We start from the raw sequence: 57,671 nt of genomic DNA, 5'->3' as shown, positions 1-57,671 counted from the left end.
AAGCGGAGCTTGGCGAAGGCGAAGCCCGCCATCGCGGACAGGAAGCACGTCACTATCGCCGAGGTGCCCGCCACGAAGGTGGTGTTGAGGAAGGCCTCGCCCAGGTTGGCGTCCTCCCAGGCCACCGCGAGCTTGTCGCCGAGGTTGGCGCCGAACCACAGCGGCGGCGGCGTCTCGGCGAGACGGGCGTTGTCACGCGAGGCGGCGACCGCCGTCCAGAACAGCGGGAAGAGCGATCCCAGCGTGAACAGGCCGAGGATCACATAGGTCAGCGGCCCGGCGTGGAACTGGCCGCCGGCCCGGGCGGAACGCGGTCCGCGGGCCTTGCGTGCCTTGCCGTCCGGTGCCTTTTCGGGCGCCGGCTGCTGCGGCGGGGTCAGGGTCGTCGTCACGGCCGGGTCTCCTTAACTACTGGCGCGCAGCCGGCGCGAGATGACGGAGTTCGCGAGCCCGATGATGATCAGGAGGGCGAACATCGACCAGGCGATCGCCGAGGCGCGGCCCAGGTGCTGGTTGATCCAGCCCTGCTCGTACAGGTAGAGCCCGAGGGTCTGGAACTGGTGGGTGCCGCCGCCAGAGGCGCCCTTGCTGGCGTCGAAGAGGAGCGGCTCGCCGAAGATCTGAGTGGCGCCGATGGTGGAGACCACCACGGTGAACAGGATCGTCGGCCGCAGCGAGGGCAGCGTCACGTGGAAGAACTGCCGCCACCGGGACGCGCCGTCGAGGGCCGCCGACTCGTAGAGGTCATGGGGGATCGCCTGCATCGCGGCCAGGTAGATCAGCGCGTTGTAGCCGGTCCAGCGCCAGATGACGATGGTCGAGACGGCGAGCTTGGAGGACCAGCTGCCGTTCTGCCAGTCGATCGCGTCCAGGCCGACGTAGCCGAGCGCCCAGTTGATCATGCCGTAGTCGCGGCCGAAGAGCAGCACGAAGACCAGCGCCGCGGCGGCCACCGAGGTGGCGTACGGGGCGAGCATGGTGACGCGCCAGAAGGTGGAACCGCGCAGCTTGTAGTTGAGCAGGTGGGCGATGCCCATCGCCATGGCGAGCTGCGGGACCGTCGAGATGATGCCGATGATCAGGGTGTTGCGGGCGGCGTTCCAGAAGAACTCGTCGTCGAAGATCCGGATGTAGTTCTTGAGGCCGGCCCACTCCATGTCGGTGGGCGCGGTCAGCTCCACCGTGTGGAGCGACGCCCAGCCGGTGTAGATCAGGGGGAACAGCCCGAAGGCGATGAACAGGGCGAAGAACGGCGCGACGAACGCGTAGGGGCTCCAGCGCAGGTCCCGCTGCCAGCGGCGGGACAGCTTGGCCCGACGTCGCTCGTCGTCGGTGGCGGGGCCGGCCGGCGGTGAACCGGCCGGGGCCGCGCCCCCCTTGACGGGGGACGCGGCGACGGAGTGCCGGGAAGACATACCGGTCACTTCTCCAGGTTGTTGTCGATGGTCTTGACGGCGTTGTTCCAGGCGTCCTCGGCGGACTTGCCCTGGGTGACCAGGATGACGCCGTTGTCGGTCAGGCCCTGCTGGATGATCTGGTCCTTCGGGCCGATGACCTGGACCGGGGAGGACTTGGCGGCGTCGCCGAAGATCTGGCCGATCGGCGCGTCACCCGTCATGTCGTTCTTGGCGTTGAGGACCTCTTCGCCCTCGTAGGTGGACGGCGCGCTCGGGAAGGAACCCTGCACCGCGAAGAGCTTCGCCTGCTGCGCGGGGGCGGTCAGCCAGGCGGCCAGCTTGGCGGCCTCGTCGGCGTTCTTGCTCGCCTTCGGGACGGCCAGGAAGGAACCGCCCCAGTTGCCGGACTTCGGCGCCTTGGCGACGTCCCACTTGCCGGCGGCCTCCGGCTTCGACTTGCCCTTGATGTAGCCGAGCATCCACGGCGGGCAGGACATCGCGGCGAACTTGCCGTTGGCGATGGTGGTGTCCCAGGCGGGCTGGAACTGGACCTGCTTGCCGATCAGCCCCTCCTTGGAGGCGGCGGAGGTGAGGTCGAAGGCGTCCTTCACCGCGGGGTTGGTCTTGTAGATGACCTCGCCCTCGGCGTTGTAGAACTTCTCGGTCTCACTGGAGAGGATCGCGTTCAGCAGACCGCCGGGGGAGTCCATGAAGGTGACCCCCTTCGGGGCGCCCTTCTTGAAGTCGCGGCCGACCTCGACGAACTTGTTCCAGTCGCCCTCCCACAGCTTCGCGAGCTCCTCGCGGTCGGTGGGCAGGCCCGCCTCCTCGAAGAGGTCCTTGCGGTAGCAGATCGCCATCGGGCCGACGTCGGTGCCGAGACCGACGGTCTTGCCGTCCTTGGTGGTGCCCTGCTCCCACTTCGACGCGAGGAAGTCGGCCTTCTTGCCGACCTTGGAGAGGTCGACCAGCTTGTCGCCCTGGGTGGAGGTGATCTCGGCGATGTTGCCGACTTCGACGCCCTGGATGTCCTGGAGACCGCTGCCGGTGGTCAGGTGGTTGACGAGCGCCGGGTAGTAGTTCTCGTTGCGCTCGATCACCGTTTCCTTGATGTTGATCTTCGGGTTCAGCTTCATGTACTCGTCGTACAGCCCGGCCTCCTTGAAGCCGAACGTGCCGAACAGACCAACGGTGATGGTGGTCTTGCCCTTGGCGTCGCCCGAGCCGGCGGACTCCTCGTCCTTGCCGTCGTCGGCGCAGCCGGCCAGCAGTCCGGCGCCGAGCGCCGCGACCGTTGCGAGAACCACTGCCCTACGGCGGGCGGTTCGAATGGCGCGCATGGTCGTCCCTCCTGATTACCCTGACGTGCCGACCCCCCGGCCAAAGGCCACTGGATGACCTTTGATTTCCTTGCTGCGGCTCGGGTGGGGAACGCGTGGGTTGGGTTTGGGTCAGGTAGCGTGAGAGCGCGTGGGAGCGCTCCCAGCAGTGATGTGTTGAAGAGTCCCGGGTCGCGGCGGGGGTGTCAAGGGCAGTGACGCCGTGATCTCCGCGGGGTTATCAGGGTGTTACCGAATGGGGAGAACCCGGTCAACGGCAGGCGGTATGCGGATACTTGGAAGCTCCGCGCGTAGACCCAGCTCTCGCAAGGCATCGTCATCACATCGGGACCGACCGGCCGCGCACCGCATGGTGGCGGTCGGCCCGGGGGAGGGCGAGCACGACTGTTAGATTCCAGGATCCGGTACGAATTGGAGGCGGCGGATGGCGGTCCACGGACGAGGCCGAGGTGGCGGGCGACCAACCCTCGAGGAGGTCGCGGCCCGGGCGGGCGTCGGCCGCGGCACGGTCTCCCGCGTGATCAACGGCTCGCCGAGCGTCAGTGACGCCACCCGCGCCGCCGTCGAGGCGGCCGTGGCCGAACTCGGTTACGTGCCGAACACGGCGGCCCGCGCGCTGGCCGCCAACCGTACCGACGCGATCGCGCTGGTGGTGCCGGAGTCGGAGACGAGGTTCTTCGCCGAGCCCTACTTCTCCGAGATGCTGCGCGGCGTCGGCGCCGCGCTGGCCGACACCGAGATGCAGCTGCTCCTGATATTCGCGGGCAACGACCGCGAGCGGCAGCGCCTCGCCCAGTACCTGGCCGCGCACCGCGTGGACGGCGTGCTGCTGGTCTCGGTGCACGCCGACGACCCGCTGCCCGACATGGTCGCCGAGCTGGGCATCCCCGCCGTGATCAGCGGTCCCAGGTCCGCGGACGAGCCGCTGGCCTCCGTGGACTCCGACAACCACGGCGGCGGCCGCTCGGCCACCGCCCACCTGATCGCCCAGGGGCGCCGCCGGATCGCCCACATCACCGGCCGCCTCGACGTCTGGGGCGCCCTGCGCCGCACCGAGGGGTACCGGAGCGCCCTCGTCGAGGCGGGCATCGAGGAGGACGAGGGGCTGGTCGAGCCCGGCGACTTCAGCGAGGAGGGCGGCCGCCGCGCCATGGCCGCCCTGCTGGAGCGGCGGCCCGACCTGGACGCCGTCTTCGCCGCTTCCGACGTCACCGCGGCCGGGGCCCGGCAGGTGCTGCGCGAGGCCGGGCGGAGCATCCCGGACGACGTGGCCCTGGTCGGCTACGACGACTCGGCGATCGCCCGCCACATGGACCCGCCGCTGACCAGCGTGCGGCAGCCGATCACCGAGATGGGCCGGGTGATGACCGACCTGCTGCTGGAGGAGACGGCCACCCGCGAGCCGCGCCGGCGGACCCCCGCCGGGGTGCGCCGCCCGCAGACCGTGCTGCCCACGCAGCTCGTGCGGCGCCAGTCCTCCTGAGACGCCGTCCTCGGGACGGCCGCCGCCGGGGTTCCCTGCCGGCCGGGCGGCCGTCCCGGGAGGCCGGAGGCACTGTTCCCGGCGACCGCTCAGGGGGCCGGGATCCCGGACACGAGGAAGGCCCCCGGGCGGTGTTTCCACCGGCCCGGGGGCCTCTCTCACTTCAGGGTGAGTGACGGGACTTGAACCCGCGACATCCTGGACCACAACCAGGTGCTCTGCCAGCTGAGCTACACCCACCATGACCGGCGGTTCGGTACCTTGCGGTTTCTTTCCGACCGGCCGAGAAAAAGTGTACAGGGTCTGAAGGGGTGCTCGCGCCGCCCTTTTCCCGGCGCCCCCGGAAGGGGCGCCGGGCGGGGCGTCAGCCGCCGGACACCACGTGCTTGGCGGCGATGGTGCGGGCGGTGGCGGAGTCCGGTCCCGGCTGGGGGACGAAGACGGCCTCGCGGTAGTAGCGCAGCTCGGCGATCGACTCGCGGATGTCGGCCAGCGCCCGGTGGTTGCCGGCCTTCTCCGGGGCGTTGAAGTACGCCTGCGGGTACCAGCGCCGCGCCAGCTCCTTCACCGAGGAGACGTCGACGATCCGGTAGTGCATGAAGGCTTCCAGCGTCGGCATGTCCCGCAGCAGGAAGCCGCGGTCGGTACCGACGGAGTTCCCGCACAGCGGGGCCTTGCCGGGGTCCTTCACATGTTCACGGATGTAGGAGAGGACCCGCTCCTCGGCGTCGGCCAGGGTGGTCCCGCCGGCCAGCTCGGTCAGCAGACCGGACGCGGTGTGCATCTGACGCACCACCTCCGGCATCGTCTCCAGCGCCGAGTCCGGCGGACGGATGACGATGTCCACCCCCTCGCCGAGTACGTTCAGCTCGGAGTCGGTGACGAGGGCGGCCACCTCGATGAGAGCGTCGTCGGACAGCGAGAGACCGGTCATCTCGCAGTCGATCCACACCATGCGATCGTTCATACGTCCACCCTACGGGGCGGGAAGGTGACCGTACGCGCCGCGTTTGCCCGCCGGTCCGGGCGGAGGACCGCCGGTAACGCCTCGGGGGGCGTGCTCACGCACGCCCCCCGAGGTCGTTCAGGCCTTTACGGCCGGGCGCCGGCCCGGGCCCGCCCGGCGGCCGGCCCGCGCGCCCGGCCGGCGGCGGACCGGGCGCCCGCTCAGCGCCTGCCGGGCAGCGTCGGCCGCGGCACGGCCTCGCCGTTCTCCGAGGGCCGCCGGGACTGGGCGGGAACGGCGGACGCCGCCTGGTCGCCCGACGGCACCGGCACGGAGCCATGCCCGTGCCCCTGCGCCTGCCCCTGCGCCTGCCCCTGCGCCATGGCCGGGGCCGCGCCGTTCTCCGGTACCGCGCTCTTCTCGCCCTGCGGGCGCCGGGCGCGGTACGCCGCCCGGTAGGCCGCCGGGGAGGCGCCGAGCTGCCGCCGGAAGTGACCGCGCAGGGCCACCGGCGAACGGAAGCCGCAGCGCCCGGCGACCTCGTCGACCGAGTAGTCGGAGGTCTCCAGCAGCCGCTGTGCCTGGAGCACCCGCTGGGTGATCAGCCACTGCAGCGGTGCGCTGCCGGTCAGCGAACGGAACCGGCGGTCGAAGGTACGCCGGGACATGTAGGCGCGCGCCGCCAGCTGCTCGACGTCGAACTGCTCGTGCAGGTGCTCCAGTGCCCAGGCGACGACCTCGGCCAGCGGGTCGGCGCCGATCTCCTCGGGTAAAGACCTGTCGAGGTAGCGCTCCTGCGCCGCCCCGCCTCCGGCTCCGCCCGCGTGCCCGGTGCCGCCGCCCCTGCGGGGCGGGACGACCAGACGGCGGGCCAGCGCGTTGGCCGCCTCGTTGCCGTGGTCCGAGCGGACGATGTGCAGGCACAGGTCGATGCCCGCGCCGGTGCCGGCCGACGTCAGCACGTCGCCGTCGTCGACGAAGAGCTCCCGCGGGTCGACGTGGACCGACGGGTAGCGCTTGGCCAGCGTGGGCGCGTACATCCAGTGCGTGGTGGCCGGACGGCCGTCCAGCAGGCCGGCGGCGGCCAGCACGAACGCGCCGGTGCACAGGCCGACGATGCGGGCGCCCTCCTCGTGGGCCCGGCGCAGCACGTCGAGCGCCTGCTCGGGCGGTGGCGAGGTGATCGAGCGCCACGCGGGCACCACGACGGTGCCGGCCCGGCCGATCGCGTCCAGGCCGTGCGGCGCGGAGAGCTCCAGGCCCCCCGTGGTCCGCAGCGGCCCCTCCTCACCGGCGCACACCAGCAGCCGGTAGCGCGGCACGCCGGCGTCCTGCCGGTCGATCCCGAACACCGAGAGCGGGATGGAGCTCTCGAAGATCGGGCCGCCGCTGAAGAGCAGTACCGCGACGATCTCCTTGCGTCGCCGTCCGGACAGCTTTCGGACGGCCGTCTCCTGCACGGCGGTGGAGTCGTGGCTCATCCTGCTAAGCCCCCCTCGGTGGTCGCGGCGCCTCTCACTGGACGGGTCTCTCGCTCCAGCACGTTTCCCCTCGGTCCTGAACGAATCCCCCGCCAGACGACAGTCAAGATCGAATCTACTGTGTCCGACGCCGACGGAAAGCCCAGTTCGGCAAGCCCCGGAATGTCGACATGGCAACTTGGCGTGAAGCATTCGATCACGAAGGGTGGCGGCGCGGGAGGGGGCGGGGAAGCGCGCCGTGCGCGGGTGGCCAATCCCCGTAGGGTGCCCGAGGGCGCCCGTACCCTTTTTGCCCTGGTGGAACGGCGGTTGGGGGGACGTTTCGCCAGGGGTGGGCCGCTGCGCGGAAGTTGGCCGAAACTGTGCGGCTGCTGGAGCGGAAACCGGTCAGTCGCAGGGGGGTGCGGTGGCGGCGGTCGGATGTGCCTCCGTGCGCCCCGCGTGCCCCGTGGTGAGCGGGGTGCCCGTGGTTCCTGGGGCGGGTGGGGCGCCCGGCGGCCTCGGCCGCCGCCCTGGCCGTGGCCCGGAACCGCCGCCTCGTGGAGGCGTTCGCGGCCAGGAACCGTGGGGCCGGGGCGGGTTCGCGTGCGGGTTCGACAGGGTCCGCCGCGGGCCCGGCGGGGGGTGCGGACGTGTGCCCCGGAGGCGGCGGGACACACGGCGGGCCGTACGCCGCGGGCGGCAGGCCACGCGCGTACGGGACGGTCCGCGCCGGCCACGGCGGACCGTCGGTGCGCCCGGGCACGCGGAGTACCCCGGCCGAGGTCCGGGGGCAACCCCGGCCGTCCCCTGTTCGGCCCAGCCGCCCGCCGTCAGGGGGCGGAGAACCGCCTGTACGGGGCAGGCAACGTTGCGCGGGGGGTGGTGCCTCGTGCATGCTCCGGAGGATCCCGGTGGGCCGTGCGGAGCGGGCGCCCGGGAGAAGCCTTGCCACCGGCAACTGCCGGTACCCGTCCGGACCTGCGGAACTCACGCCGGGACCCGCAGAAAATGAGCCCGGGGACGCTTGCCGCCGTACCCTGGAGGGTATGGGGACGGGAAGACGAATCCCGGACACAGCTCCGCCGCTCACGTCACCCGAAGAGGATCACAACGCCGAGACAGCCATGGCCGGTCACGAATACACCGATCCCGCGGACCGCAAGCCGCCGGTCGCCGAACCGACGGCGTCCGATCCCCTGGCGGCGGACGAGGTGCGCCCCCGCCCCTGCGATCCCGCCTTCAAGCACGGGGTGGTCGTCGGGTTCGACGGCTCCACGTCCAGTGAGCGCGCCCTCGCCTACGCCGTCGGCATGGCGGCCCGGTCCCGCTCGGGCCTGATCATCGTCCACGTCGCCAACCGCCTGCCGACCACCGTCTGGGCCGGCTGCGAGCCGCCCGTCTTCGTGGACGTGCCGGACCACCGCACCGAGGTGCTGGGACTCGAACTCGCCTGCTCCGACTTCCTGGCCGAGCTGCCGTGGATCCTGGTGGAGCGCGGCGGGGACATCTGCCACGAACTGGAGGAGGTCGGCCGGGAGTACGAGGCCGACGCCATCGTGGTGGGCTCCACGCACGGGCTGCTCAGCCGTGTCTTTGGCTCGGTCGCGGGCCGGCTGGCCAAGCGGGCGCAGCGGCCCGTGGTCGTCATTCCCTGAGCGCGGGGCGGCGTGATTCCCTGAGCGCGGGGGGTGTGCACCGTGCGCCGGCGAACTCCGTCGACATCAAGCCGAGTTGTGTACGGCGGAGCCCAAGCTACCGGCGCGTACGGCGTGTTCGGCGTCCTCACGAGGGAATGAACCCCGCACGGAAACCGGCTGCCCGCCGCCGTGGGGTGACGGCCACCGCGAACGGCAGCCAGGGCCGAGGGTTTCGGGCGGCTCCGGCCCGGTCAAGGGAACGGTCCCTGTGCATGGTGGCGCACAGGGACCGTTTCGTCGTTCCAGGGGCACCGGCCCCGGGCCCGTCGGCTACTCGACGGTGACCGACTTGGCCAGGTTGCGCGGCTTGTCGATGTCCCGGCCCAGCGCCAGCGCCGTGTGGTAGGCGAGCAGCTGCAGCGGGATGCCCATCAGGATCGGGTCCAGCTCGTCCTCGTTCTTCGGGACGACGACGGTCCGGTCGGCCTTCTCCTGGTCCTGGTGCGCGACCGCGAGGATCTTGCCGCTGCGGGCCTTGATCTCCTCGAGGGCGGCGCGGTTCTTCTCCAGCAGGTCGTCGTCCGGCACGATCGCGACGGTCGGCAGGGCCGGCTCGATCAGCGCCAGCGGGCCGTGCTTCAGCTCGGAGGCCGGGTAGGCCTCGGCGTGGATGTACGAGACCTCCTTCAGCTTCAGGGAGGCCTCACGGGCCACCGGGTAGCCCCGGACGCGGCCGATGAAGAGCATCGAGCGGGCGTCGGCGAACTCCTGCGCCAGCTCCTTGATCTCGTCCTCGGTCTTGAGGATCTCGTTGATCTGCTCCGGCAGGCGGCGCAGACCGGCGATGATCCGCTTGCCGTCGGCGACGGACAGGTCACGGGTGCGGCCCAGGTGCAGGGCGAGCAGCGCGAAGGCGACCGTGGTGTTGGTGAAGCACTTGGTGGAGACCACGCAGACCTCGGGGCCGGCGTGGACGTAGATGCCGCCGTCCGACTCGCGGGCGATGGCGGAGCCCACCACGTTGACCACGCCGAGGACGCGGGCGCCCTTGCGCTTGAGCTCCTGGACCGCGGCCAGCACGTCGTAGGTCTCGCCGGACTGGGAGACGGCGACGTACAGGGTGTCGGGGTCGACCACCGCGTTGCGGTAGCGGAACTCGGAGGCCGGCTCGGCGTCCGCGGGGATGCGGGCCAGCTCCTCGATCATCTGGGCGCCGATCATGCCCGCGTGGTACGAGGTGCCGCAGCCGAGGATCTTCACGCGGCGGATCTGGCGCGCCTCGCGGGCGTCCAGGTTGAGGCCGCCCAGGTGCACGGTGGAGAACCGGTCGTCGATGCGGCCGCGCAGCACGCGGTCCACGGCGTCGGCCTGCTCGTGGATCTCCTTGTGCATATAGGTGTCGTGGCCGCCCATGTCGTAGGAGGCGGCCTCCCACTCGACGGTGGTCGGCTCGGCGGAGGTACTGGTGCCCTCGGTGGTGTAGGTGCGGAAGTCCTCCGCCGTGAGGGTGGCCATCTCGCCGTCGTCGAGGGTGACGATCTGGCGGGTGTGGGTGACCAGCGCGGCGATGTCCGAGGCGACGAACATCTCCTTCTCGCCTATGCCGAGGACGACGGGCGAGCCGTTGCGGGCGACGACGATCCGGTCCGGGAAGTCGGCGTGCAGCACGGCGATGCCGTAGGTGCCCTCGATCAGGCGGACCGCCTGGCGGACCTTGTCCTCCAGGGTGGTGGCCTGGGAACGGGCGATCAGGTGGGTGAGGACCTCGGTGTCGGTCTCGGAGAGGAACTCGACGCCGTCGGCCTCCAGCTTCCGGCGCAGGTCCGAGGCGTTGTCGATGATGCCGTTGTGGACGACGGCGACCTTCTCGTCGGCGGAGAGGTGCGGGTGCGCGTTCTCGTCGGACGGCGCGCCGTGGGTCGCCCAACGGGTGTGGGCGATGCCGGCCGTGCCCTTGAAGCGGGCCGGCACCTTCGCCTCGAGCTCACGGACGCGGCCCTTGGCCTTGACCATCCTCAGCCCGCCCTTGGGGGCCGTGACGGCGATGCCCGCCGAGTCGTAACCGCGGTACTCGAGGCGCGCGAGGCCCTCGAGGAGCAGCGGGGCGATGTCACGCTTGCCGATGTAGCCGACAATTCCGCACATGTGGTTGGGTTCCCTCAGCCATAGACGATGCGGCGGAGCTGCCGGAGCGAGAGCTCGGGCGGCGCCACCGCGCGGTACTGGAGGTCCGCCGCGATCCTCGTGAAGATCTCCGCGTTCACCAGGCCCTGCGCCTGGAGCTCGCGGTGGCGGCGACGGACGTAGTCCTCGGTCGTCTCGTCGAAGTAGGCGAGAACGTCCTGGATCACCCGGACGGCCTCACCCCGGGTCAGCGAGGAGGACCGCGTCAAATGATCGACGAGTTCGTCGTGCATGCCTGATCCTCCGATACGACGAATGGCTTCCGCAACAATCCTGCCCGATATCGGGCAGGATTCTGCTCTTCGGGTGTGCGACGACACAAGACGGCGCACGAGGGGATTGTCGCGCCTCCCGCATGGGGAGGGTGTGGTCCAGACCTTCTTTCCGGTCCAGGGTCCAGCGCATCCGAACGCACAGGAACGAGCCCGAGGAGGGGACCGACCATGGCGGGACAACGGCACACGGCCTTACGGCTGGCGGCGTCGCTGCTGCTCCTGACGGTGGCGGCCGGCGGATCCGCCGGAGCGGCGCCCGTGCCCGGCACCGACGCCGGCGGTGCGGACGTGCCGACCGGGGGGTTCGGCGCGCTGGTCCCGGCGCCGGCGTCGGCGGAACCGGGCGGCTCCCCGTACCGGATCACCCGCGGCACCCGGATCCTCGTCCAGGACACGCCGGAGGTGCGCGGGATCGGCGCGTACCTCGCCGGGCTGCTGCGGCCCTCCACCGGCTACCGCCTCCCGGTCACCGCGCTGGGCCTCGCGGTCACCGGCCCGGGGGGAGCGCTGGGGGACGGCCCGGGGGAGGGCCCGGGCGGGGCCCTGGGGGAGGGGCCGGGCGAGGACCCGGGCGAGGCCCTGGGGGAAGACCTGGGCGAGGACCCGGGCGAGGAGGGCTCCGGCGGTATCCGGCTGCGGCTCGCGGACGGGCCCTGGGGCGAGGAGGGCTACCGGCTCACCAGCGGCCGCTCGGGGGTGACCGTGACCGCCGCGCGGCCCGCCGGGCTGTTCCGCGGCGTGCAGACCCTGCGCCAGCTGCTCCCCGCCTCGGTGGAGTCGCGCGAGGCCCGGCCCGGCCCGTGGGAGGTGCCCGGCGGCGTGGTCGAGGACCACCCGCGGTACGCCTACCGCGGCGCGCACCTGGACGTGGCACGGCACTTCTTCACCGTCGGCCAGGTGAAGCGGTACATCGACCAGCTCGCCCTGTACAAGATCAACACCCTGCACCTGCACCTCACCGACGACCAGGGCTGGCGGCTGGCGATCGACTCCCGGCCGCGGCTGACCGCCGTCGGCGGCGCCACCGAGGTCGGCGGCACGCCCGGCGGGTACTACACGAAGGACCAGTACCGGGAGATCGTCGCCTACGCCGCCTCCCGCTACCTGGAGGTCGTCCCGGAGATCGACGTGCCGGGCCACACCAACGCGGCGCTCGCCTCCTACCCGGAGCTGAACTGCGACGGCGTGGCCCCGCCGCCGTACACCGGGATCAAGGTGGGCTTCTCCTCGCTGTGCGTCGGCGAGGAGGCCACCTACGACTTCGTCGAGGACGTGGTCCGGGAGGTCGCCGCGCTCACCCCCGGCCGGTACCTCCACATCGGCGGCGACGAGGCCCACTCCACGCCGGACGAGGACTACGCCGCCTTCATGGCGAGGGTCCAGCCGGTCGTCGCCCGGTACGGCAAGACGGTGATCGGCTGGCACCAGCTGACCGCGGCCGAACCGGCCCCCGGGGCGCTCGTGCAGTACTGGGGCTACGACGACACCGACGCCGCCGAGCGGGCCCGGGTGGCGGAGGCGGCCCGCGCCGGGGCCGGGATCATCCTCTCCCCGGCCGACCGGGCGTACCTCGACATGAAGTACACCGCCGACACGCCGCTCGGACTGGACTGGGCCGGGCCGGTGGAGGTCCGGCGCGCCTACGACTGGGACCCGGGCACCTACCTGGCCGCGTCCGGGGTGCCGGAGAGCGCGGTGCGGGGCGTGGAGGCGCCGATCTGGACGGAGACGCTCACCACCTCGCGGGAGCTGGAGTTCATGGCGTTCCCGCGGCTGCCGGGCATCGCGGAGCTGGGCTGGTCGCCGGCGTCCACGCACGGCTGGGAGGGCTACCGGGAGCGGCTCGCCGCGCAGGCGCCGCGGTGGGACGCGATGGGGGTGGAGTACTACCGCAGCCCGCAGGTCCCGTGGCCCTCCGGCTGACACGGGGACGCCCCGGGGTCCGGGGGCCCGGCGGAGGGCGGGGTCGCGGACGCCCCCCGGAGGACCGTCTCCGGGGGGCGTCGACGCGGCTGCCGGGCCGCGGTGGGTGCGGACGGGGGGCCGAGGGGTCAGGCCACCTTCTTGGCGTTCTCGATGGCCTCGGCGAGGTTGTTCAGCAGCGGCGTGCACTTGGCGTAGGACAGGATCGGCTCCGGCGAACGGGCGATGACCTGGCCGGCCTTGACGGCGGGCAGCTTCTTCCAGGTCGCCTCGTCGATGTCGGCGGGCTGGATGGCCTGCGCGCGGTCGTCCATGATGATCACGTCGGCCTTGTACTTGTCGACGTTCTCCCAGCTCAGGCTCTCGAACCAGCCGCCGCTCTCCTCGATGGCCTTGGCGTCCGGCTCGACGATGTTCACGCCGAGGGCCTTGTAGTACTCCAGGTCGATCGAGAGGTTGTAGGTGGAGACGTAGAACAGCTCGGCGGAGGCGGAACCGGCCAGGACCTTGATCTCGGGCCGGGCCTTGGCGGCGGCCTTCAGGCGCGCGGCGGCATCCTCGAACTTCTTCTTCGCCTCGACGACCGCGGCGGCCTTCATGTCGGCGCCCAGCGCCTCGGCCAGGGCGGCCGTGCGCTCCAGCGACTGCGTCAGCTGCACGTCGAAGACGGAGATGCCGACGCTCGGGGCGAACTTGGCGATCTGGTCCTTGGACTCCTCCGGGACGTACCAGAGGGTGCCCGCGCCGTCGAACATGGTGGAGACGAGGAGGTCCGGCTTGAGGGCCGCGTACTTCTCGACGTTGAACTCGCCCCAGACGTTGCCGATGACCTCGACCTTGGAGACGTCCATGTCGCCGGCCTGGACGTCGGGCTTGCCGTCCTTGGTCGTGGTCGGGCCGAAGACGCCCTTCACCTGGACGCCGTAGTCGTGGAGCGCGGCGGCCGCACCGGTGAACGCCACGATGTTCTTCGGCGCCTCGTCGAGCTTCACCGTCTCGCCGCGGTCGTCCTTGAAGGACCACGGGCCGGACGCGGCGTCGGCGCCCTTGTCCGAACCGCCCTTGGCCGAAGCGTCGTCGTCGCCGCACGCGGCGAGGACGGCGCCGAGACCGAGAACACCGCCGGCAGTCAGGATGCCGCGGCGGGTGGGGAGGGAAGCACGGACCTGGGACATGGTGACTGCTTTCGAACAGGGCGGACGGCCGCCGGACGATTCGCAGGAAGGTTAGCCTAACCTCAACAGGGCTTGTCCAGGGGGTGACCGGAACTGTTTTCCGCCGTCGCGCCGGAGCGGGGCGGTCCGGGCGGCCCGCGCTAGGGTCGGGCCGGTCCGCAGTGCGGGACGCGAGGGCGCGGGGGCGCGGGGGGTGGGCACGTGGTGACGCTGCCGAGGCAGGGCGAACGGGCGCGTACGGAACGGCACATGCTGGTCTGCGGGGACGACGGGCTGGCCCGGCGGCTGGCCGCGGAGCTGCGGGACGTGTACCGGCAGCGGGTGGTGCTGGTGGTACCGGGGGAGCGGCCCGAGGACACCGGAACACTCGCCTCCACCGTCTCCCGGGCGGCCGCGCTGATCGGCCGGTTCGGCCAGACCCCCGTCCAGGCGGGGCCCCACGACTCGGGGGCCGGGCCCAGCGCGCCCGTCCTCGAACTGCACGCCGCACGGCCGGACGAGGACGTGCTCACCGAGGCCGGGGTGGAGCGCGCCACCGCCATCGCCCTGCTCTACGAGGACGACGAGACCAACCTGCGCGCCGCGCTCGCCGCACGCCGCCTCAACCCCTCGGTGCGGCTGGTGCTGCGGATGTACAACCGCAAACTCGGCCAGTACATGGAGGAACTCCTCGACCAGGCCGCCCTGGTGGCCGAACCCGCGCTGGACCGGGCCACCCTGGAGGCCTCCACCACGGTGCTCTCCGACGCCGACACCGCGGCCCCCGCCCTCGCCGCCACCGCGGTGGCCGACACCCGGCGGGTGGTGCAGGCCGACGGGCTGCTGCTGCGCGCCGCCGAACGCGTCCCGCCGCGGGCCGGCGAGACCGCCGACCCGGGCCTGTGCACGCTGGCCCTGCTCTCCTCCACCACCGCCGACCCGGCCGGCGCCGAGGGCTCCGACGCCAGCGGACCGCAGGGACCGCTGCTGCTGCCGGACGACGCAGAGGTCCGCGCCGCCACCGGGCGCGGCACCGTGGTGCTGGACGCGGTGCGCCGCACCGGCCCCGCCGTTCCGACGCGTCGGCTGGCCGGCCGCGGGGCGCCGCTGTCGCAGCTCTTCTCCCGGCGGCTGCGCTGGGCGACGGCGGGGGTGGTCGCCTCGGTGCTGGCCCTGGCCGTCGCCACCACCGTGCTGACGGACCTGGGGTTCCTGTCCGCGACCTACCTGTCGCTGCTCGACCTCCTCGGCATCGGCGATCCCGCGGTGGGCGATTCGGCGGCGCGGCAGATCCTGCAGCTGCTGTCCGGGCTGGTGGGCCTCGCCCTGCTGCCGCTGCTGGTCGCGGCCGGGCTCGAGGCGCTGGGCACCTTCCGCGGGGCGGGCGCGCTGCGCCGGCCGCCGCGCGGGCTCTCCGGGCACATCGTGCTGCTGGGCCTCGGCCGGGTCGGCACCCGGGTGCTGTCGCGGCTGCGGGAGCTGGACATGCCGGTGGTGTGCGTCGAGCAGTCCGCCGAGGCGCGGGGCGTGCCCCTGGCCCGGGACCTCGGGGTGCCGGTGGTGCTGGGCGACGTCACCGAGACGGGGGTGCTGGGCGCTGCGAAGATCCACCGGGCGGCCGCGCTGCTGGCGCTGACCAGCTCCGACACCACGAACCTGGAGGCCACCCTCGCGGCCCGCACGATCGCCCCCGAACTGCGGGTGGCGCTGCGGCTGTACGACGACGAGTTCGCCACCGTGGTCTACCGGACGCTGCGGGCGGCGCACCCGGACGCGGTGACCCGCAGCCGGAGCGTCACCCACCTCGCGGCGCCCGCGTTCGCGGCGGCCATGATGGGGCGGCAGGTGCTGGGCGCCATCTCCATCGAGCGCAAGGTGCTGCTGTTCGCGGCACTGGTGGTGGGCGGGCACCCGCAGTTCGAGGGGCGCACCGTTGCGGAGGCGTTCCGCGCCGGGGCGTGGCGGGTCATCGCGCTGGACACCCAGCGGCCGGAGGCCCGCCGTCCGGACCTGGCCCGCGACGCCCGTCACGACGGGCCCCAGCTGCTCTGGGACCTGCACCCCGGGTACGTCCTGCGGTCCGACGACCGCATAGTGCTCGCCGCCACCCGCCGGGGCTACGCGGAGATCCTCAGCGCCACGCGCGCCGCCAGAACCTGAGACCCCGCGGGAAGCGCGGGCCTGACCCGTGCCTCGGGGAGTCCGGACCTGACGCCAGCCCCGGGGAGTGCGGGCCTGACGCCCGCGGGAAGTACGGGCCTGACACCCGCGGGAGTGCGGGCCTGACGCCCGGCCGCGGGGAGCCGGGCCCGAGACCCGCGGCGAGGGTGCGGCGGGGCCCTCGGGTGCCGCGGGGGCGCAGGCGATCCTGCGGCCCCGGCCAGGCGCGGTGACCCGAGGGGACGTGTCAGTCCGAGAGGCCCAACTCGCGGGCGATCAGCATCCGCTGGACCTCGCTGGTGCCCTCCCCGATCTCCAGGATCTTGGAGTCACGCCACATCCGGGCCACCGGGTACTCGTTCATGAAGCCGTACCCGCCGTGGATCTGGGTGGCCTCACGGGCGTTGTCCACGGCGACCGTCGAGGAGTACAGCTTGGCGATGGCCGCCTCCTTCTTGAACGGCTGTCCCGCCACCATCCGCGCCGCCGCGTCGTGCCAGGCGAGGCGGGCCGTGTGGGCCTTCATCTCCATGTCGGCGATCTTGAACTGGATGGCCTGGTTGGCGCCGATGGGACGGCCGAACGCCCGCCGCTCCTTGGCGTACTTCACCGACTCGTCCACGCAGCCCTGGGCCAGGCCGGTGGCCAGCGCGGCGATGGCGATCCGGCCCTCGTCGAGGATGCGCAGGAACTGGGCGTAGCCGCGGCCCTCCTCGCCGACCAGGTTGGCGGCCGGGACACGGACGTCGGTGAAGGAGAGCTCCCGGGTGTCCGAGGCGTTCCAGCCGACCTTGGAGTAGGGGGCGGCGACCGTGAACCCCGGGGTTCCGGAGGGAACGATGATCGCGGAGATCTCCGGCCGCCCGTCCGGCTTGCGGCCGGTGACGGCGGTGACCGTGACCAGGCCGGTGATGTCGGTGCCGGAGTTGGTGATGAAGCACTTGGAGCCGTTGATCACCCACTCGCCGGTGGCCTCGTCGAGCCGGGCGGTGGTGCGGGTGGCGCCCGCGTCCGATCCGCCCTCGGGCTCGGTCAGACCGAAGGCGCCGAGCACCTCGCCGGAACACAGACGCGGCAGCCACTCCCGCTTCTGCGCCTCGGTGCCGAAGAGGTGCAGGGGCATGGCGCCCAGGGAGACGCCGGCCTCCAGCGTGATGGCGACCGAGGAGTCGACCCGGGCCAGCTCCTCCAGGGCGACGCCCAGGGCGAAGTAGTCGCCGCCCATGCCGCCGTACTCCTCGGGGAAGGGCAGGCCGAACAGGCCCATGCGGCCCATCTCACGGACGATCTCGTAGGGGAACTCGTGCCGCTCGTAGTAGTCGCCGATCTTGGGGGCGACCACGTCGTGGGCGAACTCCTCGACGGTACGGCGCAGTTCCTCCAGCTCCGGGCTGAGGCGGCGGTCCATCGGGGTGGCGGTGGTGGCGGTCATCGCGTCACTGCTCCTGGTGGGAGAGGGCTCGGACGGTGCGGGACGGGCTGGGCCGGCCCAGCTGTTCGGCCATCCACACGCTGGTGGCGGTGAGACGGCCGAGGTCGACACCGGTCTCGACGCCGAGGCCCTGGAGCATCCACACCAGGTCCTCGGTCGCGAGGTTGCCGGTGGCGGACTTCGCGTAGGGGCAGCCGCCGAGGCCTCCGGCGGAGGCGTCGACGGTGGTGACACCGAGCTGGAGCGCGGCCAGCGTGTTGGCCAGGGCCTGGCCGTAGGTGTCGTGGAAGTGGACGCCGATCGCCTCGGTGGCGACGCCGGCCTCCCGCAGCGCGGTGAGCACGGCGCGGACATGGCCCGCGGTGGCGACGCCGATCGTGTCGCCCAGACTCAGCTCGTCGGCGCCCATGCCGAGCAGCGCCCGGCAGACCTCCACGGCCTGGGGGACGGCGACGGGCCCCTCCCACGGGTCGCCGAAGACCATCGAGACGTAGGCGCGGACATGGAGCCCCTCCGCCTTGGCGCGGGCGGCGACCGGCTCGAACATGGCCAGCGACTCGGCCACCGTGCGGTTGAGGTTGGCCCTGGCGAAGGACTCGGTGGCGCTGGCGAACAGCGCGACCGTGCGCGCGCCGAGCGCCAGGGCCCGGTCCAGGCCGCGCTCGTTGGGCACCAGCACCGGCAGCTCCACCGGCAGGTCGCGCACCATCGGGAACAACTGCTCGGCGTCGGCCAGCTGCGGCACCCACTTGGGGTGGACGAAGCTGGTGGCCTCGACCGTCGACAGGCCGGCCGCGGCGAGACGGCGGACGAACTCCGCCTTCACCTCGGTGGGGACCGTCTCCTTCTCGTTCTGCAGGCCGTCCCGGGCACCGACCTCGTAGATCCGCACCCGGGCGGGCAGGCCCTCGGCAGGCACCCGCATGGGCAGTCCGGCGATCCCGGCCGGTCCGTTCGCGGTCACCGCGCTCCCTCCCCTTCGGCGCCGGAGGCGGCGTCGGACGGGGCACCGGAGGGAGCACCGGACGCGGCGTCGGGTTCGGCGTCGGGCGTGATCACGGCGAGGACCTGGTCCATCGCGACCGAGGTGCCCGGGGTGACGTCGAGCTCGGCGACCGTGCCCGCGTGCGGGGCGGAGATGACGTGCTCCATCTTCATCGCCTCCACCACCAGCAGGCTCTGTCCGGCCTCCACCCGGTCGCCGACGGCGGCCTTGACGACCGTCACCGTCCCCGGCATGGGGGCGGTGAGCGAGTCGGCGCCCGCGCGGGCCGCGCCCGTGAGCGAGGCGGCCACCGGGTCGTGGTCGCGGACCTGCCAGGCGTCACCCTCCCGGCCGAGCCAGTCGCCGGCCCGGTGGAAGGTGTGGCGGACGCCGTCCAGCGTCACCGAGACCTCGGCGGGGCCCACCTCGTGGTGGGCGCCGCCCCGCACGGTGTGGGTGACCGGGTCCAGCCCGGGGACCCGGAGCGGGAAGCCGAGCGGCCGGTGTGCCTCGGGGCCGCCGGCCCGCCAGCCGTTGGGCACGGAGAACGGGTCCGTCCAGCCGCCCTCGGCGGGCTCGGGCGCCAGCTCCGCCAGCCGGACCGCGGCCGCCGCCTCGTAGACCTCCGCCGGCACCCCCTCCGGGACCAGCGACTCGGCCTCGCGCTCCACCAGCCCGGTGTCCATCTCGCCCGACACCACGTCGGGGTGGGCCAGCAGACGGCGCAGGAACCCGGTGTTGGTGGGCACGCCCAGCACGACCGTGTCGGCGAGGGCGGCGCGCAGCCGGCGCAGCGCGGTGGCCCGGTCCGGGCCGTGCGCGATCACCTTGGCCAGCATCGGGTCGTAGAGGCTGCCCACCTCGGACCCCTCACCCAGCCCGGAGTCGGTGCGCACACCGGGGCCGGAGGGCTCGCGCAGGGCGAGCACCCGGCCACCGGACGGGAGGAAGCCGCGGGAGCCCTCCTTCACGGACACGGTCTCGGCGCAGATCCGGGCCTCCACCGCGTGGCCGGTGAGGGTGACGTCCTCCTGAGTGAAAGGCAGCGGCTCGCCGGCGGCCACCCGCAACTGCCACTCGACCAGGTCCAGGCCGGTGACCAGCTCCGTCACCGGATGCTCCACCTGGAGGCGGGTGTTCATCTCCATGAAGTAGTAGGAGGAGGGGTCGCCGCCGGGGACGATGAACTCCACCGTCCCGGCGCCGACGTAGCCGCAGGAGCGGGCCGCCTGGACGGCCGCCTCACCCATCGACGCCCGGGTCCGCTCGTCCAGCAGGACGCTGGGCGCCTCCTCGACGATCTTCTGGTGGCGCCGCTGGAGCGAGCACTCGCGCTCGCCCAGGTGCACGACGTTGCCGTGGGCGTCGGCCAGCACCTGGATCTCGATGTGCCGGGGGCGGTCGATCCAGCGCTCCACCAGCAGCGTGTCGTCACCGAAGGAGGACCGGGCCTCACGGCGGGCCGCGGCGATCTCCTCGGCCAGCGCGGACTCCTCGCGGACCAGGCGCATGCCCTTGCCGCCGCCGCCCGCGCTGGGCTTGAGCAGCACCGGCATGCCGATCTCCCGGGCCGCGGCCGCCAGCTCGGCGTCGGTCAGACCGCTGCCGCTGGAGCCCGGCACCACCGGGACACCGGCCGCGCGGACCGTCTCCTTGGCGCGGATCTTGTCGCCCATCAGGTCGATCGCCGAGGCGGGCGGGCCCAGGAAGACCAGCCCGGCGTCGGCGCAGGCCTGCGCGAAGGAGGCGTTCTCCGCGAGGAAGCCATACCCCGGGTGCACGGCCTGCGCGCCGGTACGGGCGGCGGCCTCCAGGATGCGGTCGGCCCGCAGGTAGCTCTCGGCGGCCGGCGCCGGGCCGATCCGCACCGCGGTGTCGGCCGCCCGGACGTGCGGGGCCTCGGCGTCGGCGTCGGAGAAGACGGCGACCGAGCGGATGCCCAGCTCGCGCAGCGTGCGGATCACCCGGACGGCGATCTCGCCGCGGTTGGCGACCAGCACCGTGTCGAACATGGCGGGCGCCCCCGGGGGTGTCGTCGTGGCGCGCGCCTTCATGGCGTGCGGCGTCCTGGCGTGCGTTGTCATCGTCTGCGTCACGTGTCCCACCCCTTACATCCGGAAGACGCCGAACTTCGGCTCGCCCAGGGGGGCGTTGCCGCAGGCGGTCAGGGCCAGGCCCAGGACCTGCCGGGTGTCCAGCGGGTCGATCACGCCGTCGTCCCACAGGCGGGCCGTCGCGTAGTAGGCGTTCCCCTGCTCCTCGTACTGGGCGCGGATGGGGTCCTTGAAGGACTGCTCCTCCTCGGCCGGCCACTCCTCGCCGCGCGCCTCCAGCTGGTCCCGCTTGACCGTGGCCAGCACCGAGGCGGCCTGCTCGCCGCCCATCACGGAGATCTTGGCGTTGGGCCACATCCACATGAACCGCGGCGAATAGGCGCGCCCGCACATGGAGTAGTTGCCCGCGCCGTACGACCCGCCGACCACCACGGTCAGCTTGGGCACCCGGGTGCAGGCCACCGCCGTGACCATCTTCGCGCCGTGCTTGGCGATGCCGCCGGCCTCGTAGTCCCGGCCGACCATGAAGCCGGAGATGTTCTGCAGGAACACCAGCGGGATGCCGCGCTGGTCGCACAGCTCGATGAAGTGGGCGCCCTTCTGGGCGGACTCGGCGAAGAGGATGCCGTTGTTGGCGACGATGCCGACCGGGTGGCCGTGGATCCGGGCGAAGCCGGTGACCAGGGTCTGCCCGAACTCCGACTTGAACTCGGCGAACCGCGAGCCGTCGACGATCCGGGCGATGATCTCGCGCGCGTCGTACGGCGTGCGCGAGTCGACCGGCACCGCGCCGTAGAGACCGTACGGGTCGGCCTTGGGTTCGACGGACGGGACCGTCCGCCACGGCATCTCCCGGCGGGCGGGCAGCGTGGAGACGATGGTGCGCACGATGCGCAGGGCGTGCGGGTCGTCCTCGGCCAGGTGGTCGGTGACACCGGAGACCCGGGAGTGCACCTCGCCGCCGCCCAGTTCCTCGGCCGTCACCACCTCGCCGGTGGCGGCCTTCACCAGCGGGGGGCCGCCCAGGAAGATCGTGCCCTGGTTGCGGACGATGACCGCCTCGTCGCTCATCGCCGGGACGTAGGCGCCGCCGGCCGTGCAGGAGCCCATCACCGAGGCGATCTGGGGAATGCCGGCCGCGGACATCCGGGCCTGGTTGTAGAAGATGCGCCCGAAGTGCTCGCGGTCGGGGAAGACCTCGTCCTGCATCGGCAGGAAGGCGCCGCCGGAGTCGACCAGGTAGACGCACGGCAGGCGGTTCTCCAGCGCGACCTCCTGGGCGCGCAGGTGCTTCTTCACCGTCATCGGGTAGTAGGTGCCGCCCTTGACCGTGGCGTCGTTGGCCACGACCACGCACTCGCGGCCGCTCACCCGGCCGATGCCGGCGATCACGCCCGCGGCGGGCGCCTGGCCGCCGTACATCCCGTCCGCCGCGAGCGGTGCCAGCTCCAGGAAGGGCGAACCGGGGTCGAGGAGTGTGTCGACCCGGTCGCGGGGAAGCAGCTTGCCGCGCGCGGTGTGCCGCGCGCGGGCCTTCTCGCCCCCGCCCAGGCGGGCCGCGGCCAGCTTGGCCCGCAGCTCCTCCACCAGGGCGCGGTGGGCCGCTTCGTTGGCCCTCCAGGCGTCCGAGGCGGGATCCGCCGCGCTCTTCAGCTCCGGTGCGTCGTCCATCAGGCGCTCCCTCAGGTTAGCGCTCGTTAACCCATTTCCCTCAGGTTAACGAGCGCTAACCGCTCTGTCTACAATTGATGGCATGGCCACCAGGACGGACGCCTCGACCCGCCGTGAGCAGATCCTCAAGGAGGCCGCGCGGCTCTTCGCCGAACGCGGCTTCCACGGCGTCGGCGTCGACGAGATAGGCGCTGCCGTGGGCATCAGCGGCCCCGGCCTGTACCGGCACTTCCCCGGCAAGGACGCGATGCTCGCGGAGCTGCTGGTGGGCATCAGCGGTCAGCTCCTCACGGGCGGCAGGCGGCGGGTGGAAGAGGCCGGGGCCGTGGCCGAGGGCGGCCCCGGGGCGGTCCTCGACTCGCTGATCGAGGGGCACATCGACTTCGCGCTCGACGACCGCCCGCTGATCACCCTGCACGACCGCGAGCTGGACCGCCTGCGGGACAGCGACCGCAAGCTGGTGCGGCAGCTCCAGCGGCAGTACGTCGAGCTGTGGGTGGAGGTCGTCCGCGACGTCCACCCGCGGCTGGCGGAGCCGCCGGCGCGGGCGGCGGTGCACGCCGTCTTCGGGCTGCTGAACTCGACGCCGCACCTCAGCCGGCCCAAGCTGCCGGGGCGGGCGGCCACGGCCGCGCTGCTGCACGCGATGGCCCGGGGGGCCTTCGCCTCCGCCGCGGAGGCCGCGGCCAAGGCCTGACCCCTCGCCGCGCGAGCGGTCGCGAACCGCCGCGGGCCGCCGCGGGCCGTCGGGGGTGACGGTGCGGCGGGGTCGCGGCCGGGGCCGGTCCGTGGCCGCGTGACCGTCACGTCCGGGCGGGTGTGCCCGGCGGCCGTGCGGCCGCGGGCGGTCTGCGGTGAGGTCGGGCTGTCGCGCGCGTACGGCGCCGCATGCGGTCGCGTCCCCCCTCGGTCAGGGAGCCTGCGCCCGGCCCTCGGCTTCGCGTGAGCGGTCGCGGGCCGCCGCGGCTGGCTGCGGGCCGTCGGGCGTGACGGTGCGGCGGGGTCGCGGCCGGGGTGCCGGTCCGTGGCCGCGTGACCGTCCGTGCGGCGGGTGCCCCCGGCGGCCGGGGTTGGCGTCGGGCCTGTGGTGAGGCGGACCGGCATGCCCGGGCGGGTGTGCCCGGCGGCCGTCCGGGCGGGTGCCCCAGGCGGCCGTGGCCGGTCCGCGGTGAGGCGGGCCGTCGCGTGCGTGGGGTGCCGGCCGCGCCCCTCTCGTCCAAGGGGCCTGACCGGAGTCCCTCGGCTTCGCCCGAGCTCGGGTGCCGCCCCGTCGCCCGCGGGGGCCCATCCGTCCGCCGGGGCGGCTCGTGCCGTGCGGGTGCTCCCCGGGCCGTCCGGCGGGTGGGTCGGTGTGGCGTGATCAGCGTTACGGACCCGTTCGGCGGTGCATCTCTGGACGAGTGTCCTACTCGCCGGTACGGTAAAGACTGAGCAAGCGCTTAGCTAGATCGCGCTGCTCGGAAGCGACAAGCAGCCAGGACGAAGGCGGAGGTGGCGGCGGTGCGCCGTACGGTGTTCAACGAGGATCACGAGGCGTTCCGGGAGACCCTGCGCGCCTTCATCGAGGCCGAGGTCGTCCCGGTCTACGACGAGTGGTTCCAGGCGGGCATCGTGCCCCGCGAGTTCTACTACAAGCTCGCCGAGCTGGGCCTCTTCGGCATCAACGTCGACGAGGAGTTCGGCGGGGCCGGCCTGGACACCCACAAGTTCGAGGCCATCCAGTACGAGGAGACCGCCCGCGCGGGCGTCACCTTCGGCGGCTCCGGCGTGCACGTGCTGCTCGCCCTGCCGTACATCAAGATGCTGGCCACCGAGGACCAGAAGAAGCGCTGGCTGCCGAAGTTCGTCTCCGCCGAGGAGATGTGGGCCATCGCGATGACCGAGCCGGGCACCGGTTCCGACCTCGCCGGCATGAAGACCACCGCAAAGCTCTCCGAGGACGGCACCCACTACGTCCTCAACGGCGCCAAGACCTTCATCACCGGTGGCGTCCACGCCGACAAGGTGATCGTCTGCGCCCGCACCGCCCCGGCCACCGCCGAGGACCGCCGCCACGGCATCTCCCTCTTCGCCGTCGACACCAAGTCCGAGGGCTACTCGATCGGCCGCAAGCTGGACAAGCTGGGCCTGCGCACCTCCGACACCGCCGAGCTGGCGTTCGTCGACGTCAAGGTGCCGGTCGAGGACCTGATGGGCGAGGAGAACAAGGGCTTCTACTACCTCGGCAAGAACCTGGCCTCCGAGCGCTGGGGCATCGCCTTCGGCGCGTACGCCCAGGCCAAGGCCGCGGTGGACTTCGCCAAGAAGTACACCCAGGACCGCACGGTCTTCGGCCAGCCGGTCGCCGCCTTCCAGAACACCAAGTTCGAGCTGGCCGCCTGCAAGGCCGAGGTGGACGCGGCCGAGGCCGTCGCCGACCGCGCCCTGGAGGCCCTGGACGCCGGCGAGCTGACCGCCGCCGAGGCCGCCTCCGCCAAGCTGTTCTGCACCGAGGTCGCGCACCGCGTGATCGACCGCTGCCTCCAGCTGCACGGCGGCTACGGCTACATGAACGAGTACCCGATCGCCCGCCTGTACGCGGACAACCGGGTGAACCGCATCTACGGCGGTACCAGCGAGATCATGAAGACGATCATCGCCAAGGACATGGGTCTGTAAGGTCTGCGAAAACTCTGTCCGGTACCACTGACGACATGAGTCAGGCACTGCAGTCGCTGCTCGATCTGCTCGACCTCGAGCAGATCGAGCGCGACATCTTCCGCGGTCGGTCCAGGTTCGCCGTCGTCCCCCGGGTGTTCGGGGGACAGGTGGCGGCCCAGGCGCTGATCGCCGCGGGACGCACCGTCCCCGCCGACCGGTTCGCGCACTCGCTGCACGCGTACTTCCTGGTCGCCGGGGACCCGGGCGCCCCCATCGTCTACGACGTCGACCGCATCCGCGACGGACGCTCCTTCACCACCCGCCGGGTGGTCGCCATCCAGCACGGCCGGCCGATCTTCCACCTCTCGGCGTCGTTCCAGGCGTACGAGGAGGGGCTGGACCACCAGACGGCGATGCCCGAGGTCCCGGACCCGGAGACGCTGCCGACGTTCGAGGAGATGATGCCGCGCTACGCGGACGCCTACGCCTCGCCGGAGATGCTCGAACGGATGGTGGCCGCGCGCGCCGCGGTGGACCTGCGGTACGTCAATCCGCCGCCGTGGGGCAGTGTGGGCGAGCCGCGGGAGCCCCGCTCCCAGGTCTGGTTCCGCACCGCCGGCAAGCTCGACGGGTCCCTCGACGACCCGCTGATGCACGTCTGCCTCGCCACCTACGTCTCCGACATGAGTCTGCTGGACTCCGTGCTCCTCGCGCACGGACGCGGCGGCTGGGCGGCCGGGGACGTGGTGGGCGCCTCCCTGGACCACGCCATGTGGTTCCACCGCCCGTTCCGGGCCGACGAGTGGCTGCTCTACGACCAGGAGTCGCCGTCCGCCTCCGGCGGGCGCGGACTCGGCCAGGCGCGCATCTACACCCGGGACGGCCGGCTCGCCATCTCCGTCATCCAGGAGGGCGTGGTGCGGGTCCCCCGCTGACGCCCCGGCATCCCGCCCCCCGGGAGGCCCACCCGCCCACGGCGGGCACCCCGCCCGCGCACCGAAGCCCCGTCACCGCCGCAAGGCCGGTGTGGCGGGGCTTCGTCGTCCGTTCCATTGACGTGTCCACTCCATGGCCGGTATTGACGCTCAGGTAACGAGTCAGAGCCGGAACGGACATGACGAGCCCTCAGGATCGGTGCGCCCGGTGAGTCCGTCCCCGTGAGAAGGAGCCGACGGTATGGATCTGCCCGCAGCGCGCACGACCCGGACCACGAGACCGGGGCACCGGCACCGGCACCGCCCGCGCCTCGCCGCCGGAGTGGTCACCACGGCGGCCCTGCTGCTCGGCGCCCTGGTGGCCGCTCCCTCGGCCACCGCCACGCCGGACGCCGCCGCGGTGGTGGCGGAGACCGTCCCGCTCGCCGGCACCGGCGCCCGGCTGGGCGCGGACGGCGGGACCGCCCCGGTGCACGACTACGCGAAGGCGATCAAGGAGTCGGTCTGGGTCGAGGCCCCCGACCTCGACGGCGACGGCTCGGGGGAGCGGATAGCCGTGGACGTCATCCGCCCCGCCGAACTCGACGGCGTCGAGCGGGTTCCGGTGATCATGGACGCCAGTCCTTACTACTCCTGCTGCGGCCGCGGCAACGAGAGCGAGAAGAAGACCTACGACGCGGACGGCACCATCGAGTCCTTCCCGCTCTGGTACGACAACTGGTTCGTGCCGCGCGGCTACGCGGTGGTCCAGGTGGACATGGCCGGCACCGGCCGCTCCACCGGCTGTGTCGACCAGGGCGGACGCTCGGACATCCTGTCCGCCAAGGCGGCCGTCGACTGGCTGAACGGCAACGCCACGGCGTCCTTCGCCGACGGCTCCCCGGCGGACGCGTACTGGACCACCGGCGCCACCGGCATGATCGGCAAGTCCTACGACGGCACGCTCGCCAACGGCGTCGCCGCCCTGGGCGCCGAGGGCCTGGAGACGATCGTGCCGATCGGCGCGATCAGCTCCTGGTACGACTACGACCGCTGGCAGGGGCTGCCCGTCTCCTACGGCTACCCGAACTACCTGTCGACCTACGTGGCCGGCGGCCGCCTGCTGGACGTCGACTGCTCCGCGCAGCTCGCCCGGATGCGGGCCGACGCGGCCGACGAGACCGGTGAGCACACCGCCTTCTGGGACGAGCGCGACTACCGCGAGGGCACCCTGGGCGACGCTTCCCGGGTCCGGGCCTCCGCGCTGATCGCCCACGGCCTGCAGGACACCAACGTGGACACCCAGAACTTCTCCCGCTGGTGGGAGGCGCTGGGCGAGCACGGGGTCGCGCGCAAGCTGTTCCTGACCCGGCTGGGCCACGTGGACCCGTTCGACTCCGACCGGGCCGAGTGGGTCGAGACCCTGCACCGCTGGTTCGACCACGAGCTGTACGGCGTCGACAACGGCATCACCGAGGAGCCGCCGGTGCGCGCCGAGATCGCCCCGGGCCGGGTCGTCCACTCCGGGACGTGGCCGGTGACCGACCGCGTCGCCGCGCTGCGGCCGGGGACGGACGGCACCCTGGCGCTGGGCGCGCGGGGGAAGAAGGGGGAGGCCACCTGGACCAACAACCCCGGCGGCCGGCTCGCGCAGATGCTGGGATCCGGCGCCTCGGACTCCCGCCTCCTCTTCACCACCGGTCGGCTGGCCGACGACCTGCGCCTGTCCGGACCCGCCTCGCTCACCACGACGGTCACCACCGGCGCGCCCACCGGGCAGCTCGCGGTCGCCCTGGTCGACTACGGGCCGGCCCAGCGCGTCTCCGCCTCCGGCGACGGGGCACGCACCCTGACCACCGAGTCCTGCTGGGGCGCCTCCTCCGCCGTGGACGACGCCTGCTACCGCGACGTCGAGCGGCGCACCGAGCAGTCCGACCTGCAGGTCCTCGGCCGCGGCTGGGCCCGCCTGGCGGGCGGCGGGGAGCACGCCCTGACCGTGGAGCTGCAGACCAACGACGTCCTGGTCCCGGCCGGACACCAGCTCGGGCTGGTCGTCACCAGCTACGACGGCGGGACGGTCCGGGTCGACGGCGCCGCCTCGGCGTACCGGATCGACCTGGGCGCCACCACGCTGAACCTGCCGGTGCAGGGGCCGATGCGGTCCTTCGCGCCGGGGAGGACGCTGGTGCCGGAGACCGTCGACGCGGCGGTCGTGCCGTCCGACGCGCGGAAGGTCCCGCTGAGCTGAGCCGAGCTGAGCCGAGCTGAGCCGAGCCGAGCCGGACGGAGCCGGACGGAGCCGGTGGTGTGCGGGGCGGTCGCGGTCGGCCGCCCCGCACCGCGCCCCGCACCGCGGGGTCCGCGCGGAAGCGCGCCCCGGGTCCGCGGGCGAGAATCGGCACATGCCGAACCTTCCGGGCAGCACGGCCGAGGCGTCCTCCGAGGGCGGCGGGGAGAGCACCGTCACGGTGATCGTCGCCGCCGCGGCCAACCTCGGCATCGCCCTCGCCAAGGCGGTGGCCGGGGTGATCAGCGGATCGAGCGCGATGCTCTCGGAGGCCGCCCACTCGGTCGCCGACACCGTCACGGAGCTGCTGCTGCTCACCGCGCTGCGGCGCAGCGAGAAACCGGCCGACCAGGCGCACCCGCTGGGCCACGGCCCGGAACGGTACATCTGGGCGCTGCTGGCCGCCGTCGCCACCTTCGTCGGCGGGGCGGTCTTCTCCCTCTACGACGGCGTCCACACCCTGGTGAAGGGCGAGGACCTGGGCGACCCGCTGGTCTCCTACATCGTGCTGGCCGTGGCGTTCGTCCTGGAGGGGGTCTCGCTGCGCACCGGCCTGCGGCAGACCCGGGCCGAGGCCCGGCGGTACGGGGCGAGCATGGGGCGGTACCTGCGCCACACCCCCGACACCGCGGTCAAGGCCGTGGTCATGGAGGACACCGCCGCCCTCGTGGGACTGACGCTGGCGGCGCTCGGCCTGCTGGGCGGGCAGCTCACCGGGTCCGGTGTGTGGGACGGCGTGGCCTCGCTGCTGATCGGCGCGCTGCTGCTGTACGTCGCGTGGGTGCTGGGACGCTCCAACGCCGAGCTGCTGGTGGGCCGCCCGCTGCCGCCCGCGGTACGGGACGGCATCCGCGCCGAGCTGCGGGCGGTGCCGCACATCGAGGAGGTCCTGGAGCTCACCACGCTGCTCCAGGGGCCGCGGGAGGCCCTGGTCGCCGCCAAGGTCGACTTCCGGGACGTCTCCACCGCGGCCGAGGTCGAGTGGGCCTGCGAGGCGGCCGAACGGCGGCTGCGGGAGGTGTTCCCGGTGATCAGCCGGGTGTACCTGGACCCGACGCCCGCGCGTGGAAGGGGCCCGGGGCAGCCCTCGAAGAGGAGGCCCGGGTCAACCTCGTGGAGGCCTGGCCCGGGTCAGCCCTCGTAGAGGCCGGCCTCGCTCAGCAGGTAGGCGGTCATCGGGTCGTAGTACCGGGGGCTGTGGACATGGTCGTCGAGCGGCACGGCCACCTGGAGGGTGCCCTCCGCCTCGGCCACGAACAGCGCGGGGTCGTTGCAGTCCGCGTAGCCCACCGCGTCCACGCCGTGCTGGGCCGCCGCCCCCGCCCAGCCGTGGTCGGCGACCACCAGGTCGGGCAGCGGACGGCCGTCCTCGGCCAGCGCGAAGAGGATGGCCCGCATCGGGTCGCCCGAGTGCGTGTGCCACAGGCTGGCACCGCGCTCCACCACGGCCACGTCGGCGAACTGGACCACCCGGCCCTCCACCGTGCCGAGGTCCTCCGGGATCACCACGATCTCGCAGCCCGCCGCGCGCAGGGCGGCCGCCGTGGCCCGGTGGACGTCCAGCAGACCGCCCGGGTGCCCGGTGGCCAGCAGCACCCGCTGCCCGTCCTCCGCCGCCTTCCGCAGCCGGGCCGCCATCCGCTCCAGCCCGGCCACGGTCAGCTCCGGGTCGATGGTGTCCTGCCCGGCCCGGTGCGCCGGGTCGTCGTCCACCCCCACCCGCTCCGCCATCACGGCCAGCACGTCCTGCTCGTCGGCCCAGCGGTCGCCGAACTCCAGACCGAACCAGTAGTAGCGGTCGCCGTTGGCGAGGGCGCGGTAGTGGGACAGGTTGTTCTCACGCGGCGTGGCGACGTCCCCCGCGATACGGGTGCGCACGAGGTGCTCGATCAGCTCGTCACGGCTGGGTGTCGGGGTCCCGGGTATCGGCATGTCACCCATTCTGATGGACCCCGCCCCGCGCGTCCTGGGGATTGTCCACAGGTTTCGAACCGGCGTCCGAAACTTGTGCGGCCGCCTCCGCCCGGGTGGCCCACGCGGTCGTCCGGTCACCGTGCCGATGCGGGCGGTCACGGCCAATTGTTGCGGAGGGATGAAATCCGCATCGTCCGTGGTTGGTGCCTGGAGGCAGATCAGGACCGGCGGAGGGCACCCCGAGTGACGGAGCGGCAACAGGAGAGCGGCGGTCCCGGCTGGGCACGCCGGCTGGGGGCGTACGCCTGGCGGCACCCCAAGGACGTGATACTCGCCCTGGGCTCCTCCCTGGCCGGCATGGCGGTCATGGCGCTGATCCCGCTGATCACCAAGGTGATCATCGACGACGTGATCGGCGACCGCACCCGGGAGATGGCCACCTGGGCGGGCCTGCTCGTCGGCGCCGCGTTCGTCGTCTACGTGATGACGTACATCCGCCGCTACTACGGCGGACGCCTCGCCCTCGACGTGCAGCACGACCTGCGCACCGACATGTACCGCACCATCACCCGCCTCGACGGCCGCCGCCAGGACGAGTTGTCCACCGGCCAGGTGGTCGGGCGGGCGACCAGCGACCTCCAGCTGATCCAGGGCCTACTGTTCATGTTGCCCATGACGATCGGCAACATCCTGCTCTTCCTGATCTCCCTGGGCGTGATGGCCGCCCTCTCCCTCCCGCTGACCGCCGTCGCGGTCGCGGTCGCCCCCGCCCTGTGGTGGATCGCCCGCCGCAGCCGCACCAAGCTGCACCCGGCCACCTGGTACGCCCAGGCCCAGGCAGCCGCGGTGGCCGGCGTGGTCGACGGGGCGGTCACCGGCGTCCGCGTGGTGAAGGGCTTCGGCCAGGAGGACCAGGAGACCGGCAAGCTGCGCGCCGTCGGCCGCCGGCTCTTCGCCGGCCGGCTGCGCACCATCAAGCTCAACGCCACGTACACCCCCGCCCTCCAGGCGGTGCCCGCGCTCGGGCAGGTCGCCATGCTGGCCCTCGGCGGCTGGCTGGCGGTGGAGGGCCACATCACGCTCGGCACCTTCGTCGCCTTCTCCGCCTACCTGGCCCAGCTGGTGTCCCCGGTCCGCATGCTCGCCATGGTCCTCACCGTCGGCCAGCAGGCCCGGGCCGGCACCGAACGCGTGCTGGAGCTGATCGACACCGAGCCGTCGTTCCCGGACGGCACGGCCGAGCTGCCCGCCGACGCGGCCGCCACCGTCGAGTTCGAGGACGTCTCCTTCGCCTACCACGACACCCGCCCCGTCCTCGACGGGCTGTCGTTCACCGTCCGCCCCGGCGAGACCCTCGCCGTGGTCGGCACCTCCGGCTCCGGCAAGTCCACGGTCTCGCTGCTGCTGCCCCGCTTCTACGACGTCACCGGCGGCCGGGTCAGGATCGGCGGCCACGACGTGCGCGAGCTGACCCTCCAGTCGCTGCGCGACGCGATCGGACTGGTGCCCGAGGATTCGTTCCTCTTCTCCGAGTCGGTGCGCGACAACATCGCCTACGGCCGCCCGGAGGCGACGGACGAGGAGATCGAGCGGGCCGCCCGCGCGGCGCAGGCCCACGACTTCATCGCGGCGCTCCCCGACGGCTACGCCACCAAGGTCGGGGAGCACGGCCTCACCCTCTCCGGCGGCCAGCGCCAGCGCGTCGCACTCGCCCGCGCCATCCTCACCGACCCGCGCCTGCTGGTCCTCGACGACGCCACCTCCGCCGTCGACGCCCGCGTCGAGCACGAGATCCACGAGGCGCTGCGCCACGTCATGGAGGGCCGGACGACCCTGCTGATCGCCCACCGCCGCTCCACCCTCAACCTCGCCGACCGGATCGCCGTCCTCGACGCCGGCCGCCTCGCCGACATCGGCACGCACGACGAGCTGACCGAGCGCTGCGCCCTCTACCGGGGCCTGCTCACCGACCCCGACGAACTCGGCGGAGTCTCCCCGGGCCACGTCCGCGCGGCCGCCGGGGAACCCGACGCCGAGGCCACCGACACCACCGTCCGCGACGAACTGGACGCCGAGTTCGACGCCGAGCGCGGCGTCACCCCCCGCCTGTGGACCGGCGACCGCGAACCACGCGACGCCGCCTTGGAGGGCATGCCCGCCACGCCCGAACTGCTGGCCAAGGTCGACGCCCTGCCCCCGGCCACCGACACCCCCGACGTCGACGAGGAACGCGCGGTCCGGCCGGAGAAGGAGTACAACCTCCGCCGCCTGCTCCGCGGCTTCGGCGCACCGCTGGCGGTCAGCCTCCTGCTGGTCGCGATCGACGCCGGCACCGGCCTGCTGCTCCCGGTGATGATCCGCAACGGCATCGACGACGGCGTCCAGCGGGCCGCGCTCGGCGGCGTCTGGGCGGCGTCACTGGTGGCGCTCGCCGTGGTGCTCGCCCAGTGGGCGGCGCAGATCGGCGAGATGCGGATGACCGGCCGCACCGGCGAACGGGTGCTCTACGCGCTCCGGCTGAAGATCTTCTCCCAGCTCCAGCGGCTCGGCCTGGACTACTACGAGCGCGAGCTGACCGGCCGGATCATGACGCGGATGACCACCGACGTCGACGCGCTGGCGACCTTCCTGCAGACCGGCCTGGTCACCGCGTTCGTGTCGGTGGTCACCTTCTTCGGCATCATGGGCGCCCTGCTGGTGCTCGACGTCGAACTGGCCCTGGTCGTCTTCGCGACGCTGCCGCCGCTGATCGTCGCGACGTACTTCTTCCGCCGCGCCAGCGTGAAGGCGTACGAACTGGCCCGCGAGCGGGTCTCCACGGTCAACGCCGACCTCCAGGAGTCGGTCGCCGGACTACGCATCCTCCAGGCGTTCGGCCGGGAGCGTTCCGGCGGCGAGCGGTTCACCGCCCGCAGCGACCTGTACCGGCGGGCGCGGATCCGGGGCCAGTGGCTGATCTCGGTGTACTTCCCGTTCGTGCAGTTCCTCGCCACGGTCGCTTCGGCGGCGGTGCTGTGGGTGGGCGCCGGGCGGATCGCCGCGGGCACGCTCACCGCGGGGGCGCTGGTCGCCTACCTGCTCTACATCGACCTGTTCTTCGCCCCGGTGCAGCAGCTCTCCCAGGTCTTCGACGGCTACCAGCAGGCCACCGTCTCGCTGGGGCGCGTCCAGGAACTGCTGCGGGAGCCGACCTCCACCGAGGCCGCGGAGCGGCCGGTGCCGGTGCGGGAGCTGCGGGGGGAGATCGTCTTCGACGACGTCCACTTCGCGTACGGCGGTGCGGGCGGTGCGGGCGGCCCGGGCGACGCGGAGGGGTCGAGCGCGGGCGGGAACGCGCTGACCGGGATCGGTCTGCGCATCCCCGCCGGGCAGACGGTCGCGTTCGTGGGCGAGACCGGCGCCGGAAAGTCCACGCTGGTGAAGCTGGTCGCCCGCTACTACGACCCGACCTCCGGGCGGGTCACCGTCGACGGTCGCGACCTGCGGGAACTCGATCTCACGGCGTACCGGCGGCGGCTCGGCGTCGTGCCGCAGGAGGCGTACCTCTTCCCCGGCACGGTGCGCGACGCCATCGCCTACGGGCGGCCGGACGCCACCGACGCGGAGGTCGAGGCGGCGGCGCGTGCGGTCGGGGCGCACGAGATGATCGCCACGCTGGAGGGCGGCTACCTGCACGAGGTCGCCGAGCGCGGACGGAACCTGTCGGCGGGCCAGCGGCAGCTGATCGCGCTGGCGCGGGCCGAGCTGGTGGATCCGGACGTGCTGCTGCTCGACGAGGCGACGGCGGCGCTGGATCTCGCCACGGAGGCGCAGGTGAACGCGGCGACGGAGAAGCTGGCCGGGCGGCGGACCACGTTGGTGGTGGCCCACCGGCTCACCACCGCGGCGCGGGCGGACCGGGTGATCGTCATGGATCACGGGCGGGTTGCCGAGGACGGTACGCACGACGAGTTGCTGGTCCGTGGTGGGCGGTACGCCGCCCTCTGGCAGACCTTCATCGGCACCCCCGAACCCGCCCCCGACCCCCACTGACCCACCTTCCCCGTCCCCACCCCCTGCGACCAGCCGTGCCGCCGTGCGGCGCGGAGCTCCCGCCCTTCCGTCTGCGGGCAATCGTGCCGCCAAGGGCGATGGGGGTGCCCCCTGCTCGAGCGAAGTCGAGAGCTTGGGGGAGGGTGGGCGCAGGCCTCACGTGCGCACGTGACGGCTCGCTCCGCGGAAGTTGAGCCCCTTGGGAAGGGGGCGGGTCGGGGGATGAACAGTGCTGTCCGCCGGGGCCCGGCTTGTGCACGCCGCAGTGAGGTCACGCCGTGTACGGCGCCGCCCGCTTGGGCTTGGTGGATGGGACCGCTCGCCGCGTACGGCGCCGCCCTGCGCCCGCCCTCCCCCAAGCTCTCGGCTTCGCTCGAGCAGGGGGGACCCCCATCGCCCCCTGGGCGGCCCAGCCGCCCGCAGAGCGGCGGGTGTAGCGCGGTCACCGCGGGACTGTGGGGTGTGGCCCAGCCGCCCGCAGAACGGCGGCGGGGTGTGGCGCGGTGACCGCAGGGCGGTGGGGTGCGGCCCGGCCGCCCGCGGGACGGCGAGGCGTGCGCCCGCAGGTGCGGCGGTGCGGCTCCGTGTGCCTGCCTGGGCCGGCCCGCCCGCCCGTAGGGCGGTCGGGGCATGCTCCCGCCGCCGGCCGCGGGTGACACCTGGCCCTGTTGCCCGCGGGTTCGCGGGGCGTGGGTCCACGGGGGTGACTGTCGCTGGGGGGCGGAGAGGTGAGGTGGGGTCAGGGAGAGGCGGGAGTCGGGGGTACGGCTCTGGTGGCGCGGAGGTGGCGCGGGTAGGTTCGGGCCACCTATGTCTCCAGGGGAGGGTGCATGCGCAAGGCGCTCAGAGGAGCGACGGCACTCGGCGTGCTGATGGGCACACTGGGCACGGCGGGGACGGCCACCGCCGTCCAGCCCGGAGCCGTCGCCACCACCACGGCAACCGCCCAGGTCACGACGGCCACGACGGCCGAGGCGGACATACTGGACCGGCTCCTCGCGATACCCGGGATGAGCCTGATCCAGGAGAAGCCGTACACCGGCTACCGCTTCTTCGTGCTGAACTACACCCAGCCGGTGGACCACCGCGACCCGTCCAGGGGAACGTTCCAGCAGCGCATCACCGTGCTGCACAAGGACGTCTCCCGCCCGACGGTCTTCCACACCGGCGGCTACGGCGTCTCCACCACCCCGAGCCGCCGTGAGCCCACCCAGATCATCGACGGCAACCAGGTCTCCATGGAGTACCGCTTCTTCACGCCGTCCCGCCCGGACCCGGCCGACTGGTCGGACCTGGACATCTGGCAGGCGGCCAGCGACCAGCACCGCATCTACCGGGCGCTCAAGCCGCTCTACGGCGGGAACTGGCTGTCCACCGGCGGCTCGAAGGGCGGCATGACCGCCACCTACTACGAGCGGTTCTACCCGCGCGACATGGACGGCGTCGTCGCCTACGTCGCCCCCAACGACGTGGTGAACAAGGAGGACTCGGCCTACGACGAGTTCTTCGAGACCGTCGGCACCAAGGAGTGCCGGGACCGCCTCAACGGCGTGCAGCGCGAGGCGCTGGTCCGCCGGGACGCGCTGCTGGAGCGCTACGCCGCGGCCGCGGCCGACAACGGCTGGACCTTCACCACGATCGGCTCCATGGACCACGCCTACGAGGCCGTGGTGCTCGACTACGTCTGGGGCTTCTGGCAGTACAGCACCCTCGCCGACTGCGAGTCGATCCCGGCCGACGCCGCGAGGGCCACCGACGAGGAGATCTGGAACTCGGTCGACACGATCGCCGGGTTCTCGTCCTACACCGACCAGGGCCTGACCCCGTACACGCCGTACTACTACCAGGCCGGCACCCAGCTGGGCGCTCCCACGATCACCTTCCCGCACATCGAGGACGGGCTGATCCGCTACGGCTACCAGCCGCCGCGGAACTTCGTGCCGCGCTCCATCCCGATGCGGTTCCAGCCGTCGGCGATGCGCGACGTGGACAACTGGGTGCGCAGGAACGCCCGTCAGATGCTGTTCGTCTACGGCGAGAACGACCCGTGGGGCGCCGAGCCGTTCCACCTGGGCAAGGGCGCGAAGGACTCCTACGTGCTGACCGCGCCGGGGATGAACCACGGCGCCAACGTGGCCGGCCTGGTGCCCGAGGAGAAGGCGCTCGCCACCGCGCGCATCCTCGAGTGGGCCGGGGTCGCGTCCGCCGCCGTCCAGGCGGACCCGTCGCGGGCGAAGCCGCTGGCGAAGTTCGACGCCACGCTGGACCGGCGGGACGTCGAGCGCGAGCGGAACCTGCGCCCGTGACCTGACGTCACCGGGCGGCGGCCGGCCGCGCCGTGCGGGGAAGCCCCGCGCGGCGCGGCCGTCGCGTCGTCACAGCTCGCGCGCGCAGCCCACCGGCCGGTCGCCGCCCAGCCGTACGTAGAGGTCGGTGGACGGCGGGCACCGGTCTCGCCCGGTCACGGCACGGGTGACCTCGTACTCGGGCGCGTTCTCGCCGCCGCCGTCGCAGGCCGTCTCCCGGACCTCACCGTCGCCGGTGCCGTAGAGGCAGTCGCCGACCAGCGTCAGCGGACCGCCACCGCCGCCCGGGTCGCCCGGATGCGGCGGCTGGAGGTTGCGCATGCAGGCGTACCCCCGCGGGGTGACCCCGTCGCCGTCCTCGTCGGTGACCGGCCGCCGGTCGCTGACGTGCAGCACGAAGTCGGTGGTCGCCGGGCACGCCGGACCGGCGGCCGGTCTCCCCTCGTGCCGGGCCGTCACCTCGGCCACCGCGCGCTCGCCGGTGCACGGCACCTCGGTGAAGCCCCTGCTGCCCGACGAGCTGCACTCGCCGACCGCCAGGAACACCGGGCCGTGCCCGGTCGGCGCAGCTCCCGGCGACGACGGGGCGGACACCCGCCCCTCCCCGGCCGGCGAGGCCGGCGCGCAGCCCGCCGTCAGCACCGCGCCGAGCAGCAGCGCGCCCGCCACCTCCACAGCAGACAGTCGCATCGGCCCATCCCCCCGCAGCAGCGTGCCCGCGGGGGAGCGGGCCACGCCAGTGCGCGTGGACGATTCGGGCCGGGCGGTACCCGTGAGGCGATGACGGGCGCAGGCCGCGTACGGCGGATGACGGCCGGGCCGGTACGTCGAACCGGCACTCCGGTCCGGTCATCCGGGGCCCGGCACTCCGGACCGGCCGACGGGGCCCGGCACTCCGGTCCGGCCGGTCGGACCGGTCAGCCGTCCTGGCCGGCCGGACCGGTCAGCCGTCCCGGCCGGCCGGGCCGCCTCAGTACCTCAGGCCGTGTCCGATCGGGAAGAGCACCTCGGCGGGGGCGTCGGCCCGCTGCACCGGCACCGGCAGCCTGCCGCTCGGCGAGACCCGCCCGGCGATGACCCGCGCGGCCGCCCGTACCTCCGTGTCGGTCCACGAGTACGAGGCCAGCACCGCCCGGGCGCCGGGCAGGTGCGCCACGTCGTACGGGTTGCGCACCGCCAGCACGACCACCGGCCTCCCGGTCTCCAGCAGCCGCTGCACCAGCGTCTTCTGGGTGCTGCTCGCCGTCACGTTGTAGGTGGCGACGACCACCGCGTCCGCGTCGGCCGCGGCGGTGACCGCGTCCGCGATGGCGGTCGCGGTGGGGGCGGTGCCGGTGGTGCGGGCGGTGGTGGTGAAGCCAGCCTCGGCCAGCGCGGCGGCGATCACCTTGGTGGTGGGGCCGTCGGAGAGCGACGGGGAGGCCGGGTCGGGGCCGACCACCAGGACCCTGCGGTGCCGCAGCCGGTTGAGCGGCAGCAGTCCGCCCTCGTTGACCAGCAGCGTGGTGGTGTTGTCGGCGATCCGCTCGGCCGCCTTGTAGTGCGCGTTCGTGCCCACCGCCCGGTCCACGCCGTGGTGGGTGACGTACGGGTCGTCGAAGAGACCGAGCTTGGCCTTGAGCCGGAGAATGCGCAGGATCGATTCCTCAAGCCGCGCCTCGGACAGCTCGCCGCTGCGGACGGCGTCCAGTACCGCGTTCCACGAGACGCCGATGTCCGGCGGGTTGAGGAGCTGGTCGACGCCGGCCTGCACCGCCATCACCGCCACCCGCGCGTCGCCGTACTTGCTCCGCACGCCCTGCATGCCGAGGGAGTCGGTGACCACCACGCCGTCGTAGCCGAGCTCCTCGCGGAGGATGCCGGTGAGGATCGGCCGGGACAGGGTGGCCGGATCACCGGACGGGTCAAGCGCGGGCACCATCAGATGGGCCGTCATGATCGAGTCGATGCCGGCCCGGATCGCCGCCCGGAACGGTGGGGCGTCCAGCTCCTCCCACTCCTCACGGCTGTGGGTGATGATCGGGAAGCCGTAGTGGCTGTCGACGGCGGTGTCGCCGTGGCCGGGGAAGTGCTTGGCGGTGGCCGCCACCCCGGAGTTCTGGTAGCCGACCACCTCGGCGGCGGCCAGCCTGGCCGCGGCCTGCGGGTCGGCGCCCAGCGAGCGCACGCCGATCACGGGGTTGGCCGGGTTGACGTTCACGTCGCAGACGGTCGAGTAGTTCTGCCGGATGCCCAGCGCGGCCAGCTCGGCGCCCGCGACCCGTCCCAGCGCCTTGGCGTCGGACCGGGAGCCGCTCGCGCCGAGCGCCATCGCGCCGGGCAGCAGGGTGGCGGGCTTCCCGACCCGGGCCACGATGCCGTGCTCCTGGTCGGTGGCGATCAGCACCGGCAGCCCGCGCGGGAGGTCCAGGGAGGCCTTCTGGATGCCGTTGGAGAGGTCGGCGATCTGGTGGGGGTCACGCGTGTTGTGCGCCCAGGCGAAGTAGATGATGCCGCCCAGACGGTACTTCTCGATCAGCTCGGCCGCGGTGCGGACGCCGATCTCCCGGAGGTTGGCGTCGACGTCCGCCTGGTCAGGGGCGGTCGCCGAGTGGCCGTAGACCCGCATCACGAAGAGCTGGCCGACCTTCTCCTCCAGGGTCATCCCGGAGATCAGCGCCCGCAGCCGCTGGTCGGACACCGGCGCGGTGCCGTCCGAGGCGAGGGCGGGGGAGCCGACCGCCAGGGCCGCGGTGACACCGGCGGTGGCGGCGAGAACGGTACGTCTGGAGGGTCGAGCGGTGTTTCCTGAGGCGGTGCTTCCTGCCACATGTGCCGAGCCCGTGCTGGAGTCGCTCACGTGCGCCCCTTCCTTGGTGAAGGAAACTTCCGAAGGGCCACGAATATCGGGGAAGTTTCTTTCGGTCAAGGGTTGCGGCGGCGCCACACGGCCCACGGGGCCGCCGGGGAGGCCCGGTGGCCCGTCACCGGCACCCTGGAGGGGTCGGCGCCGGTGACGGCCCGGGCTGCCGGCCGCAGGCGGAGGGGAGGGGGATAACCGGCCCCCACAGGTGGCCGGTCGACCGCTCTGCGGTGACTCGTCCGGCAGTACGGCCCTTGGACGTGCCACCCCGGCTCACGGTTCCCCCGCCACGGACCCCCACCGCGCCCGCAGGGCCCGGACCGTCTCCGCCACGGCCGGACGCCGGGCCGCCTCCTCACGCCACACCGCGTACAGCCGCCGTACCGGAACCGGGTCCATCGGCACCGTCACCACGCCCTCGGGCAGCGGTCCGCGGCCCAGCCGGGGGATCACCGCCACCCCCAGCCCGGCCGCCACCAGGGCGACCAGGGTGGGGTTCTCGTCGGCGGTGTGCACCACCCGCGGCTCGTGCCCGGCCGCCCGCATGGTCCGCACCAGCCAGTCGTGGCAGACCCGCCCCGGCGGCTGGCAGACCCACGGCTCACCGGCCAGTTCCTCGCTCCGCACCCGGTCACGGCCGGCCAGCCGGTGGCCCCGGGGCACCGTCAGGTCGCTCAGGTCCTCCCCGATCCCGTGCCGGGCCAGCCCGGGCGGCAGGGTCATCGGGGCGACGTCCCAGTCGTGGGTCACCGCCATGTCCACGCCGCCCTTGGCCACCATCCCCACCGACAGATGCGGGTCGACCTCGCTGAGCCGCAGGTCCAGCGCCGGGTGCCGCGCCGCCAGATCGGCCAGCACCCCGGGCATGAGCCCGCGCGCCGCCGAGGGGAACGCGGCGACCGTCAGCCGTCCCGCGGGCTCCCCGCGCCGCTCCTCCAGCTCCGCCTCCGCCCGCTCCACCAGCCCCAGCAGCTCGCGCGCCGTCCCGGCGAGCCGGCGGGCGTCCTCGGTCAGCCGCACCCCACGGCCCTGCCGTTCCAGCAGGACCGTGCGGGTCTCCCGTTCCAGCTTGGCGATCTGCTGGGACACCGCGGAGGGGGTGTAACCCAGCGACGCCGCAGCGGCGTTGACGGTGCCGTGCACGGCGACCGCGTGCAGGGCGCGCAGTCGTTGCAGGTCCAGCATGCCGGGCCCTCCAGGGGTCTTGGGCGGGACCGTCGTGCGGGGACGGTCCCGGTGCCATCGTTCAGTGTTGCTACATCCGCCGGTGCAGCAATCATCGCTGGTGCTACACGGTGGCGACAGCGGATCCTCGGACCATGCGACCTACTCATCTCCTGCTGGCCGTGTGCGTCGCGGCGACCTGGGGCGTCAACTTCGTGGTGATCGAGATCGGCCTCGACCACTTCCCGCCGCTGCTGCTCTCCGCGCTGCGCTTCCTCCTCGCCGCGCTGCCGGCCGTGTTCCTGGTGGGGCGGCCCAAGGTGGCGTGGAAGTGGATCGTGGGTGTCGGACTCGCCCTGGGCGTCGCCAAGTTCGGACTGGTCTTCGTCGGCATGGACCAGGGCATGCCCGCCGGTCTGACCTCGCTGGTCCTGCAGATCCAGGCCGTCTTCACCGCGCTGATCGCCTTCGCGGTGCTGGGCGAGCGCCTCACCGGGCTGCGGGTGGCGGGCATGGCGGTCGCGGTGGCCGGCATAGCGGTGGCCGCCGTGGACGAGGGGTCCACCGGACCGCTCCCCGCCTTCGCCCTGGTGGTGCTCGGCGGCGCCTGCTGGGGCGTCTCCAACGTCCTCACCCGCAAGGCGTCCCCGCCGGACGCGCTCAACTTCATGGTCTGGGTGAGCACCGTGCCGGTGCTGCCGCTGCTGGCCCTCTCGCTGCTCACCGAGGGCGCCGACCGCGACCTGGCCGCCCTGCGCGCGCTGGACATGGAAGGCGTCGGGGTGATCCTCTTCATCGCCTGGGTCAGCACCGTGTTCGGCTTCGGAGCCTGGGGCTGGCTGATCAAGCGCCACCCGGCGTCGACCGTGGCCCCCTTCTCGCTGCTGGTGCCCGTCTTCGGCATGGCCTCCGCCTGGCTGCTGCTGGACGAGGCGGTCAGCCCGCTGCGGTGGGCCGCCGCGGCCCTGCTGGTGACGGGCGTCGCCATGACCTCCCTCGCCCGCCCGGGCGGAAACCGGGTCGCCGCCGCCGCGGCCGGTGGGGCAGACTCCGCCGCGGACGGTGGGGCAGGCTCCGCCGCGGACGTCCCGACGAAGGAGGCCCCGGATGGGATTCCGGCTGACCGCCCCGCCGCTGGAGGGCTCGCTGGTGCGGCTGGAGCCGCTGGAGGCGCGTCACGCGGCTGACCTGGCCGTCGCCGCGGAGGCCGACCGGTCCACCTTCGGCTACACCTGGGTGCCCCGGGCGGACGAGGTCCCCGCCTACATCGCCACCCAGCGCGAGCGCGCCGGGGAGGGGACGGTCGCGCCCTACGCGCAGATCTCCCGGGCCACCGGTCACGCGGTCGGCTGCACCTCCTTCTGCACGCCGCGTGCCTGGCGCTCCCCGCGGAGGCTGGACGCGGTCGAGGTCGGCTGGACCTGGCTGGGCCGTTCCGCGCAGGGCACCGGCATCAACACCGAGGCCAAGCTGCTGCTGTTCCGGCAGGCGTTCGAGGGCTGGGGCGTGGGCCGGGTGGACCTGATGACCGACGCCCGCAACACCCGCTCGCGCGCCGCGATGGAGCGGGTGGGGGCACGGCCGGAGGGCGTGCTGCGCGGGTGGGGCGTCTCCCGGGTCGCCGGGGAGGAGGGCCGGCTGCGGGACACGGCGGTGCACGCGGTCCTCGCGGCGGACTGGACGGAGGTCAGGGAGACGCTGGAAAAAATCCTGGCGGAGCGTACAACCCTTGCCCCACCTCGCCGGTCTTAGTCGGCGTCAGGAGTTCTGGAGGGGGACCCGGGGGGGTCGGAAGGCTTCTGGCGGGGGGAGAACCGAGGGGGCCCGGTCCACAGGACCGGGCCCCCTCGCGTACGTCCGGGAAGCGCCGGACGACCCGCACGACCCGCACGGCCCGCACGACCGCGCGGGCTAGAAGAACACCCCGCACCGCAGCAGCACGTTGGCGTACGGGGCCGCCTCGCCGGTGCGCACCACCAGCCGGGCGTCCCGCGAGCGCACCTTGAGCTCCTCGTGCGGGACCAGGTGCAGATCCGGCAGCCCGGCCAGCAGCGCCGCGGCCGCGGGATTGGCGTCCCGCACCTCGCGCGCGGCGACCGCGCCCTCCACCACCAGCTCCTCCAGCAGCCCGTCCAGCACCTCCGCGAAGGACGGGACCCCGGCGCGGAACGCCAGGTCCACCACCCTCGGCCCCGCCGGTATCGGCATGCCCGCGTCGCAGACCAGCACCTGGTCGGTGTGGCCCAGCTCGGCGAGGGCGCCGGCCAGATGACGGTTCAGGATTCCGGACCGCTTCACAGCGCCGCGACCTCCTCCGCCGTCGGGTAGGACGCCTGGGCGCCCTCCCGGGTGACCGCCGCCGCGCCGACCCGCGCCGCGTACCCGGCGGCGACGGGCAGGGACTCGCCGAGCCCCAGCCGCCAGGCCAGGGCCGCCGTGAACGCGTCGCCCGCGCCGGTGGTGTCCACGGCGTCCACCGTCACCGACGGCACCCGCGTGACGCCTCCGTCCGCCTCCGCCGTCACCGCGCCGCCGGCGCCCAGGGTGACCACCACCGACCGCGGCCCCAGTGCCAGCAGCGCCCGGGCCCACTCTTCGGGGCCGTCGCCCAGCGTGCCGTCGCCGGCGATCACCCGGGCCTCGTGCTCGTTGACGATCAGCGGGTCGCAGGCCTCCAGCAACTCGGCCGGCAGCTCCCGCGGCGGCGACGGGTTCAGCACGAACCGCGTCCCGGGTGCGAGCAGGCGCACCGCCTCGGTCACCGTCTCCAGCGGGATCTCCAGCTGGGCCGAGACCACCGGCGCGGACCGCAGCACCCGCTCGGCCGCCCGCGCGTCCCCGGGCGTCAGCCGCCCGTTGGCGCCGGGCGACACCACGATGCTGTTGTCGCCCGACGGGTCCACGGTGATCAGCGCGACGCCCGTGGGCGCCCGGCCGGCCGCCACCGCGGAGGTGTCGACGCCGGCCGAGGACAGCGAGTCCAGCAGCAGCCGCCCGTGCGGGTCCTCGCCCACCCGGGCCACCAGCGCCGTCCGCGCCCCGAGGCGGGCGGCGGCGACCGCCTGGTTGGCGCCCTTGCCGCCCGGGTGGACGGCCAGGTCGGAGCCGAGCACCGTCTCACCGGCGGCGGGCCGGCGCTCGACGCCGATCACCAGGTCGGCGTTGGCCGAACCGACGACCACCAGGTCGTAGTCGTACATCACTGTCTCCCTCACTCGGACCACTCGGACCCGTCAGCCGCCGAACGAGCCGACGTTCTCCTTGGTGACGACCTTCACCGGCACCTTGACCAGGTCCTTGAGGTCCTTGCCCTGCGCCGCGTCCAGCGCGTTGCGCACCGCGATCCTGCCCAGCTCGGTGGGCTGCTGGGCGACCGAGGCGTAGAGGGTGCCCGCCTCGACGGCCTTGAGGCCGTCCGGGGTGCCGTCGAAGCCGACGACCTGCACGTCCTTGCCGGCCTTGGAACCGAGCGCCTTGGCGGCGCCGAGCGCCATCTCGTCGTTCTCGGCGAAGACGCCCTCGATGTCGGGGTGGGCCTGCAGCAGGTTGCTCATGACGTCCAGGCCCTTGGTGCGGTCGAAGTCCGCGGGCTGCTTGGCGACGACCTCGATGCCCGGGAACTCCTCGAGCCCCTCGGCGAAGCCCTGGCCGCGCTCACGGCTGGCGGAGGTGCCCGCCTGGCCCTGGAGGATCACGATGGAGCCCTCGCCGCCCAGCTTCTCGCCCAGCGCGCGGGCCGCCATCCGGCCGCCCTCGACGTTGTCCGAGGCGACCAGCGCGTCGATCTCCGCCTTGTTGACGCCGCGGTCCACGGCCACCACCGGGATGTCCGCCTTGTTGGCCGAGCGCACCGACGGGCCCGCCGCGTCCGAGTCGACCGGGTTGACCACGATGGTGGACAGGCCGGAGCTGGTGAAGTTCTGCAGCTGGTTGGCCTGCTGGGAGGCGTCGTTCTGCGCGTCGGTGACGGTCAGGTCCACGCCCAGCTTCTTCGCCTCCTGCTCGGCGCCCTGGCGGATCTGGACGAAGAACGGGTTGTTCAGGGTGGAGAGCGACAGGCCCACCTTCTGCTTGGCGGCCTGGTCGGAGCCGTTGTGCAGGAAGGACATCGCGGCCACCACCGCGGCCGCGACCACGGCGGCCAGCAGGTAGGTCAGCGCCTGCTTGCCGCGGTTGCCGCCGCCGCCCGCCGCACCGGCCGCCGCCGGGGTGGCGCCGGCCTTGCGGCGGACGGTGTCCAGCAGCACGGCGAGCGCGATGACCACGCCGATGACGACCTGCTGCCAGAAGGCGGAGACGGAGAGCAGGTTGAGGCCGTTGCGCAGCACGGCGAGGATCAGCGCGCCGATCAGCGTGCCGGAGGCCTTGCCGACGCCGCCGGCCAGCGAGGCGCCGCCGATGACGACCGCCGCGATCGCGTCCAGCTCGTAGCCCTGCGCGGCCTGCGGCTGCGCGGAGGAGAGGCGGGAGGCCAGCACGATGCCCGCCGCGGCGGCGAACAGTCCGGACAGGGCGTAGATCGCCAGCTTCTGCTTCTTGACCTTCAGGCCGGAGAGGCGCGCGGCCTCCTCGTTGCCGCCGATGGCGTACATCGAGCGGCCGATGTAGGTCCGGCCCAGCACCAGCGCCGTGATCAGACCCATGACGATCATCACCAGGACCGGCACCGGCAGCCAGCCGCCGAGGGTGTCACCGAGGTGCGAGACCGAGTCCGGGAACGGGATCGGGCTGCCCTGCGAGATCACCAGCGACAGACCGCGGGCGATCGACAGCATGGCCAGGGTGGCGATGAACGGCGGCAGCTTCCCGTAGGAGATCAGCACGCCGTTGACCAGGCCGCAGGCCAGACCGGTGGCGACGGCGAGGATCACGGCGATCCACACCGGAACGCCCTCGGAGGTCGCCGTCCACGCCAGCACGGTCGCGGACAGCGCGGCCACCGAGCCCACCGACAGGTCGATGCCCGCCGAGACGATGACGAAGGTGACGCCGAACGCCAGGATGGCGGTGACCGCCGCCTGGACGCCGATGTTCAGCAGGTTGTCGGCCGTCAGGAAGTCGCCGGACAGCGCCGACATGGCGACGACCAGGACGATCAGCGCGGTCAGCGCGCCGTTGTCGAGAAGAATGCGGCGCAGGCCGCCGGCGCCACTCGCGCCCGGCTTGCTCTTGAGCGTGTCAGTGGCCACGGGGGGCCTTCCCTTCCTCGTCGCCGGCCTCGTCGCCGGTGGTGTTCGTGGACTGCGTGGAGACGGCGAGCGCCATCACCGCGTCCTGGGTCGCCTCGTCGGCGGGCAGTTCGCCCGCGATCCGGCCCTGGGCCATCACCAGCACCCGGTCGCTCATGCCGAGCACCTCGGGCAGGTCGCTGGAGACCATCAGGACCGCCGCTCCGGCGGCCGTGAGTTCGTTGATCAGCTGGTAGATCTCGACCTTGGCGCCCACGTCGATGCCGCGGGTCGGCTCGTCGAGGATCAGCACCCGGGTGTCGGCGAGCAGCCACTTGCCGATGACGACCTTCTGCTGGTTGCCGCCGGACAGGGTGCGCACCTGCTGGTCGAGACCGGCCATCCGGACGCCGAGCTGCTCGGCGATCCGTCCGGCGGCCCGCCGCTGGCCCTTGCGGTCCACCAGCCCGGCCTTCACCGACGACCGGAGGGTGACCAGGCCCAGGTTCTCCGCCACGGAGGCGTCGAGCACCAGGCCCTGGCCCTTGCGGTCCTCGGGGATCAGCCCGATCCCGGCGTCCAGCGCGGCGTTGACGTCGTGACGGCGCACCGCCTCGCCGGCCACCGTCACCGAGCCCGCGTCGTAGGGGTCCGCGCCGAAGACGGCGCGCACCACCTCGGTGCGGCCCGCGCCGACCAGGCCGGCGATGCCGACGACCTCACCGGCGCGGACCTCGAAGGACACGTCGTGGAAGACGCCGTCCCGGGTCAGTCCCGTAACCCGCAGCAGCGGCTCGCCGGCCCCGGCCCGCTCGCGCGGGTACTGCTGCTCGATGGAGCGGCCCACCATCAGGCGGACCAGCTCGTCCTCCGGGGTGGAGGCCGGCACCCGGCCGACGCTGCGGCCGTCGCGGATGACGGTGACGCGGTCGCCGAGGGCGGCGATCTCCTCCAGGTGGTGGGTGATGAAGACGACGCCCACGCCGTCCTCGCGCAGCCGGCGGACGATGGAGAACAGCTTCTCCACCTCCTCCGAGGTGAGCACCGCGGTCGGCTCGTCCATGATCAGCACCCGGGCGTCCAGGCTGAGCGCCTTGGCGATCTCCACCATCTGGAGGCGGGCGATGCCGAGGTCACGCACCCGGGCGCGCGGCGAGACCGGCACGCCGACCCGCTCCAGCAGCTCGGCGGCCTCGGCCTCCATGCGGCGGCGGTCGATCATGCCGAACCTGCGGGGCTGGCGGCCCAGGAAGATGTTCTCGGCCACGGTCAGGTCCGGGACCAGGTTGAACTCCTGGTAGATGGTCGCGATGCCGAGCTTCTCGGCGTCCTGCGCGCTGCCGATCGTCACTTCCCGGCCGTCGACCAGGATGCGGCCCTCGTCCGGGCGGTGGGCGCCGGAGAGCGTCTTGATCAGCGTGCTCTTGCCCGCGCCGTTCTCACCGAGCAGCACGTGCACCTCGCCGCGCCGCAGGTCGAAGTCGACGCCGTCGAGCGCGACCACGCCGGGGAAGGCCTTGCGCACTCCTTCGATGCGCAGCAACTCGTCCGTGTCGCTCACGGGTCGCTCCTCTTCTGGGGATGGGTCTCGCCGTCCTCGCCGCACGAGCGGCGCACGACGAGCCGGGCGGGGAGGGTGACGGACCGGGCGGTCCGGCCCTCGATGCGGTCGACCAGGGCGCGCACCGCCGCGCGGCCGAGTTCGCCGGTGGGCTGGGCGATCGCGGTCACCGGGGGGCCGGTGTGGACGAACCAGGGGATGTCGTCGAACGCCGCCAGCGCGATGTCGTCCGGCACCCGCAGGCCCCGCGCGCGCACGGCGTCCAGGGCGCCGAGCGCCATCAGGTTGTCGGCGGCGAAGACGGCCTCGGGGGGTTCCGGCAGGTCGAGGAAGCGCTCGGTGGCGCGGCGGCCGCTGCCGGCCTGGAAGTCGCCCTGGCCGATGTAGGCGTCGGGCAGCTCCAGTCCGTGCGCGGCGAGCGCCTCGCGGAACGCCTCGACGCGCTCGCTGCCGGTGGTGGTGGCCGCGGGGCCCGCGATGATGGCGAGCCGGCGGTGACCGAGGCGGTGGAGGTGGGCGACCAGGTCCCGGACGGCGCCGCGGCCGTCGGAGCGGACCACGGGGACGTCCACGTCGTCGGCGCCGGGGATCCACCGGTCCACGAAGACCACGGGGGTCCCGGCCCGCGCCGTGTCCAGCAGCAGCGGGGTGCCGCCGTCGGTGGGGGAGACCAGCAGGCCGTCGATCCGGCGGTCCACCAGATTGCGGATGTGGTGGTCCTGGAGCTCGGGGCGCTCGTCGGCGTTCCCGATGATCACGCTGTAGCCGAGGGCGCGCGCCTCCTCCTCGACGGCCCTGGCGAGCTCGGTGAAGTAGGGGTTCATCACGTCGCTGATCACCAGCCCCAGGGTGCGGGTCTGGTCGGTGCGCAGGGACCGGGCGACGGCGTTGGGGCGGTACCCCAGCTCCTCGACCGCGGCCAGCACCCTGGCGCGGGCCTCCTCGCTCACCGACGGGTGGCGGTTGAGCGCCCGTGACACGGTGGCGACGGAGACACCGGCGCGCGCGGCGACATCCTTGATGCCAGGCATCCGCGGTTCCACCTCCTTGTGGAAACGATTACAAGAGGGATTGGAAACGATTACACCGTCGGATGACAAGACCCTGACCCTGGTTTGTGACGTAGCTCGCTCATGTGAGCAGAGACGATCTTGGGTGAGCGGGGTGGGTCCTGGGTGATTGCAGCGATCACTGCCGCCCGGCCCTTACCGGCGAGTAGCATCGCGGCGTCCCGTTCGGCGGAGCACCCTCGGAGGAGAACACGATGTCCCGCTCGCCCCTCGCCCTCGCCGCCCTCCTCGCCACGGCCGGCGCCGCCCACTTCGCCCGCCCCCGCGTCTTCGACGGCATCGTCCCCGCGAGCCTGCCCGGCTCCGCCCGCACCTGGACCTATGTCAGCGGCGCCGCCGAACTCGCCCTGGCCGCGGGTCTGGCCGCGCCCCGCACGCGGCGCGCCGCCGCCCTGGCCGCCACCGCCTTCTTCGTCGGCGTCTTCCCCGCCAACGTGAAGATGGCCCGGGACTGGCGCCACCGCCCCGCTCCGCTCAGGGCCGCCGCGTACGGCAGGCTCCCCCTCCAGATCCCTCTCGTCCTGTGGGCCCGCGACGTCGCCCGCAAGAGCTGACCATCCGCTCCTCCCCGGTTTTCCACAGGCCCGCGGCGCTGTCGTCCCGCGGCGGTAACGTCGGACCATGGCAACTGAGCCCGTCCGCAAGCCCGCCGTGCTCGAAGGCGTGCTCGAACGCGTCACGTACGCCAACGAGGAGAACGGCTACACCGTCGCCCGGGTGGACACCGGCCGCGGCTCGGGCCCGGGCGAACTCCTCACCGTCGTCGGCGCGTTGCTCGGCGCGCAGGTCGGGGAGTCGCTGCGCATGGAGGGCCGCTGGGGCTCCCACCCCCAGTACGGCAAGCAGTTCCACGTCGAGAACTACACCACCGTCCTGCCCGCCACGGTCCAGGGCATCCGCCGTTACCTCGGCTCCGGCCTGGTCAAGGGCATCGGCCCGGTCTTCGCCGACCGCATCACGCGTCACTTCGGCCTGGACACCCTCACGGTCATCGAGGAGTCGCCGGACCGCCTCGTCGAGGTCCCCGGCCTCGGCCCGAAGCGGACGCGCCGGATCGCCGCGGCGTGGGAGGAGCAGAAGGCGATCAAGGAGGTGATGCTCTTCCTCCAGACCGTCGAAGTGTCGACCTCCATCGCGGTGCGGATCTACAAGAAGTACGGCGACGCCTCCATCTCCGTGGTGAGGAACCAGCCCTACCGGCTCGCCGCCGACGTCTGGGGCATCGGCTTCCTCACCGCCGACAAGATCGCGCAGTCCGTCGGCATACCCCACGACAGCCCCGAGCGCGTCAAGGCGGGCCTCCAGTACGCGCTCTCCCAGTCCGCCGACCAGGGCAACTGCTTCCTCCCCGAGGAGCGCCTGATCGCCGACGCCGTCAAGCTCCTCCAGGTCGACACCGGCCTGGTCATCGAGTGCCTGTCCGAGCTGGCCGGGCCGGGGCCGGACGGCGAGGAGCCGGGCGTGGTCCGCGAGAAGGTCCCCGGACCGGACGGCGGCGCGGGGGCCGACGGCGGCCTCGTCACCGGCGTCTATCTGGTCCCGTTCCACCGCGCGGAGCAGGCGCTGGCCTCCCGGCTGCTGCGGCTGCTGCGCGCCGAGGACGACCGGATGCCCTGGTTCCAGGGCGTCGACTGGGGCAAGGCGCTCGGCTGGCTGCGCACCCGGACCGGCGCCGACCTGGCGCCCGAGCAGGAGGCCGCCGTCCGGCTGGCGCTGACCGAGAAGGCCGCCGTGCTCACCGGCGGGCCGGGCTGCGGCAAGTCGTTCACGGTCCGCTCGATCGTGGAGCTGGCCCGAGCCAAGCGCGCCAAGGTGGTGCTGGCCGCGCCCACCGGCCGGGCCGCCAAGCGGCTCGCCGAGCTCACCGGTGCCGAGGCCTCCACGGTCCACCGGCTGCTCGAGCTCAAGCCCGGTGGTGACGCCGCCTACGACCAGGACCGCCCCCTCGACGCCGACCTGGTCGTGGTCGACGAGGCCTCCATGCTGGACCTGCTGCTCGCCAACAAGCTCGTCAAGGCGGTCGCGCCCGGCGCCCACCTGCTCTTCGTGGGGGACGTGGACCAGCTCCCCAGCGTCGGCGCCGGCGAGGTGCTGCGCGACCTGCTGGCCGACGGCAGCCCGATCCCCTCCGTCCGCCTCACCAGGGTGTTCCGTCAGGCCCAGCAGTCCGGCGTGGTCACCAACGCCCACCGGATCAACGCCGGACAGCATCCGGTCACCGACGGGCTGAAGGACTTCTTCCTCTTCGTCGAGGACGACACGGAGGGGGCGGGCCGCCTCACCGTCGACGTCGCCGCCCGCCGGCTGCCCGCCCGGTTCGGCCTCGACCCCCGCCGCGACGTGCAGGTGCTCGCCCCGATGCACCGCGGCCCGGCGGGAGCGGGCACGCTCAACGGGCTGCTGCAACAGGCGGTCACCCCGGCCCGCCCCGGTCTGCCGGAGAAGCGGTTCGGCGGCCGCGTCTTCCGCGTGGGGGACAAAGTCACACAGATCCGTAACAATTATGAAAAGGGGAAGAATGGGGTGTTCAACGGCACGGTCGGCGTCGTCACCTCGCTCGACCCCGACGAACAGCGGCTGACGGTGCTCACCGACGAGGACGAGGAGGTGCCCTACGACTTCGACGAACTCGACGAACTGGCCCACGCCTACGCGGTGACCATCCACCGCTCGCAGGGCAGCGAGTATCCGGCCGTGGTGATCCCGGTGACCACCGGCGCCTGGATGATGCTCCAGCGGAACCTGCTCTACACGGCGGTGACCCGCGCCAAGAAGCTCGTCGTCCTCGTTGGCTCGCGCAAAGCCATCGGTCAGGCGGTGCGCACCGTGTCGGCCGGCCGGCGGTGCACGGCGCTGGATTTCCGGCTCTCGGGGCGGCTCTCGGTACCCCGCCCGCCGGAGTGAGGAATCTTTTCGATAAAAATGATCGATCAAATGGGTCGCAAAGGTCACAGGGACCTTTCGCATCCCGCCCAAGACGGGCAGGATGAACAGGTTGACGGCACTGAGTGCCGCCGATGGGCCCGATGGTCGACCCCGAGTGCACTCGCCAGAGCCAGTTGGGGGAAGGTAGAGGCGGTCAGGGCACCTCGAAGATGAGGACTAGGTCGGTGAGGGAAGACGTGAGCGACAACTCTGTAGTACTGCGGTACGGCGACGGCGAGTACACCTACCCGGTGGTCGACAGCACCGTCGGTGACAAGGGCTTCGACATCGCGAAGCTCCGGGCCCAGACCGGCCTGGTGACACTGGACAGCGGTTACGGCAACACCGCGGCGTACAAATCCGCGATCACCTACCTGGACGGTGAGCAGGGCATCCTGCGCTACCGCGGCTATCCGATCGAGCAGCTCGCGGAGCGGTCGACCTTCCTGGAGGTCGCCTACCTGCTGATCAACGGTGAGCTTCCGACGGTCGACGAGCTGACGACGTTCAAGAACGAGATCACGCAGCACACCCTGCTGCACGAGGACGTCAAGAACTTCTTCCGCGGCTTCCCGCGGGACGCCCACCCGATGGCGATGCTGTCCTCGGTGGTCTCCGCGCTGTCCAGCTTCTACCAGGACAGCCACAACCCGTTCGACGAGAAGCAGCGGCACCTCTCCACCATCCGCCTGCTCGCCAAGCTTCCGACGATCGCGGCCCACGCGTACAAGAAGTCGGTCGGCCACCCGTTCGTCTACCCGCGCAACGACCTCGGCTACGTCGAGAACTTCCTGCGCATGACGTTCTCCGTGCCGGCGGAGGAGTACGAGCTCGACCCGGTCGTGGTCTCGGCCCTCGACAAGCTGCTGATCCTGCACGCGGACCACGAGCAGAACTGCTCCACCTCCACGGTCCGCCTGGTCGGCTCCTCGCAGGCGAACATGTTCGCCTCCATCTCGGCCGGCATCAGCGCCCTCTGGGGCCCGCTGCACGGTGGCGCCAACCAGTCGGTGCTGGAGATGCTCGAGGGCATCCAGGCCAACGGCGGCGACGTCGACGCCTTCATCCGCAAGGTGAAGAACAAGGAGGACGGCGTCCGCCTGATGGGCTTCGGCCACCGGGTGTACAAGTCCTTCGACCCGCGCGCCAAGATCATCAAGGCTGCGGCGCACGACGTCCTCTCGGCGCTCGGCAAGTCCGACGAGCTGCTGGACATCGCGCTGAAGCTCGAGGAGCACGCGCTCTCCGACGAGTACTTCGTCGCCCGCAACCTGTACCCGAACGTGGACTTCTACACGGGTCTGATCTACCGGGCGATGGGCTTCCCGACCGAGATGTTCACCGTGCTCTTCGCGCTGGGCCGCCTGCCGGGCTGGATCGCGCAGTGGCACGAGATGATCAAGGAGCCGGGTTCCCGCATCGGCCGCCCGCGCCAGATCTACACGGGCATCGTCGAGCGCGACTTCGTCCCGGTGGAGGAGCGCGGCTGACCTCGGCCGCCCCACGCCTCACAGGAGCCGCCCCGGCCTCGCCGGGGCGGCTTCGCCGTGCCGGGCCGAGGCGGCAAAGGCCGCGGCGACTCCGCCGCGCGCGGGCGCGTAGAAGGCAATTCGGAGAGAGCAGTGCGGAGAAAGCGGTGCGGAGAAAGCAGCGCGGAGAAAACGAAGGGCGCCCTGCCGCCGGTCCCCCCACGGGCCGACGAACAGGGCGCCCTCCTGTGCCCCGGAGCGGATTCCCCCCACGGGATCCGGGCCCGGGCGTCTGCGGGCAGCGCCTGAATCGCTGCGCGCGCCGCCGTGGGCGGCACGCCGTGTGCGGTCTGCCGGGACCCGCACCTTCGGGGGGGCCGCTCAAAGCTCCCCGGTTGCACGCGCCCCGGCAACGCAGCTCCGGAGACGTCCCCCAAGACGTCCCCGCAGTCACCGGTCGCACCCCCCAAGATGCTTCCGGCACTGCCAACTTAGACCCTCGAATGGCTCCAAGGGTTACGTTGACCCCACTGTGATCTGCATCTCTCGCGGCTTCCCCTCCGCGGCCGGGGTCCGGCGTGGGGCCGTACGGCGGCGCTTGAAGATACTGCGGGAGACTTGTGAAGAGCTTATGTGAGGAACAGGTGACAGATCCAGAGGTCGGCGGATTTGCCGCAAGCGGTTTTCCGGCCAGGTGGCAGGGCCGTCCGGCCCGGCCGGACGGCCCTGCCACCTGGTTCTTTCACGCCTCCCGGCCGAAGCCGCGCAGCCGCAGGCTGTTGCTGACCACGAAGACCGACGAGAAGGCCATCGCACCGCCCGCGATCACCGGGTTCAGCAGTCCGGCCGCCGCCAGCGGCAGCGCCGCCACGTTGTAGCCGAAGGCCCAGAACAGATTGCCCCTGATGGTCGCCAGCGTGCGCCGGGAGAGCCGGATCGCGTCCGCCGCCACCCGCAGGTCGCCGCGGACCAGCGTCAGGTCGCTCGCCTCGATCGCCGCGTCGGTGCCGGTGCCCATGGCCAGGCCCAGGTCGGCCGCGGCCAGCGCCGCCGCGTCGTTGACGCCGTCGCCCACCATGGCGACCGTGCGTCCCTCGGCCTGGAGCCGGCGCACCGCCTCCACCTTGTCCTCGGGAAGGACCTCGGCGAGGACGTCGGCGTCGTCGATGCCCACCGCGCGCGCCACCGAGGCCGCGACCCTGCGGTTGTCACCGGTCAGCAGCACCGGCCGCAGCCCCAGGCGGCGCAGTTCGGCCACCGCCTCGGCACTGGTCTCCTTCACCGTGTCGGCGACCACCAGCACACCACGCGGCGCGCCGTCCCAGGAAGCCACCACCGCGGTGCGCCCGGCGCCCTCCGCGGCGTCCATGGCCCGCGCCAGCGCCTGAGGCAACTCGAGGGCCGCCCCGTCCGCCGTGAGCCGGCCGACGGTCACCTCACGCCCCTCGACGCGCCCCCGCACGCCCCGTCCGGGCAGACCGGCGAACCCCTCCACGGCGGGCAGCGCGCCCACCCGCTCCTCGGCGCCGGCGGCGATCGCCCGTGCCACCGGGTGCTCGGAGGCGTGCTCCACCGCGCCCGCCAGGCGCAGCAGTTCCCGCTCCTCGACCCCGTCGGCGGGGTACGTCCCGTGCAGCGTCATCGAACCGGTGGTGACCGTGCCGGTCTTGTCCAGCACCACGGTGTCCACCCGGCGGGTCGACTCCAGCACCTCCGGGCCCTTGATCAGGATGCCCATCTGGGCGCCGCGCCCGGTGCCGACCATCAGCGCCGTTGGCGTGGCCAGGCCCAGCGCGCAGGGGCAGGCGATGATCAGCACCGCCACGGCCGCGGTGAACGCGGCCGTGACCCCGCCGTCCACCAGCAGCCAGGCGGTGAGCGTGCCCAGCGCGATCAGCAGCACCACGGGGACGAAGATCCCCGAGATCCGGTCGGCCAGCCGCTGCACCTCGGCCTTGCCGCTCTGTGCCTCCTCGACCAGCTTCGCCATCCGGGCCAGCCGGGTGGCCGAGCCCACCCGGGCCGCCTCGACGACGAGCCGGCCGCCCGCGTTGACGGTGGCGCCGGTGACCGGGTCGCCCACCGAGACGTCCACCGGCGCGGACTCGCCGGTCAGCAGCGAGGCGTCCACCGCGGACGACCCCTCGACCACCACGCCGTCGGTGGCCACCTTCTCGCCCGGCCGCACCACGAACCGGTCGCCGATCGCCAGCGCGTCCACCGGGATCCGCACCTCGCGGCCGTCGCGCAGCACCGCGACGTCCTTGGCGCCGAGCTCCATCAGCGCCCGCAGCGCCGCCCCGGCGCGCCGCTTGGAGCGGGCCTCGAGCCAGCGGCCCAGCAGGATCAGCGCGGTGACCCCGGCGGCCACCTCCAGGTAGAGCGTCCCGGACGCCTCGCCGCGGGAGACGGTCAGGCTGAACTCGTGCCGCATGCCGGGCATGCCCGCGTCACCGAGGAAGAGCGCCCACAGCGACCAGCCGAACGCCGCGAGCGTGCCCAGCGAGACCAGCGTGTCCATGGTGGCCGCGCCGTGCCGGGCGTTGGTCCAGGCGGCGCGGTGGAAGGGCAGCGCCCCCCACACCACGACCGGGGCGGCCAGGGTGAGGGAGAGCCACTGCCAGTTGTCGAACTGCAGCGCCGGGACCATCGCCAGCAGCACCACCGGGGCCGCCAGGACGGCGGAGACGGTGAACCGCGTCCGCAGCGCCGACACCGCGGGGTCGTCGTCCCCGCCGGTCCTCCCGTCGGCCGCCTGCCCGGTGGCGGTCTGCCCGGTTGCGGTCCGCCCTGAGGGGGCCTGCCCGGAGCCCGCTCCCGGGGCCGCGGCCGCGGCCGGTGCCGGTTCCGGCGCCGGCGGGAGCTCGGCGGTGTACCCGGTCCTCACCACGGTGGCGATCAGGTCCTCGACCGGCGTCCCCGGAGGACAGGAGATCCGCGCCTTCTCGGTGGCGTAGTTGACCGTGGCCTCGACGCCGTCCATGCGGTTGAGCTTCTTCTCGACCCGGGCGGCGCACGAGGCACAGGTCATCCCGCCGATCAGCAGCTCGACGTCGGCGCGTTCCGCCCGGGCGGCCGGATCGGCCGTCCGGGTCGTCCCGGTCGTCGTGACGGTGCTGGTCATAGGGCCTCCTCGGCGGTGGCGGAATTCTGCGGCGGTGCGTGGGGATCAGGCGACGCCGGCGTACTCGAACCCGGCCTCGTCGATGGCGGCGCTGACCGCCTCCTCGTCCAGCGGGGCGGCCGAGACGACGGTGACCTCGCCGGCCGAGGCGACGGCCTTCACCGACTCCACGCCCGCGATCTGCGAGATCTCTCCGGAGACGGCGCCCTCGCAGTGGCCGCAGCTCATGCCGCTCACCTTGTAGACGGTGGTGACGGCGCCCTGGGTGTCGGTCGACTGGGTCATGTCGTTACTCCTGATCGAGTGGATGCACTGGTTGCCTTCCGATACCCAGGCTATACCCCTAGGGGGTATCAACCCAAGGGGGGTGGTCGGCGAGGCGCGCCCGGGCGGCGGGTCCGCGCATGGCCGGACGCGGCCGTCCGCGTCCGACGAGTGGCGCGCACCGGCCGGACAGGTCCCGCGCGGGGTGTCCACCAGGCGGCCGGTACGGCCCACACTGGGGTCGGGGGCGCCCCCACGGGCCGGTCCGGGCGGGACGGACCGGCGAGCCGTCGACTGCGAAGGAGTCCGGGCATGACGAAGACCCTCCACCACTGGATCGGCGGCAGGACCGTCGAAGGCACCTCCGGAACGTACGGACCGGTCACCGACCCCGCCACCGGCGCCGTCACCACCCGGGTCGCCTTCGCGGGCGCGGCGGAGGTGGACGCGGCCGTGGCCTCCGCCAAGGAGGCGTTCGCCGGCTGGGGCCGGTCCTCCCTCGCCACCCGCACCTCGGTCCTCTTCGCGTTCCGCGCCCTGGTGGACGCCCACCGCGACGAGCTGGCCCGGCTGATCACCGCCGAGCACGGCAAGGTCCACTCCGACGCCCTCGGCGAGGTCGCCCGCGGCCTGGAGATCATCGACCTGGCCTGCGGCATCCCCGTCCAGCTCAAGGGCGAGCTGTCCACCGAGGTGGCGAGCCGGGTGGACGTGGCCGCGATCCGGCAGCCGCTGGGCGTGGTCGCCGGCATCACGCCGTTCAACTTCCCCGCCATGGTGCCGATGTGGATGTTCCCCCTCGCCATCGCCTGCGGGAACACCTTCGTCCTCAAGCCCTCGGAGAAGGACCCCTCGGCCTCCGTCCGGCTCGCCGGGCTGCTCGCCGAGGCCGGCCTGCCGGACGGCGTGTTCAACGTCGTGCACGGCGACAGGGTGGCCGTCGACCGGCTGCTGGAGCACCCGGACGTCCAGGCGGTGTCGTTCGTCGGCTCCACGCCCATCGCCCGCCACATCCACACAACCGCCGCCGCGCACGGCAAGCGCGTGCAGGCGCTCGGCGGGGCCAAGAACCACATGCTGGTGCTGCCCGACGCCGACCTGGACGCCGCCGCCGACGCCGCGGTGTCCGCCGCCTACGGCTCCGCGGGGGAGCGGTGCATGGCGGTCTCCGCGGTGGTCGCGGTCGGGGCGACCGGCGACGAACTGGTGCGCAGGATCCGCGAGCGTGCCGAAAAGGTCGTGATCGGCCCGGGCCACGACCCCGTCTCCGAGATGGGCCCGCTGATCACCCGCGCCCACCGCGACAAGGTCGCCTCCTACGTGCGGGGGGCTGCCGCCCAGGGCGCCGAGGTGGTCCTGGACGGCACCGGTTTCACCGTCGACGGGTACGAGGACGGCCACTGGATCGGCATCTCGCTGCTCGACCGGGTGCCGGTCACCGCCGACGCCTACCGTGACGAGATCTTCGGCCCGGTGCTGTGCGTGCTGCGGGCCGAGACCTACGAGGAGGGCCTGGCGCTCGTCAACGCCTCACCCTTCGGCAACGGCGCGGCGATCTTCACCCGGGACGGAGGGGCGGCGCGGCGGTTCCAGCTGGAGGTGGAGGCCGGGATGGTGGGCGTGAACGTCCCGATCCCGGTGCCGGTGGGATACCACTCGTTCGGCGGGTGGAAGGACTCGCTCTTCGGCGACCACCACATCTACGGCAACGACGGCACGCACTTCTACACCCGGGGCAAGGTCGTCACCACGCGCTGGCCGGACCCCGCCGACACGCCGGCCGGCGTCGACCTGGGCTTCCCCCGCAACCACTGACCGCCGCCCCGCGCCCCGGTCCTCGCCCCCGGTCCGCGCGCCCCGGCCCTCCCGTCCGTTCCCCGGGCGGGG

40 protein-coding genes and 1 tRNA gene (1 of these 41 running past the window's edge) are annotated in these 57,671 nt (G+C 73.0%); 17 read left to right on the top strand and 24 right to left on the bottom strand.

Annotation, left to right across the window (positions count from 1 at the left end; all coding sequences use genetic code 11):
* The 3 genes in view from GBN72_RS29460 to GBN72_RS29450 are tightly spaced (at most 12 nt apart) and all read right to left on the bottom strand, a layout consistent with a single transcriptional unit that may run on beyond the window.
* On the bottom strand, nt 1-392 hold the start of the coding sequence (locus GBN72_RS29460) for a carbohydrate ABC transporter permease (protein WP_151775013.1). It extends 529 nt beyond the left edge of the window; only the first 392 of its 921 coding nucleotides appear in the window; the start codon lies at nt 390-392; its stop codon lies off the left edge, out of view.
* Nucleotides 393-404: 12 nt separating this feature from the next.
* Nucleotides 405-1,415, bottom strand: a complete 1,011-nt coding sequence (locus tag GBN72_RS29455; RefSeq protein ID WP_151775012.1) for a carbohydrate ABC transporter permease — start codon at nt 1,413-1,415, stop codon at nt 405-407.
* A gap of 5 nt (nt 1,416-1,420) precedes the next feature.
* Entirely contained in the window at nt 1,421-2,737 is a 1,317-nt protein-coding gene (locus GBN72_RS29450; protein WP_151775011.1) for an ABC transporter substrate-binding protein, read from the bottom strand.
* 424 nt (nt 2,738-3,161) lie between these two features.
* Here GBN72_RS29450 and GBN72_RS29445 point away from each other — a divergent pair, with 424 nt between their 5' ends.
* Nucleotides 3,162-4,220, top strand: a complete 1,059-nt coding sequence (locus GBN72_RS29445) for a LacI family DNA-binding transcriptional regulator (RefSeq protein ID WP_151775010.1) — start codon at nt 3,162-3,164, stop codon at nt 4,218-4,220.
* A gap of 167 nt (nt 4,221-4,387) precedes the next feature.
* On the opposite strand, the gene GBN72_RS29440 is transcribed toward GBN72_RS29445, so the two are convergent.
* The 3 genes from GBN72_RS29440 to GBN72_RS29430 all read right to left on the bottom strand — a co-directional run bounded on the left by GBN72_RS29440 (nt 4,388) and on the right by GBN72_RS29430 (nt 6,647).
* Nucleotides 4,388-4,460, bottom strand: a tRNA-His gene (locus GBN72_RS29440).
* A gap of 124 nt (nt 4,461-4,584) precedes the next feature.
* Nucleotides 4,585-5,187: an oligoribonuclease gene (orn, locus tag GBN72_RS29435; RefSeq protein WP_151775009.1), complete on the bottom strand. Its 603-nt coding sequence runs from the start codon at nt 5,185-5,187 to the stop codon at nt 4,585-4,587.
* Between the two features lie 200 nt (nt 5,188-5,387).
* Nucleotides 5,388-6,647, bottom strand: a complete 1,260-nt coding sequence (locus tag GBN72_RS29430) for a GlxA family transcriptional regulator (RefSeq protein WP_151775008.1) — start codon at nt 6,645-6,647, stop codon at nt 5,388-5,390.
* A gap of 1,106 nt (nt 6,648-7,753) precedes the next feature.
* Here GBN72_RS29430 and GBN72_RS29425 point away from each other — a divergent pair.
* Nucleotides 7,754-8,284 (top strand): universal stress protein, encoded by a 531-nt coding sequence (locus tag GBN72_RS29425; RefSeq protein WP_151775007.1) that lies wholly within the window; start codon nt 7,754-7,756, stop codon nt 8,282-8,284.
* Nucleotides 8,285-8,596: 312 nt separating this feature from the next.
* On the opposite strand, the gene glmS is transcribed toward GBN72_RS29425, so the two are convergent.
* Nucleotides 8,597-10,411, bottom strand: coding sequence for a glutamine--fructose-6-phosphate transaminase (isomerizing) (glmS, locus tag GBN72_RS29420; RefSeq protein ID WP_151775006.1), 1,815 nt, complete (start codon nt 10,409-10,411; stop codon nt 8,597-8,599).
* A 14-nt stretch (nt 10,412-10,425) separates the two neighbouring features.
* Nucleotides 10,426-10,683, bottom strand: a complete 258-nt coding sequence (locus GBN72_RS29415; RefSeq protein ID WP_151775005.1) for a hypothetical protein — start codon at nt 10,681-10,683, stop codon at nt 10,426-10,428.
* Between the two features lie 210 nt (nt 10,684-10,893).
* On the opposite strand from GBN72_RS29415, the gene GBN72_RS29410 reads away from it, so the two are divergent.
* A complete protein-coding gene (locus tag GBN72_RS29410) occupies nt 10,894-12,648 on the top strand; it encodes a beta-N-acetylhexosaminidase (protein ID WP_170315373.1) in 1,755 nt (584 codons plus the stop codon).
* A 128-nt stretch (nt 12,649-12,776) separates the two neighbouring features.
* On the opposite strand, the gene GBN72_RS29405 is transcribed toward GBN72_RS29410, so the two are convergent.
* Nucleotides 12,777-13,823 carry an ABC transporter substrate-binding protein gene (locus GBN72_RS29405; RefSeq protein ID WP_151775004.1) on the bottom strand — a complete coding sequence of 349 codons (1,047 nt, stop codon included), beginning with the start codon at nt 13,821-13,823 and terminating at the stop codon, nt 12,777-12,779.
* A 249-nt stretch (nt 13,824-14,072) separates the two neighbouring features.
* Between GBN72_RS29405 and GBN72_RS29400 the strand changes: the two genes are divergently transcribed.
* Nucleotides 14,073-15,962: an NAD-binding protein gene (locus GBN72_RS29400; RefSeq protein ID WP_151775183.1), complete on the top strand. Its 1,890-nt coding sequence runs from the start codon at nt 14,073-14,075 to the stop codon at nt 15,960-15,962.
* 247 nt (nt 15,963-16,209) lie between these two features.
* On the opposite strand, the gene GBN72_RS29395 is transcribed toward GBN72_RS29400, so the two are convergent.
* The 4 genes from GBN72_RS29395 to GBN72_RS29380 form a co-directional block, all read right to left on the bottom strand.
* Nucleotides 16,210-17,370 (bottom strand): acyl-CoA dehydrogenase family protein, encoded by a 1,161-nt coding sequence (locus tag GBN72_RS29395; protein ID WP_151775182.1) that lies wholly within the window; start codon nt 17,368-17,370, stop codon nt 16,210-16,212.
* A gap of 28 nt (nt 17,371-17,398) precedes the next feature.
* Nucleotides 17,399-18,319: a hydroxymethylglutaryl-CoA lyase gene (locus tag GBN72_RS29390; protein ID WP_151775181.1), complete on the bottom strand. Its 921-nt coding sequence runs from the start codon at nt 18,317-18,319 to the stop codon at nt 17,399-17,401.
* A 35-nt stretch (nt 18,320-18,354) separates the two neighbouring features.
* Nucleotides 18,355-20,391 (bottom strand): acetyl/propionyl/methylcrotonyl-CoA carboxylase subunit alpha, encoded by a 2,037-nt coding sequence (locus tag GBN72_RS29385; RefSeq protein ID WP_151775180.1) that lies wholly within the window; start codon nt 20,389-20,391, stop codon nt 18,355-18,357.
* A gap of 96 nt (nt 20,392-20,487) precedes the next feature.
* Nucleotides 20,488-22,104 (bottom strand): carboxyl transferase domain-containing protein, encoded by a 1,617-nt coding sequence (locus GBN72_RS29380; RefSeq protein WP_151775003.1) that lies wholly within the window; start codon nt 22,102-22,104, stop codon nt 20,488-20,490.
* A gap of 82 nt (nt 22,105-22,186) precedes the next feature.
* Between GBN72_RS29380 and GBN72_RS29375 the strand changes: the two genes are divergently transcribed.
* The 5 genes from GBN72_RS29375 to GBN72_RS29355 all read left to right on the top strand — a co-directional run bounded on the left by GBN72_RS29375 (nt 22,187) and on the right by GBN72_RS29355 (nt 29,089).
* Entirely contained in the window at nt 22,187-22,801 is a 615-nt protein-coding gene (locus GBN72_RS29375; RefSeq protein ID WP_151775002.1) for an SACE_7040 family transcriptional regulator, read from the top strand.
* Nucleotides 22,802-23,604: 803 nt separating this feature from the next.
* Nucleotides 23,605-24,762, top strand: a complete 1,158-nt coding sequence (locus GBN72_RS29370) for an acyl-CoA dehydrogenase family protein (protein ID WP_151775001.1) — start codon at nt 23,605-23,607, stop codon at nt 24,760-24,762.
* A 35-nt stretch (nt 24,763-24,797) separates the two neighbouring features.
* Nucleotides 24,798-25,679 (top strand): acyl-CoA thioesterase, encoded by an 882-nt coding sequence (locus GBN72_RS29365; RefSeq protein WP_151775000.1) that lies wholly within the window; start codon nt 24,798-24,800, stop codon nt 25,677-25,679.
* A 241-nt stretch (nt 25,680-25,920) separates the two neighbouring features.
* Nucleotides 25,921-27,906 carry a CocE/NonD family hydrolase gene (locus GBN72_RS29360; RefSeq protein ID WP_151774999.1) on the top strand — a complete coding sequence of 662 codons (1,986 nt, stop codon included), beginning with the start codon at nt 25,921-25,923 and terminating at the stop codon, nt 27,904-27,906.
* Nucleotides 27,907-28,060: 154 nt separating this feature from the next.
* Complete coding sequence (locus tag GBN72_RS29355) at nt 28,061-29,089, top strand: cation diffusion facilitator family transporter (protein ID WP_151774998.1); 1,029 nt, start codon at nt 28,061-28,063, stop codon at nt 29,087-29,089.
* Here GBN72_RS29355 and GBN72_RS29350 read toward each other — a convergent pair.
* Nucleotides 29,077-29,877, bottom strand: coding sequence for a phosphatase (locus tag GBN72_RS29350; protein ID WP_151774997.1), 801 nt, complete (start codon nt 29,875-29,877; stop codon nt 29,077-29,079). The genes GBN72_RS29355 and GBN72_RS29350 overlap by 13 nt on opposite strands.
* A gap of 225 nt (nt 29,878-30,102) precedes the next feature.
* Between GBN72_RS29350 and GBN72_RS29345 the strand changes: the two genes are divergently transcribed.
* A complete protein-coding gene (locus tag GBN72_RS29345; RefSeq protein WP_151774996.1) occupies nt 30,103-33,891 on the top strand; it encodes an ABC transporter ATP-binding protein in 3,789 nt (1,262 codons plus the stop codon).
* Nucleotides 33,892-34,721: 830 nt separating this feature from the next.
* On the top strand, nt 34,722-36,197 hold the full coding sequence (locus GBN72_RS29340; protein ID WP_151774995.1) for an alpha/beta hydrolase family protein: 1,476 nt from the start codon (nt 34,722-34,724) through the stop codon (nt 36,195-36,197).
* 69 nt (nt 36,198-36,266) lie between these two features.
* Here the strand turns inward: GBN72_RS29340 and GBN72_RS29335 are convergent, their stop codons facing one another.
* The 3 genes from GBN72_RS29335 to GBN72_RS29325 all read right to left on the bottom strand — a co-directional run bounded on the left by GBN72_RS29335 (nt 36,267) and on the right by GBN72_RS29325 (nt 40,224).
* On the bottom strand, nt 36,267-36,887 hold the full coding sequence (locus GBN72_RS29335) for a hypothetical protein (RefSeq protein WP_151774994.1): 621 nt from the start codon (nt 36,885-36,887) through the stop codon (nt 36,267-36,269).
* A gap of 280 nt (nt 36,888-37,167) precedes the next feature.
* Nucleotides 37,168-39,036: a glycoside hydrolase family 3 protein gene (locus tag GBN72_RS29330; RefSeq protein ID WP_151774993.1), complete on the bottom strand. Its 1,869-nt coding sequence runs from the start codon at nt 39,034-39,036 to the stop codon at nt 37,168-37,170.
* Nucleotides 39,037-39,312: 276 nt separating this feature from the next.
* Nucleotides 39,313-40,224 (bottom strand): LysR family transcriptional regulator, encoded by a 912-nt coding sequence (locus GBN72_RS29325; protein WP_151774992.1) that lies wholly within the window; start codon nt 40,222-40,224, stop codon nt 39,313-39,315.
* Nucleotides 40,225-40,358: 134 nt separating this feature from the next.
* On the opposite strand from GBN72_RS29325, the gene GBN72_RS29320 reads away from it, so the two are divergent.
* The gene (locus GBN72_RS29320) at nt 40,359-41,390 is read left to right on the top strand and encodes an EamA family transporter (RefSeq protein ID WP_151774991.1); all 1,032 of its coding nucleotides are present in this window, start codon (nt 40,359-40,361) and stop codon (nt 41,388-41,390) included.
* A complete protein-coding gene (locus GBN72_RS29315) occupies nt 41,311-41,955 on the top strand; it encodes a GNAT family N-acetyltransferase (RefSeq protein ID WP_151774990.1) in 645 nt (214 codons plus the stop codon). The genes GBN72_RS29320 and GBN72_RS29315 overlap by 80 nt, the downstream gene beginning before the upstream one ends.
* 159 nt (nt 41,956-42,114) lie before the next feature.
* On the opposite strand, the gene rbsD is transcribed toward GBN72_RS29315, so the two are convergent.
* Genes rbsD through GBN72_RS29290 form a run of 5 tightly spaced genes read right to left on the bottom strand, consistent with a single transcriptional unit; the run spans nt 42,115 to nt 47,963 of the window.
* The gene (gene rbsD, locus GBN72_RS29310) at nt 42,115-42,501 is read right to left on the bottom strand and encodes a D-ribose pyranase (RefSeq protein ID WP_151774989.1); all 387 of its coding nucleotides are present in this window, start codon (nt 42,499-42,501) and stop codon (nt 42,115-42,117) included.
* Nucleotides 42,498-43,403 (bottom strand): ribokinase, encoded by a 906-nt coding sequence (locus tag GBN72_RS29305; RefSeq protein ID WP_151774988.1) that lies wholly within the window; start codon nt 43,401-43,403, stop codon nt 42,498-42,500. Before GBN72_RS29305 ends, rbsD begins: the two co-directional genes overlap by 4 nt.
* A gap of 33 nt (nt 43,404-43,436) precedes the next feature.
* Nucleotides 43,437-45,392 (bottom strand): ABC transporter permease/substrate-binding protein, encoded by a 1,956-nt coding sequence (locus GBN72_RS29300; RefSeq protein ID WP_151774987.1) that lies wholly within the window; start codon nt 45,390-45,392, stop codon nt 43,437-43,439.
* A complete protein-coding gene (locus tag GBN72_RS29295) occupies nt 45,382-46,932 on the bottom strand; it encodes a sugar ABC transporter ATP-binding protein (RefSeq protein ID WP_151774986.1) in 1,551 nt (516 codons plus the stop codon). Before GBN72_RS29295 ends, GBN72_RS29300 begins: the two co-directional genes overlap by 11 nt.
* Nucleotides 46,929-47,963, bottom strand: coding sequence for a LacI family DNA-binding transcriptional regulator (locus tag GBN72_RS29290; RefSeq protein WP_151774985.1), 1,035 nt, complete (start codon nt 47,961-47,963; stop codon nt 46,929-46,931). Before GBN72_RS29290 ends, GBN72_RS29295 begins: the two co-directional genes overlap by 4 nt.
* A gap of 233 nt (nt 47,964-48,196) precedes the next feature.
* Between GBN72_RS29290 and GBN72_RS29285 the strand changes: the two genes are divergently transcribed.
* The 3 genes from GBN72_RS29285 (at nt 48,197) to GBN72_RS29275 (ending at nt 52,417) form a co-directional block, all read left to right on the top strand.
* Nucleotides 48,197-48,556: a DoxX-related protein gene (locus GBN72_RS29285; protein ID WP_151774984.1), complete on the top strand. Its 360-nt coding sequence runs from the start codon at nt 48,197-48,199 to the stop codon at nt 48,554-48,556.
* Nucleotides 48,557-48,623: 67 nt separating this feature from the next.
* A complete protein-coding gene (gene recD2, locus GBN72_RS29280) occupies nt 48,624-50,906 on the top strand; it encodes an SF1B family DNA helicase RecD2 (protein WP_151774983.1) in 2,283 nt (760 codons plus the stop codon).
* A gap of 218 nt (nt 50,907-51,124) precedes the next feature.
* Entirely contained in the window at nt 51,125-52,417 is a 1,293-nt protein-coding gene (locus GBN72_RS29275) for a citrate synthase (RefSeq protein WP_151774982.1), read from the top strand.
* Nucleotides 52,418-53,138: 721 nt separating this feature from the next.
* On the opposite strand, the gene GBN72_RS29270 is transcribed toward GBN72_RS29275, so the two are convergent.
* Together GBN72_RS29270 and GBN72_RS29265 are read right to left on the bottom strand one after the other, a co-directional pair.
* Nucleotides 53,139-55,520 (bottom strand): heavy metal translocating P-type ATPase, encoded by a 2,382-nt coding sequence (locus tag GBN72_RS29270; RefSeq protein WP_151774981.1) that lies wholly within the window; start codon nt 55,518-55,520, stop codon nt 53,139-53,141.
* 45 nt (nt 55,521-55,565) lie between these two features.
* Nucleotides 55,566-55,805 (bottom strand): heavy-metal-associated domain-containing protein, encoded by a 240-nt coding sequence (locus GBN72_RS29265; RefSeq protein WP_151774980.1) that lies wholly within the window; start codon nt 55,803-55,805, stop codon nt 55,566-55,568.
* A gap of 291 nt (nt 55,806-56,096) precedes the next feature.
* Between GBN72_RS29265 and mmsA the strand changes: the two genes are divergently transcribed.
* Nucleotides 56,097-57,599 (top strand): CoA-acylating methylmalonate-semialdehyde dehydrogenase, encoded by a 1,503-nt coding sequence (mmsA, locus tag GBN72_RS29260; protein WP_151774979.1) that lies wholly within the window; start codon nt 56,097-56,099, stop codon nt 57,597-57,599.
* Nucleotides 57,600-57,671: the final 72 nt, after the last annotated feature.

The sequence above is a fragment of the Streptomyces abyssomicinicus genome (genome assembly GCF_008974245.1).
Taxonomy (GTDB): Bacteria; Actinomycetota; Actinomycetes; order Streptomycetales; family Streptomycetaceae; genus Streptomyces; species Streptomyces abyssomicinicus.
Note: the sequence above shows the minus strand (reverse complement) of the source record. Positions and strands in the feature narration are given on the sequence as shown.

Coding starts and splice junctions, on each gene's coding strand:
- GBN72_RS29455 (WP_151775012.1), bottom strand. CDS start 1,415: ATGTCTTCCCGGCACTCCGTCGCCGCGTCCCCCGTCAAGGGGGGCGCG.
- GBN72_RS29450 (WP_151775011.1), bottom strand. CDS start 2,737: ATGCGCGCCATTCGAACCGCCCGCCGTAGGGCAGTGGTTCTCGCAACG.
- GBN72_RS29445 (WP_151775010.1), top strand. CDS start 3,162: ATGGCGGTCCACGGACGAGGCCGAGGTGGCGGGCGACCAACCCTCGAG.
- orn (WP_151775009.1), bottom strand. CDS start 5,187: ATGAACGATCGCATGGTGTGGATCGACTGCGAGATGACCGGTCTCTCG.
- GBN72_RS29430 (WP_151775008.1), bottom strand. CDS start 6,647: ATGAGCCACGACTCCACCGCCGTGCAGGAGACGGCCGTCCGAAAGCTG.
- GBN72_RS29425 (WP_151775007.1), top strand. CDS start 7,754: ATGGCCGGTCACGAATACACCGATCCCGCGGACCGCAAGCCGCCGGTC.
- glmS (WP_151775006.1), bottom strand. CDS start 10,411: ATGTGCGGAATTGTCGGCTACATCGGCAAGCGTGACATCGCCCCGCTG.
- GBN72_RS29415 (WP_151775005.1), bottom strand. CDS start 10,683: ATGCACGACGAACTCGTCGATCATTTGACGCGGTCCTCCTCGCTGACC.
- GBN72_RS29410 (WP_170315373.1), top strand. CDS start 10,894: ATGGCGGGACAACGGCACACGGCCTTACGGCTGGCGGCGTCGCTGCTG.
- GBN72_RS29405 (WP_151775004.1), bottom strand. CDS start 13,823: ATGTCCCAGGTCCGTGCTTCCCTCCCCACCCGCCGCGGCATCCTGACT.
- GBN72_RS29400 (WP_151775183.1), top strand. CDS start 14,073: ATGCTGGTCTGCGGGGACGACGGGCTGGCCCGGCGGCTGGCCGCGGAG.
- GBN72_RS29395 (WP_151775182.1), bottom strand. CDS start 17,370: ATGGACCGCCGCCTCAGCCCGGAGCTGGAGGAACTGCGCCGTACCGTC.
- GBN72_RS29390 (WP_151775181.1), bottom strand. CDS start 18,319: ATGCGGGTGCCTGCCGAGGGCCTGCCCGCCCGGGTGCGGATCTACGAG.
- GBN72_RS29385 (WP_151775180.1), bottom strand. CDS start 20,391: ATGTTCGACACGGTGCTGGTCGCCAACCGCGGCGAGATCGCCGTCCGG.
- GBN72_RS29380 (WP_151775003.1), bottom strand. CDS start 22,104: ATGGACGACGCACCGGAGCTGAAGAGCGCGGCGGATCCCGCCTCGGAC.
- GBN72_RS29375 (WP_151775002.1), top strand. CDS start 22,187: ATGGCCACCAGGACGGACGCCTCGACCCGCCGTGAGCAGATCCTCAAG.
- GBN72_RS29365 (WP_151775000.1), top strand. CDS start 24,798: ATGAGTCAGGCACTGCAGTCGCTGCTCGATCTGCTCGACCTCGAGCAG.
- GBN72_RS29360 (WP_151774999.1), top strand. CDS start 25,921: ATGGATCTGCCCGCAGCGCGCACGACCCGGACCACGAGACCGGGGCAC.
- GBN72_RS29355 (WP_151774998.1), top strand. CDS start 28,061: ATGCCGAACCTTCCGGGCAGCACGGCCGAGGCGTCCTCCGAGGGCGGC.
- GBN72_RS29350 (WP_151774997.1), bottom strand. CDS start 29,877: ATGCCGATACCCGGGACCCCGACACCCAGCCGTGACGAGCTGATCGAG.
- GBN72_RS29340 (WP_151774995.1), top strand. CDS start 34,722: ATGCGCAAGGCGCTCAGAGGAGCGACGGCACTCGGCGTGCTGATGGGC.
- GBN72_RS29335 (WP_151774994.1), bottom strand. CDS start 36,887: ATGCGACTGTCTGCTGTGGAGGTGGCGGGCGCGCTGCTGCTCGGCGCG.
- GBN72_RS29325 (WP_151774992.1), bottom strand. CDS start 40,224: ATGCTGGACCTGCAACGACTGCGCGCCCTGCACGCGGTCGCCGTGCAC.
- GBN72_RS29320 (WP_151774991.1), top strand. CDS start 40,359: ATGCGACCTACTCATCTCCTGCTGGCCGTGTGCGTCGCGGCGACCTGG.
- GBN72_RS29315 (WP_151774990.1), top strand. CDS start 41,311: ATGGGATTCCGGCTGACCGCCCCGCCGCTGGAGGGCTCGCTGGTGCGG.
- GBN72_RS29305 (WP_151774988.1), bottom strand. CDS start 43,403: ATGTACGACTACGACCTGGTGGTCGTCGGTTCGGCCAACGCCGACCTG.
- GBN72_RS29290 (WP_151774985.1), bottom strand. CDS start 47,963: ATGCCTGGCATCAAGGATGTCGCCGCGCGCGCCGGTGTCTCCGTCGCC.
- GBN72_RS29285 (WP_151774984.1), top strand. CDS start 48,197: ATGTCCCGCTCGCCCCTCGCCCTCGCCGCCCTCCTCGCCACGGCCGGC.
- recD2 (WP_151774983.1), top strand. CDS start 48,624: ATGGCAACTGAGCCCGTCCGCAAGCCCGCCGTGCTCGAAGGCGTGCTC.
- GBN72_RS29270 (WP_151774981.1), bottom strand. CDS start 55,520: ATGACCAGCACCGTCACGACGACCGGGACGACCCGGACGGCCGATCCG.
- GBN72_RS29265 (WP_151774980.1), bottom strand. CDS start 55,805: ATGACCCAGTCGACCGACACCCAGGGCGCCGTCACCACCGTCTACAAG.
- mmsA (WP_151774979.1), top strand. CDS start 56,097: ATGACGAAGACCCTCCACCACTGGATCGGCGGCAGGACCGTCGAAGGC.